Raw genomic sequence first — 57,031 nt, forward strand, 5'->3', positions numbered from 1 at the left:
GCCAGCGCCTGCCGGGCCAGGTCCACGCCCGAGGGCGGCTGCGGGGCGGGCTCGCCCTGCGGCCGGCCGGAGCCGCCGACCGGGGCACCGCTGCGGCCCTGGCCGCCGTTCCTGCCCCGGCCGCCACTGTTCACCGCGTCGCCGTTCACTGTCGGGTCACCTCACCACCGGACACCGCGTACCGGGTACCCGTCAGCACGCCCGGAACGTCGTCGTCCACCGCAGCCGTCACCAGCACCTGCTCGCCCCCGGCCACCAGCTCCGCCAGCCGCTCCCGCCGCCGCGCGTCCAGCTCCGCGAACACGTCGTCCAGGATCAGCACCGGCTCGCCGCCCTCGGCGCGCAGCAGCTCGTAGGCCGCCAGCCGCAGCGCGAGCGCGTACGACCAGGACTCGCCGTGGCTCGCGTACCCCTTCGCCGGCAGATCGCCCAGCCGCAGCAGCACGTCGTCGCGGTGCGGGCCCACCAGGGTCACGCCCCGCTCGATCTCCTGCTTGCGCGCCTCGCCGAGCGCCGCCAGCAGCACCTCGTACAGCTCCTCGCGCGACTGCGCCCCGGCCGGCTCCGCGCTCCCCTTGTACGTGAGCCCCACCGGGCCGCCGCCCGGCGCCAGCTGCTCGTACGCCTTGTCCGCCAGCGGCTCCAGCGCACCGATCAGATCCAGCCGCCGCGCCAGCAGCTCCGCGCCCGCCCGTGCCAGGTGCTGGTCCCACACGTCGAGCGTCGACAGGTCCATGGACCGGCCGCCGTGCCGGCGGGCCATGGCCGCCGACTTCAGCAGGGTGTTGCGCTGCTTGAGCACGCGCTCGTAGTCGGAGCGGACCCCCGCCATCCGCGGCGCGCGCGCCGTGATCAGCTCGTCGAGGAAGCGGCGCCGCTCCCCCGGGTCGCCCTTGACCAGGGCCAGGTCCTCCGGCGCGAACAGCACCGTCCGTACGATCCCCAGCACATCGCGCGGCCTGACCTGCGAGGACCGGTTGATGCGGGCCCGGTTCGCCCGGCCCGGGTTCAGCTCCAGCTCCACCAGCTGCTGCCGCTCGCCCTGGGTCACGGCCGCCCGGACGATCGCGCGCTGCGCGCCCATCCGTACCAGCGGGGCGTCGGAGGAGACGCGGTGGCTGCCCAGCGTCGCCAGGTAGCCGATGGCCTCGACCAGGTTCGTCTTGCCCTGGCCGTTCGGGCCCACGAAGGCCGTGACGCCCGGGTCGAGCGGGACCTCGGCCCGGGCGTACGAGCGGAAATCGGCCAACGACAGATGCGAGACATGCATGACGGCGCCGACCTCCCCCGGCCCTGTGTACTTCCTGCGTCCGGGCTGCTGCCCGGACTACTTCTTCTCGACCGCGTGCCCGCCGAACTGGTTGCGCAGCGCGGCGATCATCTTCATCTGCGGCGAGTCCTCCTGGCGCGAGGCGAAACGCGCGAACAGCGACGCGGTGATCGCCGGCAGCGGCACCGCGTTGTCGATCGCGGCCTCCACCGTCCAGCGGCCTTCGCCCGAGTCCTGCGCGTAGCCCTTCAGCCCGTCCAGGTGCTCGTCCTCGTCCAGGGCGTTCACCGCGAGGTCCAGCAGCCAGGAGCGGATGACCGTCCCCTCCTGCCAGGACCGGAACACCTCGCGCACGTCGGTGACGGAGTCGACCTTCTCCAGCAGCTCCCAGCCCTCGGCGTAGGCCTGCATCATGGCGTACTCGATGCCGTTGTGGACCATCTTCGCGAAGTGGCCCGCACCGACCTTGCCGGCGTGCACGGCGCCGAGCTCGCCCTCGGGCTTGAGCGCGTCGAAGACCGGCTGCACCGCGGCGACGTGCTCCTTGTCGCCGCCGTACATGAGCGCGTAGCCGTTCTCCAGGCCCCAGACACCGCCGGAGACTCCGCAGTCGACGAAGCCGATGCCCTTGGCGGCCAGCTCGGCGGCGTGCTTCTCGTCGTCGGTCCAGCGCGAGTTCCCGCCGTCGACGACGATGTCGCCGGGCGAGAGCAGCTCGGAGAGCTCGTCGACCGTGGACTGGGTGGCCTCGCCGGCCGGGACCATCACCCACACGACGCGCGGCGCCGCGAGGCTGTCCACAAGCTCGGACAGGCTGTGGACGTCGGCGATGTCCGGGTTGCGGTCGTATCCGATGACGGTGTGGCCTGCGCGGCGGATGCGCTCGCGCATGTTGCCGCCCATCTTGCCGAGACCGACGAGACCGAGCTCCATCAGGTGGTTCCTTCTTGCGTTGGGGCTTGCGTTGGGGCGAAACGTTCGTGGGTGCGGCGCGCGTGCGGCAGGGTCGTGCCGCGCGGCGGTGCCTCCCGGACCGAGCCTACGCCGGGCCCCGTGCAGAAGCGTCCAGGCCCGGCCCCGCGGGCGCGAGACCGGGCCTGACCTGCACCGACGAGCGGATCAGCCGGAGAGGCGCACCGGCATGATCAGGTACTTGTACGCCTCGTCCGCCTCCGCGTCGACCGCGGGGCGGCCGCTGAGCAGCGCCGGCTTGGTCGACGTGGTGAAGGACAGCTGCGCGGCGGGCGAGTCGATCGCGCTCAGGCCGTCGAGCAGGAAGGTCGGGTTGAAGGCGATCGAGATGTCGTCGCCCTCCAGCTTGGCGTCGACGCGCTCCACAGCCTGTGCGTCGTCGGAGGAGCCGGCCTCCAGGATCAGCACACCCTGCTCGAAGCTCAGGCGCACCGGGGTGTTCCGCTCGGCGACCAGGGCCACGCGCTTGACGGCCTCGACGAAGGGGGCGGTCTCGATCACGGCGACGGAGTTGAACTCCGTCGGGAAGAGCGTGCGGTACTTGGGCAGGTCGCCTTCGAGCAGGCGGGTCGTGGTGCGGCGGCCGGCGCCCTCGAAGCCGATCAGGCCCTCGCCCTTGCCGGAGCCCGACAGCGCCAGGGTGACCGTGTCACCGCTGGTCAGCGACTTCGCGGTGTCGAGCAGCGTCTTGGCGGGGACCAGCGCGACGGCGGACGCGTCCGGGTTCTCCGGCTTCCACAGGAACTCGCGGACCGCGAAGCGGTAGCGGTCGGTGGAGGCCAGGGTGACCCGGTCGCCCTCGATCTCGATGCGCACACCGGTGAGCACAGGCAGCGTGTCGTCACGGCCGGCGGCGATGGCGACCTGGGCGGCGGCCGCGGCGAAGACCTCGCCGGAGACGGTGCCGGTCGCGCCCGGCATCTCGGGCAGGGCCGGGTACTCCTCCACAGGCAGGGTGTGGAGGGTGAACCGGGAGGAGCCGCAGACCACGGTCGCCCGTACACCGTCTGTGGAAATCTCCACCGGGCGGTTGGGGAGGGCGCGGCAGATGTCGGCCAGCAGCCGGCCGGAGACCAGGACGGTGCCGTCCTCCTCCACGTCCGCCTCGACGGAGACGCGGGCGGAGACCTCGTAGTCGAAGCCGGAGAGGCTGAGCGTGCCGTCCTCGGCCTTCAGCAGCAGGCCCGCGAGGACGGGCACCGGCGGCCGGGCCGGGAGGCTACGGGCCGCCCACGCCACCGCCTCCGCGAGTACGTCGCGCTCCACCCGGATCTTCACCGGAACCGCCTCCTGCTGTTGCTGGCCTTCGTCGTCGGCTGGGTGCCGGAGAACAGTCTGACGCACGGCACCGACAGTCCGTGCGGCTGGCGGTCAAGTCGGGAGGGGAGCGTCGGGGAGGCCGTCCGACGGACTTGTGCACAGGGCCTGCTTGAAAACGGAATCCGGCCTAACTGTCTATGGGGGTAGTAGTAGGGCCTGTGGAAACCGTGGATAACCGCGTTCACGCAGGTCAATGCCCGTTTTTTGTCCACCGGGGCTGTGGGTGGAGGCGGTGGACAAGTAGGGGGTCCTGTGGAGAAGCGAAAGTTCTGCACAGGCCATCCCCAGGAGACCCCGATTGGTCCACAGGTGTGTCCCCAGTTTTCCCCCAGTGCTCCACAACCCAAACGTCCACAACCGTGTGACGCCTTTCACTCCGGGCGGTGAGGAGGGTGGTGACGTTGCCGAACAGTGGACAAGGCTGTGGAGTGAGGGCGCCATCCTGTGCACAGGACCCGCGATCCTGTGGGCGGGCGGTGGACAGAGCCGGTGGACAGACCTGTGGACAAGATTTCCTCCACAGCCTGTGGATGATCGTCCCGCACAATTCCACAGGCCTGTGAGCTGCACTGATGGTCCATCAACAGGGGACCCTGTGGACAGTTTGTGGGTGACCACAGCAGTCCCCAAGCTGTGGACGACAGAAAGTCCCGCAATCTGTGGACAACTTGACTCCGCGGGGGCGTATTCGAACAGGTCGCAGGCGCGCGACTGGTGCCACGCGCCCCCGGATCGAGCCGCGAGCCCCGGGTGACGGGGTTTGGGAACGACGAAGGGCGCTCCGGGAGAGGTCCCGGAGCGCCCTTCGGTGGTGGCTCTCGACGGCCCGTGGGGCCGAGGGCTTCAGCCGTTCTTGATGCGGTTGGTCAGCTCGGTCACCTGGTTGTAGATGGAGCGCCGCTCCGCCATCAGCGCGCGGATCTTGCGGTCCGCGTGCATCACGGTGGTGTGGTCGCGGCCGCCGAACTGGGCGCCGATCTTGGGCAGGGAGAGGTCGGTGAGCTCCCGGCACAGGTACATGGCGATCTGGCGGGCGGTGACCAGGACCCGGCTGCGCGAGGAGCCGCACAGGTCGTCCACGGTGAGGCCGAAGTAGCCGGCCGTGGCCGCCATGATGTCGGTCGCCGTGATCTCGGGCGCGGTGTCCTCGCCCCCCGGGATCAGGTTCTTCAGGACGTCCTCGGTGAGGCCGAGGTCCACCGGCTGCCGGTTGAGGCTGGCGAAGGCGGTGACCCGGATCAGGGCGCCCTCCAGCTCGCGGATGTTGCGCGAGATGCGGGAGGCGATGAACTCCAGTACCTCCGGCGGGGCGTTGAGCTGCTCCTGGACCGCCTTCTTGCGCAGGATCGCGATACGCGTCTCCAGCTCGGGCGGCTGGACGTCGGTGATCAGGCCCCACTCGAAGCGGTTGCGGAGCCGGTCCTCCAGGGTCACCAGCTGCTTGGGCGGCCGGTCGGAGGAGAGGACGATCTGCTTGTTGGCGTTGTGGAGCGTGTTGAAGGTGTGGAAGAACTCCTCCTGCGTGGACTCCTTGCTCGCGAGGAACTGGATGTCGTCCACGAGCAGGATGTCCATCTCGCGGTAGCGCTTGCGGAAGGCGTCGCCCTTGCCGTCGCGGATGGAGTTGATGAACTCGTTGGTGAATTCCTCGGAGCTCACGTAGCGCACGCGGGTGCCCGGGTAGAGGCTGCGGGCGTAGTGCCCGATGGCGTGCAGCAGGTGGGTCTTGCCCAGGCCGGACTCGCCGTAGATGAAGAGCGGGTTGTAGGCCTTGGCGGGGGCCTCGGCGACGGCGACCGCGGCGGCGTGCGCGAAGCGGTTCGAGGCGCCGATGACAAAGGTGTCGAACAGGTACTTCGGGTTCAGCCGTGCGGTCGGCTCCAGCGGGCCCGAGGTGGAGCCGCCGGACGGGGCCGGCGGGGCCGACCGGCCCGGGGCGGGCAGGGGCGCGGGGTCGTAGGCGGGCTGCTTGTCGTACGGGGCGGGTTCGTACGGCTTCTGCTCGTAGCCGTTCTGCGGCTCGTACGGCTGGTCGTACCCGGGCTCGGGCTGCTGGAGGTAGCCGGGCTGGGGGGAGGCGTAGGGGTCGCGCTCGGGGAAGCCGAGGCGGGGCTGCTGCCAGCCGTAGTCGTCCTGCTGGCCGCCGCGGGGCCAGGCGCCGGGCTCGGGGCGCGGCTGCTGGTAGTCCGGGTAGGCGGGGCGGGCGGTGGGCAGCTGGTCGTCGGACGGGCCGGTGTGGCCGCCGGGGCGCTGGCCGCCGTACGGCTCGTAGGCGTCGCGCTGCGGGGCGGCGGGCGGGACCGGGGGCGCGGGCTCGCCGGCGGAGTCGTCCACGGTGATGGCGATCCGGATCGGGCGGCCGCACTCACGGCTGAGGGTGTCGCTGATCAGCGGGGCCAGCCGGCCCTCCAGGACCCGCTTGCCCCATTCGTTGGGCACGGCGAGCAGTGCGGTGTCGGCGACCAGCGCCAGGGGCTGGCAGCGCTCGATCCACTGCTTGTCCTTGGGCTCGATCCCTTGCTGACCTTCTCCGAGGAGCTGCTCCAGCACTCGCGGCCACACTGCGGCAAGATCGGCAGGTACGTCAGCCACAGAGCACGCTCTCTCACAGGGGTCCCACGAATGTGTGGTTCTTTGGGACGGTCGGGACAAAAAAACCGGGGTCGAGCAACGGTAGTCAGCACGACGGGTAGGGTTCAAGTCGTTGTCCACAGCCTGTGCACAGTGGAGCCCCGCAAGTGCTCGGTTTGACCGGATGGCGTAGTCCCGCGTACCGTAACCAGGTCGAGTTGTCGATGGCTGCTGCCGCCTGCCTACCGATGGGCGAAGATCACTGAATGTGATCGTTTAGCGGTGTCCACTCGGGCGGATCGCGAGTTCCTCGTGGGCGCACGGTGACAGCCAGGCGATGTAACGCCACTAACGATTCATTTTCTGGAGCCCCCGAGTGAGCAAGCGCACCTTCCAGCCGAACAACCGTCGTCGCGCCAAGACCCACGGTTTCCGCCTGCGTATGCGCACCCGTGCCGGCCGCGCGATCCTCGCGTCCCGCCGCAGCAAGGGTCGCGCCCGCCTGTCCGCCTGATCTGACAGGTCAATGACGTCGTGCTGTCTCCCGATCATCGGCTGAGGCGGCGCGAGGACTTCGCGAACGCGGTACGCCGAGGGCGCAGGGCCGGTCGCCCGCTCCTCGTCGTTCACCTACGTACCAGCGCAACGGACCCGCACGGGCCGGGGGAGAGTGCTCCCTCGACACGTGCGGGTTTCGTCGTCAGCAAGGCAGTGGGCAACGCGGTCGTCCGCAACAAGGTCAAGCGCAGGCTGCGCCACCTGGTGCGGGACCGGCTGGCCCAGCTGCCCCCAGGTAGCCTGGTGGTGGTGCGGGCATTGCCCGGATCGGGTGATGCCGGCCACGAAGATCTGGCCCGGGACCTGGATGCCGCTCTGGCGCGGCTGCTGGGAGACGTGGCTCGATGAAGTACCCGCTGCTCGCATTGATCAAGCTGTACCAGTGGACGATCAGTCCGCTGCTCGGGCCGGTGTGCCGCTACTACCCCTCGTGCTCGCACTACGGGTACACGGCCATCGACCGGCATGGTGCGGTGAAGGGGACGGTCCTGACCGCCTGGCGGATCCTGCGGTGCAATCCGTGGTCGCCGGGTGGGGTGGACCATGTCCCACCTCGTAAACGCCCGCGTTGGCACGAGCAGCTGCGCAGTGCGTTGCGTAGACCTCGCAATGCTCAAGGAGCCTGATTAGTGGACACGATTGCCAGTCTGTTCAGCTTTATCACCACACCCGTCTCGTGGATCATCGTCCAGTTCCACAAGCTGTACGGTGCGCTCTTCGGGGCGGACAGTGGGTGGGCCTGGGGCCTGTCCATCGTGTCCCTGGTGGTCCTGATCCGTATCTGCCTGATCCCGCTCTTCGTGAAGCAGATCAAGGCGACGCGGGGCATGCAGGCGCTCCAGCCGAAGATGAAGGCGATCCAGGAGCGCTACAAGAACGACAAGCAGCGCCAGTCCGAAGAGATGATGAAGCTGTACAAGGAGACGGGTACCAACCCGCTCTCCTCGTGCCTGCCCATCCTGGCCCAGTCGCCGTTCTTCTTCGCGCTGTACCACGTGCTGGCGAACATCGCCAACGGCAAGACCATCGGCGTCATGGACCAGCAGCTGGTCGACAGCGCCCGTGAGGCCAAGATCTTCGGTGCGCCGATCGCTGCCAAGTTCATGGACAGCCCGGAGAAGGTCGAGGCGCTGGGCGCCTCGCTGACGGACGTCCGGATCGTGACCGCGGTCATGATCGTCATGATGTCGCTGTCGCAGTTCTACACGCAGCGCCAGCTGATGCAGAAGAACGTGGACCTCACGGTCAAGACGCCGTTCATGCAGCAGCAGAAGATGCTGATGTACATCTTCCCGGTGATCTTCGCCGTCATGGGTATCAACTTCCCCGTCGGTGTCCTCGTCTACTGGCTGACCACCAACGTCTGGACCATGGGTCAGCAGATGTACGTGATCAACCAGAACCCGACGCCGGGCAGCAAGGCCCAGGACCAGTACCTGACGCGGCTGCTCAAGCACGTCACCTCGCACGGTGAGGTCAAGAGCCGGGGCAAGAAGAAGGTCGTCGCGGCGATCGTGGCCAAGGGCCCGGACCGCAACGACAACGAGCGCAAGTTCATCACCGCGCTCACCAAGCAGGGCCTGGCCGCGCAGGCGGACGGCTCCGTGATCAAGAGTGTGGTGGCCACGGCCGACTCGGATGCGGCGAGCGGCGGTGCCGCGAAGCGGCAGCAGCCCAAGCGGCAGTCCAAGTCGCAGCGCCAGACGCCCCCCAGCAAGCCGTCGTCCAAGAAGTAAGAAGCCCTGAGAAAGATTGAGGAGTCATCCCGTGACGGAAGGCACCACCTCCGCCGCCGCTGAGGGTGGCGACACCCTGACCCGCCTGGAGCAGGAGGGTGAGATCGCGGCCGACTACCTCGAGGGGCTGCTGGACATCGCCGACCTGGACGGTGACATCGACATGGACGTCGAGGCCGACCGTGCAGCCGTGTCGATCATCAGCGACTCGTCGAGCCGTGAGCTGCAGAAGCTCGTGGGCCGGGACGGCGAGGTCCTGGAGGCTCTCCAGGAGCTGACGCGACTGGCCGTGCACCGGGAGACCGGGGACCGCAGCCGGCTGATGCTCGACATCGCCGGGTTCCGCGCCAAGAAGCGCGAGGAGCTGGCGGCGCTGGGCGCCAAGGCGGCCGCGGACGTGAAGGCCTCGGGCGAGCCGATGAAACTGGCCCCGATGACCCCGTTCGAGCGCAAGGTCGTCCACGACGCGGTGGCGGCTGCCGGTCTGCGCAGTGAGTCGGAGGGCGAGGAGCCGCAGCGCTTCGTCGTTGTGCTCCCTGCCTGATCCCAAGCAAGTGTGTTCGGCCCCGTCTGTGTCGCAGGCGGGGCCGAAGTTTGTCAGCCTGGCCCTAACAACTGAACTCGTAGAGTGCGGAACGGAAGGACGGTCCCCGTGACGGAGGCAGCAGCGGAGCTCCCCTCGGCGCCCGAGGAGGCGCACGCGGTCTTCGGCGAGCATTTCCCGGAAGCTGTCCGGTACGCCGAGCTGCTGGCGGACGCGGGGGTCAAGCGCGGACTGATCGGGCCGCGTGAGGTGCCCCGGCTGTGGGAGCGGCACCTGCTGAACTGCGCCGTGCTGTCCGAGGCGGTGCCGGAGGGCGTCACGGTCTGCGACGTCGGCTCGGGCGCCGGTCTGCCGGGCATTCCGCTGGCTCTGGTCCGCCCGGACCTGAAGATCACCCTGCTGGAACCCCTGCTGCGGCGGACGACCTTCCTCCAGGAGGTCGTGGAGCTGCTGGGGCTGGACCACGTGACCGTGGTCCGGGGCCGCGCCGAGGAGATGCTGGGCAAGCTGCCGCCCGTCCACGTCGTCACCGCCCGCGCCGTGGCTCCGCTGGACCGGCTGGCCGGCTGGGGCGTGCCACTGCTGCGCCCGTACGGCGAGATGCTGGCGCTGAAGGGGGACACCGCCGAGGAGGAGCTGATCGCGGCGAAGACCGCGCTGGCCAAACTCGGTGTGGTGAAGACCTCGGTGCTGCACGTGGGTGAGGGCGTGGTGGATCCGCTGTCCACGCTCGTGCGGGTCGAGGTCGGGGAGAGCCCCGGCGGAGTGAGGTTCGCGGCCAAGCGGGCTAAGGCTGCCCGGACGGGCCGGTCACGCCGTCGCCGTTGATCCGTTGCGCCCCTATAGGTATGGATTTCGGAGTGTCGTAGCGGGCTGAAGTGCCGGTCCGTGCATCGTGTTTCACGTGAAACGTCGCTCCCTGCTGCACGGAATCATCAGCCGCGGCCGTGCGGCTGCGTCCCCCCGCCACCGCAAGGACGCGGGGGTGACCGAGTTGTCCACAGTGGTGGATTCATCCACAGGAGTACGGGCCCCGCTGGTTCGCGACCCCGATGGCATGGCAGTCTCTCTTCATCGCGAGCCCGATGTCGAGGAGAGTGAATCCGTGCGGTCCGACGCCAACCTTGCGGGGCCCCTGGCCGATCCGGTCCCCGGTCCCCGCTCCGAGCCGACGGGCATGGGGGCACCTGGGAGTGCCCCCGGACAGAGTCCGGGAGAGGCCGCCGGGGATGTTTCACGTGAAACATCCATCCCGGTGGACGACGACACACCCATCGGCCGTGCCGCCCAGCTGGCGGTCGCGGCGCTGGGCCGGGCCGGTGAAGGCCTGCCCCGGCCGGCTCAGACCCGGGTCATGGTGGTCGCGAACCAGAAGGGCGGCGTGGGCAAGACCACGACGACCGTGAACCTGGCGGCGTCCCTGGCGCTCCACGGTGCGCGGGTCCTGGTCATCGACCTCGACCCGCAGGGCAACGCCTCCACCGCCCTGGGCATCGACCATCATGCCGAGGTCCCGTCGATCTACGACGTGCTGGTGGAGAGCCGGCCCCTGCTGGAGGTCGTCCAGCCGGTCCCGGACGTGGAAGGCCTCTTCTGTGCGCCGGCCACGATCGACCTGGCGGGCGCGGAGATCGAGCTGGTCTCACTGGTGGCGCGCGAGAGCCGCCTCCAACGCGCGATCCAGGCGTACGAGCAGCCGCTCGACTACATCCTGATCGACTGCCCGCCCTCCCTGGGCCTGCTCACGGTCAACGCGCTGGTGGCGGGCGCGGAGGTGCTGATCCCGATCCAGTGCGAGTACTACGCCCTGGAAGGCCTGGGCCAGCTCCTGCGCAACGTGGATCTGGTGCGGGCCCATCTGAACCCGGCCCTGCACGTGTCGACCATTCTGCTGACCATGTACGACGGCCGTACGCGGCTCGCCTCACAGGTCGCCGACGAGGTCCGCAGCCACTTCGGCAACGAGGTGCTGCGGACGAGCATCCCGCGCTCGGTGCGAATCTCGGAGGCCCCCAGCTACGGGCAGACGGTCCTCACCTACGATCCGGGTTCCAGTGGTTCCCTCTCCTACCTGGAGGCGGCGCGGGAGATCGCGTTGCGCGGAGCCGGTATCCACTACGACGGACGGAACGCCCACACGGGCGCGACGGATATGAACAGCAGCACGCAGAGCATGGCGGAGGGGATCCAGTGAGTGAGCGACGTAGGGGTCTGGGGCGGGGGCTCGGCGCGCTGATCCCCTCGGCTCCGCAGGAGAAGTCGCCGAGCGGGGCGTCGACGTCCCCGTCGGCGGTGCCGGTACTGACGTCCGACCGTGGGATCGCGGCGGCGAAGCTGGCGTCCCTGGCGCAGGCGGGGGCACCGGCAGCGGCCGATGTTTCACGTGGAACATCGGCCGCTGCGGCACCGGAGCTGAACTCGGTGGCGGGGGCGACCTTCGCCGAGCTGCCGCTGGACGCGATCACGCCCAACCCGCGGCAGCCGCGAGAGGTCTTCGACGAGGACGCGCTGCTGGAGCTGGTCACCTCCATCCAGGAGGTGGGCCTGCTCCAGCCGGTCGTCGTACGGCAGGTGGGCGCGGACCGCTACGAGCTCATCATGGGCGAGCGGCGCTGGCGGGCATGCCGGGAGGCAGGTCTGGAGCGGATCCCGGCGATCATCCGGGCGACGGACGACGAGAAGCTGCTGCTGGACGCGCTGCTGGAGAACCTGCACCGGGCGCAGCTGAACCCGCTGGAGGAGGCGGCCGCGTACGACCAGCTGCTGCACGACTTCAACTGCACGCACGACGAGCTGGCGGACCGGATCGGCCGGTCCCGTCCTCAGGTGACCAACACGCTGCGGCTGCTGAAGCTCTCGCCCCCGGTCCAGCGGCGGGTGGCCGCGGGTGTCCTGTCGGCCGGTCACGCGCGGGCGCTGCTCGGGGTGGACGATTCCGCGGAGCAGGACCGGCTGGCGCTGCGGGTCGTGGCCGAGGGACTGTCGGTGCGGGCGGTCGAGGAGATCGTCAAGCTGATGGAGTCCGAGCCGTCCGGTGCGGTGAAGCCGAAGGGGCCGCGGGCGGGCGCCCGGGTCTCGCCGGCGCTGTCGGAGCTCGCCTCCCGGCTGTCGGACCGGTTCGAGACGCGGGTGAAGGTGGATCTGGGCCAGAAGAAAGGCAAGATCACCGTCGAGTTCGCGTCGATGGAGGACCTGGAGCGGATCCTGACGACGCTGGCGCCGGGTGAAGGCCGGGTTCTGGACCAGGGACCCGGCGACGAATAGACAGGGTTGATCAGGGGCGGGCCGTGCCAGTGCGGCCCGCCCTGTGCCCTTATACGATGCGGTCATGGGTCGTCGGCTGGTACCGCTCACGCTGGACAACCTCCAGGACCTGCCCAGCCGTTGCCGGTCCTGCGTCTTCTGGGAGCTCGATCCGGTCAGCGGTGAGGCCGCCGTCAAGGCGGGCACCGGGGAGTTGGAGAAGGAGTCCTGGATCTCCGCCGTGCTCCTGGAATGGGGCTCGTGCGGCCGGGTGGTCTACGTGGACGACATCCCGGTGGGCTTCGTGCTCTACGCTCCGCCCGCCTATGTGGCGCGGTCGACCGCCTTTCCGACGAGTCCGGTGTCCCCGGACGCCGTCCAGCTGATCACAGGGTTCATCGTGCCCGGGTACCAGGGGCAGGGGCTGGGCCGGGTGATGGTGCAGACCGTCGCGAAGGATCTGCTGCGTCGGGGGTTCCGGGCCATCGAGGCCTTCGGCGACGCCCGCTGGGAAGGCCCGGGGTGCCTGTTGCCCGCCGATCATCTGCTGGCGGTGGGCTTCAAGACGGTGCGCCCGCATCCGGCGTATCCGCGGCTGCGGTTGGAGCTGCGCTCCACGCTGTCCTGGAAGGAAGACGTCGAGCTGGCGCTGGACCGGTTGCTGGGCGCGGCCCGGAAGGAGCCGGCGCTGCGGCCGCTGTGAGCGGCACAGGACAAGCGAACGGGGCCGCCCCTGGTGGGGGCGGCCCCGTTTCACGTGAAACATCGCCGGCGACGGCCGGATCGGTGGTGCTCCGCAGCGTGCGGAGCACGACTCACGCGGTCTTGAGCTCGACGAAGCCGTCGAGGTCGCGCAGGATGGCGGCCTTCGGCTTGGCGCCGACGATGGTCTTGGCGACCTCGCCGTTCTGGTAGACGTTCAGCGTCGGGATGGACATGACGCCGTACTTGGCGGCGGTGGCCGGGTTCTCGTCGATGTTGAGCTTGACGATCTCGATCTGGTCGCCGTACTCGGCCGCGATGGCCTCCAGGGACGGGGCGATCTGGCGGCAGGGGCCGCACCAGGCCGCCCAGAAGTCCACCAGGACCGGCTTGTCGCTGGCCAGGACCTCGGTGTCGAAGTCTGCGTCAGTCACGTTCTTCAGGGTGCCGGCCACAGCGGCCTCCTTCTTCTTACTGCGGGGTGTGTGGGGTGGGGGTCCAGTCCGCCCGGACGGGGTTTCCGGGCGGAAGCGTCAGACGGTCGCCGCAGCGTGCTCGGCGTCCGTGAGGGCGGCGAGGAAACGCTCGGCGTCCAGCGCGGCGGAGCAACCGGTGCCGGCCGCGGTGATGGCCTGACGGTAGGTGTGGTCGACGACGTCACCGGCGCCGAACACACCCGGGATGTTGGTCCGGGTGGAGGGGGACTCGACCTTGAGGTAGCCCTCGGCATCGAGGTCCAGCTGGCCCTTGAAGAGCTCGGTGCGCGGGTCGTGGCCGACGGCGATGAACAGGCCGGTCACGGGCAGCGCGGAGGTCTCACCGGTCTTGGTGTTGCGCAGGGTGAGGCCGGAGAGCTTCTGCTCACCGTGGATCTCGGCGACCTCGCTGTTCCAGGCGAACGAGATCTTCGGGTCGGCGAAGGCCCGCTCCTGCATGGCCTTGGAGGCACGCAGGCTGTCGCGGCGGTGGACGATGGTGACCGACTTGGCGAAGCGCGAGAGGAAGGTGGCCTCCTCCATCGCGGTGTCCCCGCCGCCGACCACGGCGATGTCCTGGTCCTTGAAGAAGAACCCGTCGCAGGTGGCGCACCAGGAGACGCCGCGGCCGGACAGGGCGTCCTCGTTGGGCAGGCCGAGCTTGCGGTGCTGCGAGCCGGTGGTGACGATGACGGCCTTGGCGCGGTGGACCGTGCCGGCGGTGTCCGTGACGGTCTTGATCTCGCCGCTCAGGTCGACGGTGACCACGTCGTCAGGGATCAGCTCGGCACCGAAGCGCTCGGCCTGGGCACGCATGTTGTCCATGAGGTCCGGGCCCATGATGCCGTCACGGAAGCCGGGGAAGTTCTCGACCTCGGTGGTGTTCATCAGCGCACCGCCGGCGGTGACGGCGCCTTCGAAGACCAGGGGCTTGAGCGATGCGCGTGCGGTGTACAGGGCGGCCGTGTAACCGGCGGGCCCGGAGCCGATGATGATCACGTTACGGACGTCGCTCACGGGTTTTTTCCTCGTCTCTACGGACTGCCTGCTGCCTACCGGGGGCCGGTGCGGACTCTCACCCCACCCAACGGATCCTACGGCGCGTGCATTCCCGGTCGGTCCGCGTGACAGCCCGAACGGTTCAACGTCGGGAGTAGTCCGTGTTCAGCAGGACCTTCCCGGGCCCGGCCGAGGGCGAGCTCTCGCAGGCGCTGTCCACCAGATAGGCGTCCACCCGGTCGGGGTCGCCGGGGTGCGGGAGGACGACGAGGTAGACGTTCGTACCGTCGAACGTCCCCCGTTCGGTGGCCAGCGGAGCCTCGGTGCGGCCGGTACCCCGCTGGACGCAGTCCGGGAGGGAGGCACCCTCGCGTTCCGCCGGGGCGAGTCCGGGCGGGGCGTCGGTGGAGCTGAGTGAGCGGTTCTGCTGCGCGCTCCCGAGGAGCTGGTGGACCTCGCCCTCCAGCCCGGCCTCGGAGAACGTGGTCCCGTCCGGGGGGCGGGAGAGGGAGCTGGCCGCGCTGTCGCGGGAGGGACGTGCCTGCTGCTCGCTCCAGGGCTGCTGGAACAGGAAAATGCCGATCCCGAGGGCTGCGGTGGCCATCAGGCCGGCGAGCACGGCACGGCGGCGTCCTCGGCCCGGTCCGGTGGCGCCGCGCGGGCGGCCGGCAGGACGGAACGGGGTGTGGGAGCGCCCGGCGGTGGCGGCGACGGTTTCACGTGAAACATCGCGGGCGGGCTCATCCGCCGGGGCCGGCCCGGGGGCGGTGCTGTCGGGGGCTGGGGTGGTCGCGTCGAGCAGGGCTTCCGCGGCCAGGGCCGCGTCGATACGGCCGGCGATGTCGGCGGGTACGCGCGGCGGGCCCGGCAGGGTGCCGAGCAGGGAGCGGATCTCCTCCAGCGAGGCGCGGACGTCGGCGCACAGGGCGCAGTCGTCCAGGTGGCGGCGGATCTCCGAGGTACGGGACGGGGGGAGCAGACCTTCGGTGAGGTCGGAGATCTCCGAGACGTCAGGGTGCCGGATCGCGCCGGGCGCGCCGGGTGTGGGGCTCACGTTCGTCCACCTCCGCCCTTCAGAGCATCTGGGTCCCTGGATTCTGCCGCTGGTGGGACGGACGTCCCCGGCGACCGGTTCCTTCCCCCTTCGGAGGTGCTGTTATCCCCGGGATCGGTGCGCAGATGAGTGAGCATCGGCAGGAGTCGGGCCCGGCCACGCGCGCACCGGCTCTTGACGGTCCCGGTGGGCACGCCGAGGACACGGGCGGCCTCGGCGACGGGGTAGCCCTGCATGTCGACCAGGACGAGGGCGGCCCGCTGCTCGGCGGGAAGCGTGCTGAGAGCGGCCAGGAGCTGCCGGTGGAGGTCGTGGCGCTCGACGGGTGCCTCGGCGGACTCATGGGGCTCCAGGAGCCGCTCCAGGCGCTCGGTGTCGTCCAGCGGCGAGGTCTTGCGGGAGGCCGCCTTGCGGGCGCGGTCCAGGCAGGCGTTGACGGTGATGCGGTGCAGCCAGGTGGTGACGGCCGATTCCCCGCGGAAGGTGTGGGCGGCGCGGTAGGCCGAGACAAAGGCGTCCTGGAGGGCGTCAGCGGCCTCCTCGGGGTCACCGAGGGTACGCAGGGCCACGGCCCACAGGCGGTCGCGGTGGCGCCGTACGAGCTCACCGAAGGCGTCGGGGTCCCCGGCGACGTGCCGGGCGAGCAGGTCCGGGTCGCTGTCCTCGCCGGTCGTCGCGTCGTGCATCACACCTCCCCTCCCGGTGGGAGCGTACGGGTCCGGCGGGGCGAAAACGAGAGTCCGCCGTGCCATCGGCACAGCGGACCCTGCAACACGCTCGTCGGGGAACCGATCTAGCCGTCCCTGCCGAGGACCCTGATGTCTCGGATGCCGCCGCGGTAGTTGCCCGCGCTGTCGGGGGGCAACTTGCTGATGTGGATCAGCACGTAACGGGTCTGGATCGGGGTGTCCAGGGGTACCTTGAGTTGGCTCCCGGACTCTTCCGGCTTGGTGAGCTTTTGGGTGAAGTCGTCCAGGCTCTCCGGCTTGGAAGCACTGGCGGGCGCGGCGCGGACGTCGATCGTGTGTCCAGTGCCGTACAGGTCCACTTCGAGCCCCGTCACCTCGCGGGGGCTGCCGAGGTCGACCACGATGCCGCTGCCCTCGCTGTGCTTGGACATGTTGCCGAAGTTGGCGTGGGTGTAGAACTCCCAGGTTCTCCACGCGGTGTTGGGATTGCCGTCGACGGCATTGCCCGCGTCCTCGGGCTTGATGGCGCTCCTGCCGAAGACGAAGGCACCCTTGATGTCCAGCGCCTTGCTCTCCTTGGCCGGCTTCGGGGCATCGTTGGTCGTGTCGGACTGCGAGGTGCTGGTGTCGCCGCCACTGTCGTCGTTGGCCTGGTCCAGGAGGCTGCCGGCGAGCTGCCAGCTGCCCAGGCCGAGCGCGGCGATGAGCAGGGCGGCCACACCCCACTTCAGGACGCGGCCGGTGCGGCTCTGCAGCGGGGACGGCGGCGGGAGGGCTACTGGCCGGGTGACGCCCCCGCCGGGGTGGGTCGGCGGACGGCCGTAGCTGCCCTGCTGGTACGTCGTGCGCTGGTACTCGGGCGGGGCGGTGAAGGCGGGCTCCGGCGGCCGGATGCGGGGGATCGCGGCGACGGCCTTGGCCAGTTCCTCAGGGGTGGTGCAGGCCGGCTCCTGGCGGGAGGCAGTGGCTCCGTCGTTGGCCAGGGCACGCATGGCGAGCTCGCCCAGGCCCCGGTGGACGCCGGCGCGGACCTGGTCCGGCGGGATCAGGCCGACGCCCTTGGGCAGGCCGGTGAGTCCGTAGGCGTCGTCCTCGTAGGGCCAGCGCTGGGTGAGGGAGGCGTACAGCAGGGCGCCGATCGCCTCGGTGTCGGTGCGCTGCGGGGTGTCGCTGGTGATGCCGCGCAGGGCGGCGTTCACGGCGAGGCCGCGGATGCGGTACTGGCCGGTGGACGTGCGCAGTATGGCGCTGGGGGTGAGCCGCAGATGGGCCAGGCCCTCGCGGTGGGCGGCGGCCATGGCCTGCGAGACCTGGCTGACGAGCTGGTAGGCCTCGTGGGGCTCCAGCGGGCCGGAGGCGAGGACGGCGGTGAGCTCGGTGGCATCGGGAAGCCACTCGTGGACGACGTAGACGAGGTCGTTCTCCTCGACGGCGTCGAGGACCTGCACGAACCGGGGGTCGCCGAGCAGGGCGGAGGAACGGGCCGCGGCCAGGACGCTGCGGGCGCGCGGGTGGTCGGCGGGCAGCAGGTGGACGCCCACGGCCCGGCGCAGCTTCTCGTCCATCGCACGCCAGCTGCTGAATCCGTCCAGACGGGTGACGCACTCCTCGAGCCGGTAGCGTCTGGCGAGCTTGTGGCCGCTGTGGAGTTCGGGTGCGGCGGTCGTGGCCGCCGGGGGGCGTTCGCCGTCCGGTTCGGGCATGGGTTCGTCCGCGGCTCGTCCGTCCTGGGTGTCCACCCCGTCGGCCGTGGCCTTGGCCGCTGCTGCGGCCAGCGGCTGGTCGCCGCTGTTGTCGGCCACGTCGACGGCAGCCGTGCTACGTTCCGCCACCGTCGTTCCTGCCTCCCCATCCGTTGCACGCTGTCGGCCAGTCTGCGAAGCCAAGCCAATTGTGCCCACAGTCCACCGCTATGCACGACACGCGAAAGGTGGCGATGGTTGTGCGCATCAGCGCCCCAGACGTCCGCGCACCATGCCGACCATCGCGTTGAGTTCTTCGATCCGCATCCGCTTGGCGGCGGCGAGGAAGACGGCGGCGAGGAGGATGCCGCCGGCGGCGAGGGAGGCGGCGGAACCGAGAGCTCCGCTGCCCAGCAGCCGGGTGATGCCGTACGCGGCCGCGCCGGCCACCAGGGCGGCCGGCACACAGGCCCCGGCGAGCCGGGCGTAGGTGCGGATCACGCGGGAGCCGTCGAGGTCGCCACCCAGGCGGGTGCGCAGGCGACGCCAGGCGACACCGACGCCGACCGCGTAGCCGAGGCCGTAGGCGGCGGCCATGCCGACGACCGCCCAGCGCGAGGGAAGCACGAAGAAGGCCGCCGCGGAGACGGCGGCGTTGACGCCGGCGACGATCACCGTGTTGTAGAAGGGCGTCCGGGTGTCCTCGTAGGCGTAGAAGCCGCGCAGGACGACGTACTGGACGGAGTACGGGATGAGGCCGAGGCCGAAGGCCATCAGCACGTAGCCGATGTTCTGGGCGCCGGAGCCGGAGCCGGCGTACAGCAGGGTGGCCATGGGCACGCCGAGCGCGAGGAACGCGAAGGCGCAGGGCACGATGGCGACGGCCGAGGTGCGCAGGCCGTAGGAGATGTCGTCGCGGACGGCGGCGGCGTCCCCGTCGTGCGCCGAGCGGGAGATGCGGGGCAGGACGGCCGTCATGACGGACACGGTGATGATGGCCTGCGGCATCTGCCACAGCAGCAGCGCGTAGTTGTAGGCGGTGATACCGGTGCCGGGGTGGCCCTGCTTCTCGGCGAGGGAGCCTGCCCAGGTGGCGAGCTGGGTGACGACGACGAGGCCGATCTGGTTGGCCAGGACGAAGAAGAAGGTCCACTTGGCCAGGCGGGCGGCCTTGCCGAGGCCGTGACCGCGCCAGTCGAAGCGCAGGCGCGGACGGAAGCCGGCGTCCCGCAGGTAGGGCAGCATCGCCAGGGCCTGGACGGTCAGGCCGAGCAGGGTGCCCAGGCCCAGCAGGCGCACGCCCTCGGGGGTGACGGTGGCGCTGCTGACCCCGGAGGTGGTGAAGCCGCCGAAGGCCCAGATGAAGGCGCCGAAGGTGGCGATCACGACGATGTTGTTGAGGACGGGGGTCCACATCATCGCGCCGAAGCGGCCGCGGGCGTTGAGGATCTGGCCGAGGACCACGTGCACGCCCATGAAGAACATGGTCGGCAGGCAGTAGCGGGCGAACGCCGTCGCCACTTCCATCTGGTCCGGGTCGGAGGCGAGCTTCGGCGACATCATCGTGATGAACAGCGGCGCCGCGAGCACACAGATCGTGGTGATCGCGGCCAGCAGGACCACCACGAGGGTCAGCAGCCGGTTGGCGTAGGCCTCTCCCCCGTCGTCGTCGTTCTTCATCGCCCGCACGAGCTGGGGGATGAAGACCGCGTTCAGGGCGCCGCCGCCGACCAGCACGTAGATCATCGTGGGCAGCGTGTTGGCGATCTGGTAGGTGTCGTTGAAGGTGCCGACACCGATCGCGGCGGCGATCACGAGGGTGCGCAGGAAGCCGGTGATGCGGGAGACGATCGTGCCGGCCGCCATCAGGGCGCTGGACTTGAGCAGGCTCGCCGCCTTGCCCGCCGGCTTGGCGGGCGCGGGGACCGCGGGGACGGGGGCCGGGGCCTCCTCGGCAGGGGTCCGGGGTGCGGCCTGCTGGTCCCGGTACAGGTGGGCGAAGGCGTCCGGCCCGTCCTCCTCCTCGGCCGCGCCGGTCACGAGCGAGTCGACGCCGACGTACTGGGTGGTCGCGGGGCGGTCGCCGTACGGCAGGTGGCGGGAGGGGCCGTCGGGCTCGGGCGGCGGGGTCTGGGCCCAGACCCGGGCGTCGGGGGCGTAGCCGGGGGCGGCGGGAGCCGCGTAGAGCGATCCGCCCTCCTGGTAGGTGCCGGGCGGCGGCGGGGGGTGCGCGGCCCGGTCGTAGAGCGCCTCGCCGACCGGGTCCTGGGCGGACAGGTCCTGCGCCCGGTAGGGGTCGCGGTGGTAGGCGTCCTGGACGTACGGGTCGTGGTCCGGCGCGGGGGCCGGCGGGGGCACCTGTCCGGGCCCCGGGGGCGGGGCCGTCCCCTGGGAGGGCGCGGGCACGCCAGCGCCCTGCGCACGGTCACCGTCGTACGGCGCGTTCATCGAAACCCCACCTCATCGTCCCCAGGCCGACCGGCCACGGCATCGCTCAACGGTCCACTGTCTCACCCGGGCCGGACGTGCCGTCGCTTTGCGCTCCGGTGTCCGGTGTCTCGTCACTCTGCTGCTGCGTGTCCTCGGCGGCGGCGCGTGCCGCGACGCGCTTGCGGCTGGCATACATCTTGATGCCTGCCAGGACGAGGAGAAGCATGCCGCCTGCGATGACGAACATCACGGTCGGGGTGATCTCGGTGGCCTCGACGGTGAAGCGGCGCTCCTTGCCGTAAGGCACGCCGTCCTTGGTGTAGAGCTGCGCGGTGACCTCGACCGGGCCGCTCGCGGTGGCGTTGGCGGTGAACTTCAGGGTCTGGCTGTGCTGGGCCTGGACGGTGACGTCCTGCTCGTCCTCGCCGCTGTCGCCGAACATCAGGCGGGTGGGGTTGGCGGACTTCACCCGCAGGACGAGCCCGTGGACGTCCTGGACCAGCCCGTTCTTGACCGTGACGGGGATGGTCGCGCTGTGCCCGGAGAGGGTGGCGTCGGTCTTCGGGATCAGCTGGACCCGTTCGGTGAGACCGATCAGGTACTGCTGGACGGAGTCCCGGTACTGCCGCGCCTCCTGCGGGCGGCCCCGCCAGGAGGTGGACATCTCCCGGTTGGTGGTGTTGCCGAAGGGGATCTCGACCCGGTCCGGGGCGGAGAGGATCACCTTGAAGTGGTCCAGAGTGTTCTGGGTGCTGCGGATCTTCTCGAAGGCGGACTGCGGCAGCTCCTGCTTGCGCAGGTCCTCGGGGTACTGGCCGGCGCCGGGAACCTGGGTGGTGGCGCCCGGGTCGGGCTTGGCGGCGGCCGCCGCCTCCAGGTCCTGCGGCTGGGTCCAGCGGCCGGCCTGCAGGCCGCGCAGGGCCGCGGCCATCGTCTCGACCTGGCTGAGGGAGGGCGTCCGCTGGGGGGCGACGACGAAGCTGCGCTGCTGGTCGGTGGGCTGCAGGTTCAGCGCGAGGCTCTGGGCCAGGAACTTCTGCACCGCGAGGACGGAACTGCCGGCGGACAGCATGTCGCCGTCGAAGGCGGTGGACAGCCGGGCGTCGGCGACGACGGCAGTGGCTCCCGCGCCGATGGGGCGGGCCGCCGACGGGGTGTAGCCGAGGCCGCCGGCCTCCTGGAGGCTGTCGCTGCGGGTGAGGACGTTGTGGGCGCCGGCCGAGGTGGCGACGTTGACGATCGCCGGGTCGACGGCGCCGTTCACCGGCCAGGAGAAGTCGGTGGAGGGGGTGACGTGCAGGACGGTCTCGACCGCCTGCTTCGCCTTGTCGGTGGCGGGCCGCAGCTGGCCCAGGGTGCCCGAGACGTCCTTGCCGCGGTGCGCGAGCGAGGCGAGGTCGGGGTCGGCGAACGGCAGGGCGACGACCTTCTTGCCCTGGACAGCCGCCTCCAGCGAGCTCAGCCACTGCTCGGCGACTGCCTTGTTCCGGCCGGGGACCTTGCGGCCGTCGGGGGTGCGCACCCGGTAGCCCTTGGTCATCGCGTCGACCGTGTAGAGCAGGTCGGGGTCGATGACCCAGGTGACCGGGAGCTCCTTGCCGAGCGTGACCATCCGTCCCAGGCGGCCGCCCGGCGCCAGCTCGGCGGCGAGGTCGTCGTCCTCGAAGACGGGCGTCTGGGTCTCGTCCGAGCCGGTCTCCGCGGTCAGGTGGGTGGTGGAGATCAGCGGCCAGACGTAGCTGAGGTGGGAGCGCTTGCCGGCGGTCTCCGGCTGCCAGGGCAGGAAGGTCCGCTCGATGCCCAGGACCTGCTCGGAGGAGCGGGCGCCGGTCCCGGAGACGGAGACGCCGAGCTGGTAGACGCCGTCCTTGTCGAGCTCCAGCTTGTTGACCGGGACCTTGAGCGTGAACTCCTGCCTGACCTTCGAGGGCAGGGTGGGGAACTTCACGGCGAACGCCGGGTCGATCTCCTTGGGGTCGCTGCCGGGCCGGTACTCGGTCCGTTCGGCGACCTCGTCTATGGCGTCCCGGTCGGTGAGCAGGGGGCCGACCCGCAGACCCACGTGCGCGTCCGTGATCGTCTCGCGGCCGTTGTTGACGACGCTGCCGGAGATGGTGAGCGTGTCGCCCTTGACCGGCGCGCTGGGGGTCAGGGTGTCCAGCTGCACGTCGACGGTGCCGGACCCGGACTGGGCGGCCCGGGCAGGCTGGGCCGGCGCGTAGATCAAAGCGGCGAGTACGGGGGTGCCGGCCAGCAGAACGACCGTGCGTCGCAGCCAGCGGCGGCGCGCGGGAGCGGGGGGTGTCCCCTGGATGTCTGCCGCGTCGGCCACGCGCTCGCCCGTCCCTCGAAGTGTCAGTGGTCGTCGTTTGTGCGTCCACGCATGGTAACGAGGCGCACTGTGCGCGAGTGCCGCACCTTGCTCCACATGATCGGTCAGCCCCGGCCGCGGGACCTACCGGGGTCGCCGTAAACCGGGACGCCCGAGGTGGGCGGGCCACGTACCCTCTTCTGTTGTGCCGAACGCCAACGAAGACAATGCCCGTGCCCTCGATCACGCGCAGCACCACGCCGTGAGCGAGCTGCTGCGGGTCGCCCCCGTCGCCGACGAGCTCGGCCGCAGGTTCCAGGAGGCGGGCTTCCGCCTGGCCCTGGTCGGCGGCTCCGTCCGTGACGCCCTGCTCGGCCGTCTCGGCAACGACCTCGACTTCACCACCGACGCGCGGCCCGAGGACGTCCTGAAGATCGTTCGCCCCTGGGCGGAGTCGGTGTGGGACGTGGGCATCGCCTTCGGCACGATCGGCTGCCAGAAGGACGGCTTCCTGATCGAGGTCACCACCTACCGGTCGGAGGCGTACGACCGCACCTCGCGCAAGCCCGAGGTGTCCTACGGCGACTCCATCGAGGAGGACCTCGTCCGTCGGGACTTCACGGTCAACGCGATGGCGCTGGCGCTCCCGGAGCAGGAGTTCATCGATCCCCACGGCGGCCTCCAGGACCTGGACGCCCGCGTCCTGCGGACCCCCGGTACCCCGGAGGACTCCTTCTCCGACGACCCGCTGCGCATGATGCGCGCGGCCCGGTTCGCCGCGCAGCTCGACTTCGAGGTCGCCCCCGAGGTGGTCGAGGCCATGACGGCGATGGCCGACCGGATCGAGATCGTCTCGGCCGAGCGGGTCCAGGCGGAGCTGAACAAGCTCCTGCTGTCCGCGCACCCCCGCAAGGGCCTGGCGCTGCTCGTCGACTCCGGGCTGGCCGCCCATGTGCTGCCCGAGCTGCCCGCGCTGCGGCTGGAGAGCGACGAGCACCACCGGCACAAGGACGTCTACGACCACTCGCTGATCGTGCTGGAGCAGGCGATCGACCTGGAGGAGGCCGGCCCCGACCTGGTGCTGCGGCTGGCCGCCCTGCTGCACGACATCGGCAAGCCCCGCACCCGCCGGTTCGAGAGCGACGGCCGGGTCTCCTTCCACCACCACGAGGTGGTGGGCGCGAAGATGACCAAGAAGCGCATGACCGCGCTGAAGTACTCCAACGAGATGATCAAGGACGTCTCCCGGCTGGTGGAGCTGCACCTGCGCTTCCACGGCTACGGCGACGGCGAGTGGACCGACTCGGCCGTGCGCCGCTACGTGCGCGACGCCGGTCATCTGCTGGAGCGCCTCCACAAGCTGACCCGCTCGGACTGCACCACGCGCAACAAGCGCAAGGCCAACGCCCTCTCGCGGACCTACGACGGCCTGGAGCAGCGGATCGCGCAGCTGAAGGAGCAGGAGGAGCTGGATGCGATCCGGCCCGACCTGGACGGCAACGAGATCATGAAGGTGCTGGGCGTCGGCCCCGGCCCGGTGGTCGGCAAGGCCTACGCCTTCCTCCTCGACCAGCGGCTGGAGCACGGCCCGATGGGGTACGACGCCGCGGTGGCAGCCCTCAAGGAGTGGTGGGCGGCCCAGGGCTGAGGCCGCCGGGGCAGCTGAAGGGCGTCGACGTTTCACGGCATGTTTCACGTGAAACATCGACGCCCTTCGGCTATCCCCGAGGGCGCTTGCCCAGGACCGCGGCGGTCGCGGCGTAGAGGGCCGTCACACTCAGGAGCAGGGCCACGGACCTCCCGTCGGGAGGCAGCATGAGCGCGGCCACCGCTGCCGCCGCGACGAAGGACGCGTTGAACAGCACGTCGTAGACGGAGAACACCCGGCCGCGGTAGTCGTCGTCGATCCGGAACTGCACGACCGTGTCGGTGGAGATCTTGGCGCCCTGGGTGGCGAGCCCGAGGGCGAAGGCGGCGACCAGCATCGGCCCGGGGGCGAGGAACAGGCCCAGTGCCGGCACCAGGACCGCCGCCCCCGCGGCGCACGCGGTGATCCAGCCCCGGGTGCCGAGCCGCTGCACGCCCCAGGGGGTGACGGCCGCCGCCATGAGGAATCCGGCTCCGGAGGCCCCCACGGCCAGCCCCAGCAGGGCCAGGCCCTCTTCCTCGCTCTCCGACCAGGCGTAGCGGCACAGCATCAGGAGCATCACCGTCAGGGCCCCGTAGCAGAACCGCATCACGGTCATCGCGGCCAGCGCGTGGGCGGCCTCCCGGCGCTCGGACAGGTGCCGCAGTCCCTCGACCATGCCGCGCACCGTCACGACGACGCCCTCGGCCAGCGAGGGGGGACGGTGCCCGGGAGGGTGGTCGGGGCCGAGGAGCCCGGCGGCCAGCCGCAGCGAGACCAGGGCGGCGCACAGGTAGAGGGCGGCGCCCAGGAGGACGACCAGGGCGTCGGAGCCGGCGGCGGTCAGCCGCACGAGGAAGGCCAGCCCGCCGCCGGCGGTCGCGGCGAGGGTCCCCGCGGTGGGTGAGAGGGCATTGGCCGTGACGAGCTGGTCGGCGGCGACGACCCGGGGCAGGGACGCGGCCAGGCCGGCCAGGACGAAGCGGTTGACGGCGGTCACGGACAACGCGGAGGCGTAGAAGAGCCAGTCCGGGACGTGGACGACGATCAGCACGCCGGTGGCGCAGGCGAGGAGGGCCCGCAGCAGGTTGCCGTAGAGGAGAACCTGGCGGCGCCGCCAGCGGTCCAGCAGGACCCCGGCGAACGGCCCGATCGCCGAGTAGGGCAGGAGCAGGACGGCCATGGCCGAGGCGATGCCCGCGGGGGTGGCCTGCTTCTCCGGGGAGAAGACCACGTAGGTGGCGAGCGAGACCTGGTAGACGCCGTCGGCGGCCTGGGAGAGCAGTCGCACGGCAAGCAGGTTGCGGAAGTCCCGCAGGCGCAGGAGTACGCGCAGATCACGTACGACAGGCATGTGGGCAAGGGTCACATACGCGGAGGGTCCCCGGGCAGATTGCCCGGGGACCCTCCGCGGAAGAACAGCCGAAGTCCGGGTGTCGGGGACACCCTGGGGCGCTGTTTAGCGCTCGACCTCGCCCTTGATGAACTTCTCGACGTTGGCCAGGGCCTCGTCGTCGAAGTACTGGACCGGCGGGGACTTCATGAAGTACGAGGACGCGGAGAGGATCGGGCCACCGATGCCCCGGTCCTTGGCGATCTTCGCGGCGCGCAGGGCGTCGATGATGACACCGGCGGAGTTCGGGGAGTCCCAGACCTCGAGCTTGTACTCCAGGTTCAGCGGGACGTCACCGAAGGCGCGGCCCTCGAGGCGGACGTAGGCCCACTTGCGGTCGTCGAGCCACGCGACGTAGTCGGACGGGCCGATGTGGACGTTGTTCTCGCCCAGCTCGCGGTCGCGGATCTGCGAGGTGACGGACTGGGTCTTCGAGATCTTCTTCGACTCGAGGCGCTCGCGCTCGAGCATGTTCTTGAAGTCCATGTTGCCGCCGACGTTGAGCTGCATGGTGCGCTCGAGGCGGACGCCGCGGTCCTCGAACAGCTTGGCCATCACGCGGTGCGTGATGGTCGCGCCGACCTGGGACTTGATGTCGTCACCGACGATCGGCACGCCGGCCTCGGTGAACTTGTCCGCCCACTCCTTGGTGCCGGCGATGAAGACCGGGAGGGCGTTGACGAAGGCGACCTTGGCGTCGATGGCGCACTGCGCGTAGAACTTCGCCGCGTCCTCGGAGCCCACGGGCAGGTAGCAGACCAGAACGTCGACCTGCTTGTCCTTGAGGACCTGGACCACGTCCACGGGAGCCTCGGGGGACTCCTCGATGGTGGCGCGGTAGTACTTGCCCAGGCCGTCGAGGGTGTGGCCGCGCTGGACGGTCACACCGGTGGCCGGCACGTCGCAGATCTTGATGGTGTTGTTCTCGCTGGCGCCGATGGCGTCGGAGAGGTCGAGACCGACCTTCTTCGCGTCCACGTCGAACGCGGCGACGAACTCGACGTCACGGACGTGGTAGTCGCCGAACTGGACGTGCATCAGGCCCGGGACCTTGGTCGCCGGGTCGGCGTCCTTGTAGTACTCGACGCCCTGCACCAGCGACGCGGCGCAGTTGCCCACGCCGACAATGGCTACGCGAACCGAACCCATTCCGGTTGCTCCCTGTTTGTTCTCGGACGAGGCCTGCGAGGTGCAGGGCCTCATTTTGCGGTTTCGTCGGGCGGGCCGGGACGTCTCTGGTCCCTCCCCGCCCGCTCGCTCTCAATGAGCTCGTTCAGCCAGCGCACTTCGCGCTCCACGGACTCCATTCCGTGCCGCTGCAGCTCAAGCGTGTAGTCGTCGAGGCGCTCGCGCGTGCGGGCGAGCGAGGCGCGCATCTTCTCGAGGCGCTCCTCCAGCCTGCTGCGGCGGCCCTCCAGGACCCGCATGCGGACTTCTCGTTCGGTCTGGCCGAAGAAGGCGAAGCGGGCGGCGAAGGACTCGTCTTCCCAGGTGTCGGGGCCGGTGTGCGACAGGAGCTCTTCGAAGTGCTGCTTGCCCGCCGCCGTCAACCGGTAGACGATCTTGGCTCGGCGCCCTGAGAGTGAAGCGGCGAGAGCGTCCTCCGGGGCGCTGCCGGGCTCTTCGATCAACCAGCCGTTCGCGACCAGCGTCTTGAGGCAGGGGTAGAGCGTTCCGTAGCTGAACGCCCGGAACACCCCCAGCGAGGTGTTGAGCCGCTTGCGCAGTTCGTACCCGTGCATGGGGGATTCGCGAAGCAGGCCGAGGACGGCGAACTCGAGGATGCCGGAGCGTCTGCTCATCCGCCCTCTTCCACCCCCGCCCCCAGAGTCCATTATGTCGAGCTGATGTATCGACTCGATACATCCAGACGATAGAACGGGGGGCCTGCACCAGCAAGGTCTGGTGTGGTGACCGGTGTCACATCACCAATTCGTACGAGGCGAAGTGCCTGATTTGGGGTGAACTTCGGCAGAGGTTGGGTTTTGAGCGTGCGTAGTCTGTGCGCCATGACACCGGGGGGAACCGGAATCCGCCGCCGCCAGGCAAAGCGCCTGCCCGAGGAGTAGTCGTTCCATGAGCGAGCACCGCCGCAAACCGCCGCAGTCGCCCGGTGGCGGCCGCGCAGCGGCCCGCCGGGCCGCCCAGCAGCGCCCAGGACGGGGCGCCGCGGCCGGACATGATGTCCCGACCGCTTCACCCAGTGAGGGATACGGACCGCCCGGCGGCCGTGCCGGGGCCCGCAGAGCCGCGCCGCGCGGCTCCGGCGGCGGCCGCGGCCGCGGATCCGGAGCGGCGGCCGGCCGCCCCGGAAAGAGCCGGCTGATCAACTACCCGCGGGCCGACAGGGACGGCTGGAAGCGCTTCGTGCCCTCCTGGAAGCTCGTCTCGGGCTCCGCGCTGGGCTTCTTCGCGATCATCACGGCCGGGGCCGGCATCGGCATCGCCATGGTGGGCAAGCCGGACCCGAACCTGGCCGCCAAGGCGCAGAACAACGTCTTCTACTGGGCGAACGGCGAGCAGATGGCCGCCACCGGCGGCAGCACCAACCGGCAGATCGTGGGCATCGACAAGATCCCCAAGTCGATGCAGAACGCCGTGATCGCCGCCGAGAACGAGTCCTTCGAGACCGACAAGGGCGTCGACCCGATGGGTATCGCCCGGGCCGTCTTCAACATGGCCAGGGGCGGCTCGACCCAGGGCGGCTCGACCATCACCCAGCAGTACGTGAAGAACACCTACCTCGACTCCGAGCAGACGCTCAAGCGGAAGGTCACGGAGCTCTTCATCTCGATAAAGCTGGGCGTGTCCGAGGAGAAGGACGAGATTCTCGCCGGCTACCTCAACACCGCCTACTACGGCCGTGACGCCTACGGCATCCAGGCGGCGGCCCGTGCCTACTTCGGCAAGGACTGCAAGGACCTCAACCCCTCCGAGAGCGCCTTCCTCGCATCCCTGCTCAAGGGCCCCAACCTGTACAACCCGGACGGCGGCATCGGCAACGCGGCCACGCCCGAGGCCAACGACAAGCGGGCCAGGCAGCGCTGGGCGTGGGTGCTGGACCGCGAGGTCGAGGTCGGCCGGATGACGGCGGCCGAGCGGGCCCAGTACAAGGACTTCCCCCAGCGCATCGACTCCGAGCAGGCCCGCTCCATGGCCGGCCAGACCGGCTACCTGGTCGAGACCGCCAAGCAGTACGTGATGAAGACCAAGAACATCACCGCCGAGCAGATGGCCCGGGGCGGCTACCAGATCTGGACCACCTTCGACAAGCAGAAGGTGGAGGCCATGTCCAAGGCGGTCGACGACATCCGCAACGACTTCCTGGACGAGAAGAAGCGCCCCGAGTACGACACCCACGTGCAGTTCGGCGCGGCCTCCGTGGACGTCAAGTCCGGCGCGATCGTCGCCCTGTACGGCGGTCCGGGCTGGGACAAGAAGCACTTCAGCAACAACGCCAACACCATCGGTGTCCCGGTCGGCTCGACCTGGAAGCCGTACGTGCTGGCCGCGGCGATGCAGTACGGCACCCAGAACTCCAAGGGCGCGGCGCTGTCCGCCGACAGCAAGTACAACGGCAACGACCAGACCGTCATCAACGACCGCAACGGCACCCCGCTGCGCGACAGCTCGGGCAGGCCCTTCAAGCAGAAGAACGAGAGCCCCACCCAGTACGGCTACGTGACCCTCAACGAGGCGATGGAGAAGTCCATCAACACGCCGTTCGCCCAGCTCGTCTTCGACGTCGGCCACGAGAAGGTCCGCAGGGTCGCCGAGTCCACCGGCATCCTCCGTGACTCGATGGACCCGGCCAACAACGCCTCGTTCGCGCTCGGCACCTCCACCCCCAGCGCGATCCGCATGGCCGACTCGTACGCCACCTTCGCCGCCTCCGGCACCCATCGCGAGCCGTTCTCGGTGACCAAGGTGGTCAAGGACGGCGACGAGGTCCCCGGCTTCGAGGCCCCGAAGGCACAGAAGGCGATGGACAACTCCGTCGCCGACAACGTCACGAAGGTCCTGCAGAACGTCGTCCAGAACGGCACCGGCACCAAGGCCAAGAAGCTGGGCCGCCCGGCGGCCGGCAAGACCGGTACCACCGACCAGAACAAGTCGGCCTGGTTCGTCGGCTACACCCCCGAGCTGTCCACCGCGGTCACGCTCTTCCGCACCGACCCCAATTCGCAGGACAAGGCGCTGATGTCCATGAACAACGTGGGCGGTGTCGACTCCATCCACGGTGGTGACATCCCCGCCGAGATCTGGACGGAGTACATGAAGGCCGCGCTCAAGGGCGCGCCGGTGAAGCAGTTCCCCGTCGCCGAGGACCTCGGCGTCATCGCCGACGCCATGGGCGCTCCCAGCCCGACCCCGTCGCCCTCCCCGTCCCCGTCGCTCTCGGTCTCCCCGTCGCCGAGCATGTCGCCGTCGCCCAGCCCCTCCCCGTCGAAGGGCGGCAAGCCCTGCAAGCCGTGGGAGCTGTACTGCAACCCGACCACGGGTGGCACGAGCACCGGCGGGACCACGGACGGCGGGACCGTCGACGGACCCAGCGGCGATCCGTCGCCCAGCAGCTCCCCGACCAGCGGCAAGCCCGGACGGTCGGGAGGCAGCATCTGGGGCGCCGGCGGCTGAGCCGTCGCCCCCCGGACCCACGAGGGCCGCCGCACGTGACGGTGCGGCGGCCCTCACCGCATTCCCACACCCGGCATTCCCACCCCCGGCAGTCACACCCCCCGCATTCACAGCCCCGTACGGCAGGATGAGCGCATGACGAAGGTGCACCAGGACGACCCCGTACAGCCGACCCGGCAGGACGAGGTCGCGGCCGCCGGCAGCGAGTTCCTCGGAGGCCCCTGGGGCCGGTACGCGCGGCTCGGCGGCCACTGGCTGAACCCGGTCCGCGTGGTGGCCCTTGTGGCGATCGGGATGTTCGCCCTCGGCATGGTGCAGAAGCTGCCCTGCTACGAGTGGGCGTGGTTCCGCGGCGCCGGCTCGCAGTACACGCACGCCTGCTACTCCGACATCCCGCACCTGTACGTCGTACGCGGCTTCGCCGACGGCCTCACGCCGTACTTCGACCGGCTGCCCGGGGACATGCAGTACCTGGAGTACCCGGTCCTCACCGGCCTCTTCATGGAGGTCGCCTCCTGGCTCACCCCGGGCGGCGGCACCATGCAGCACCGCGAGCAGATCTACTGGATGGTCAACGCGGGCATGCTGATGGCCTGCGCCGCCGTCATCGCCGTGTGCGTCGCCCGTACCCACCGCCGCCGCCCCTGGGACGCGCTGCTGTTCGCCCTGGCCCCCGCCTTCGCCCTGACCGCGACCATCAACTGGGACCTGCTGGCGATCGCCCTGACCGCGGCCGCCATGCTCATGTGGTCCCGGGGCCGTGCGCCGGCCTTCGGCATCCTCGTCGGGCTGGCGACGGCCGCCAAGCTCTATCCCGTCCTCCTGCTGGGCCCGCTGTTCGTCCTGTGCTGGCGGGCGGGGAAGTGGCGCCAGTTCGGGGCCGCGGCGCTCGGCGCCGCCGGCTCCTGGCTGGTGGTGAACCTGCCCGTCATGGTCCTGGCGTGGGAGGGGTGGACGAAGTTCTACACCTTCAGCCAGGAGCGGCCCATCGACTTCGGCTCCGTGTGGCTGCTGATCTCCCAGCGTTCCGGGCTGCCGCTGCAGGACGCCAACACCTACGCCACGCTGCTGATGCTCGTGCTGTGTGCGGGGATCGGTGTGCTCGCCCTGACCGCCCCGCGCCGGCCCCGTTTCGCGCAGCTGGCCTTCCTGGTCGTGGCCGTCTTCATCCTGACCAACAAGGTCTACTCACCGCAGTACGTGCTGTGGCTGATCCCGCTGGCCGCGCTGGCCCGGCCCCGCTGGCGGGACTTCCTGGTCTGGCAGGCCTGCGAGGTCGTCTACTTCCTGGGCATCTGGTTCTACCTCGCCTACACCAGCAGCGGGGACAAGCACCAGGGCCTGCCCGTGGAGGGCTACCAGGTGGCGATCGCCGCGCATCTGCTCGGCACCCTGTACCTGTGCGCGGTCGTGGTCCGCGACGTCCTGCGGCCCGACCGGGACGTCGTCCGCCGGGACGGCTCCGACGACCCCTCCGGCGGCGTCCTGGACGGCGCCGAGGACGTCTTCGCCCTGGGAAGCGCCGCGAGGGCGCCGCAGGAAGCGGCGCCCTCGCAGGGACAGCGGGTGGTCTGGGGCGTGGACCCCAGGCCCTGACCGGTTCGCACCGGCGGCGGATCAGGCGTCGACCATCCGGTCGAACTGCGTGGTGGTGTGCCGCAGGTGGGCCACCAGTTCGTCGCCGACCTTCGGCTCGGTCGCGTCCGACGGCACGAAGAGGATCGACACCTGCATGTGCGGGGGTTCGGCGAACCAGCGCTGCTTGCCCGCCCACACGAACGGGGACAGGTTCCGGTTCACCGTGGCCAGGCCCGCCCGGGCGACGCCCTTGGCCCGCGGCATCACACCGTGCAGGGCCTTGGGGGCCTCCAGGCCCACACCGTGCGAGGTGCCGCCGGCCACCACGACCAGCCAGCCGTCGGAGGCGGTCTTCTGCTGGCGGTAGCCGAACCGGTCGCCCTTGGCGACGCGGGTGACGTCCAGCACCGTGCCCCGGTACTGGGTCGAGTCGTGGTCGCCCAGCCACAGCCGGGTGCCGATCCGGGCCCGGAAGCGGGTCTGCGGGAACTGCTGCTGGAGCCGCGCCTGGTCATCGGCCTTCAGGTGGCTGACGAACATGGTGTGCAGCGGCAGCCGGGCCGCGCGCAGCCGGTCCATCCATCCGATGACCTCCTCGACGGCGTCGGAGCCGTCGGGGCGGTCCAGCGGGAGGTGCAGGGCGAAGCCCTCCAGACGGACGTCCTCTATCGCCGCGTGCAGCCGGCCCAGGTCCTGCTCGGAGACGCCGTGCCGCTTCATCGAGCTCATGCACTCGATGACGACGCGGGCGCCCACCAGCCCGTGGACCCCGTCCACCGAGGAGACCGAGCGGATGACCCGGTCGGGCAGCGGAACCGGTTCCTCACCCCGTCGGAACGGGGTGAGCACCAGCAGGTCGCCGCTGAACATGTCCTTGATCTTGGCGGCCTCGTACGTGGTGCCGACCGCCAGGACGTCGGCGCCCAGCCGGGTCGCCTCCTCCGCGAGCCGCTCGTGGCCGAAGCCGTAGCCGTTGCCCTTGCAGACCGGGATCATGCCCGGGAACTGGTCCAGCACCTGCTTCTGGTGCGCACGCCAGCGCGCGGTGTCGACGTAGAGCGTGAGCGCCATCGCCCGTCCAGCACCTTTCTCGATATCAGCGGGGTCGGTGATCCGTGGATCAGCGGCGCGACATGTAGATGTCGAGCGCCTTGTGCAGCAGCTTGTTGAGCGGGAAGTCCCACTCGCCGACGTACTCGACCGCCTCGCCGCCCGTGCCGACCTTGAACTGGATCAGGCCGAAGAGGTGGTCGTTCTCGTCCAGGGTGTCACTGATGCCGCGCAGGTCGTAGACGCTGGCCCCGAGGGCGTACGCGTCGCGGAGCATGCGCCACTGCATCGCGTTCGACGGCCGGACCTCGCGCTTGTGGTTGGCCGAGGCGCCGTAGGAGTACCAGACGTGCTGGCCCACCGTGATCATCGTCGCCGCGGCCAGCGGCTCGCCCTCGTGCTTGGCGATGTACAGCCGCATCCGGTTCGGGTCCTCGGAGTTGAGGGCCGTCCACTGGCGCTGGAAGTAGCTGAGCGGGCGCGGGCGGAACTTGTCGCGCACCGCGGTGACCTCGTACAGCTCCTGCCACACCGGCAGGTCCTCGTAGCCGCCCTGGACGACCTCGACCCCGGCCTTCTCGGCCTTCTTGATGTTGCGTCGCCACAGCTGGTTGAAGCCCTTGAGGACGTCGTCCAGCGAGCGGTTGGCGAGCGGCACCTGGAAGACGTAGCGCGGCTGCACGTCGCCGAAGCCGGCACCGCCGTCCTCGCCCTGCTGCCAGCCCATGCGGCGCAGCTTGTCGGACACCTCGAAGGCGCGCGGCTCGATGTGGGAGGCCTCCACGTCCCGCAGGCGCTTGACCTCGGGGTCCTGGATGCCGGACTTGATGGCTGCCGCGTTCCAGCGGCGGATGACGACGGGCGGACCCATCTTCACGGTGAAGGCGCCCTGCTGCTTCAGGTGCGCCAGCATCGGCTGGAGCCACTCCTCCAGGTTCGGGGCGTACCAGTTGATGACCGGGCCCTCGGGCAGGTAGGCCAGGTAACGCTTGACCTTGGGCAACTGGCGGTACAGCACCAGGGCGACGCCGACGAGTTCACCGGCGCCGTCGAACCATCCGAGGTTCTCCGAGCGCCACTCGTTCTTCACGTCGGCCCATGCCGGGACCTGGCAGTGGCTCGCCGAGGGCAGGCTCTGGAGATAGGCCAGATGCTGCTCTCGGCTGATGGTCCTCAGGGACAGGCTCATGCGGGGCGTCTCCTCCGGCGGCTTCGCTGGGTATGGCGCGAAGCCTACTGCGACAAGGCCGCCACCCATCTGGGGGACGGGGGGCGGCCTGCCCGGAGGTGCCCCGGTCAGCCGAGCACGCCGCCGAAGAGTCCGCCGTGGGCCATGCCCAGGAGGAAGCCGAACGCCGAGGCGCCGATCCCAATGACCAAGGCGAATCGCTCGCGGGTCGTCACCGAGACGAACTGTCCGTAGAGGCCCGTGCCGATCCCGATCAGGCCCGTCCAGGAGGTCAGCAGGTGCAGGTTGTAGAAGAACGCCGTGACGAACGCCACGGCACCGAACACCAGGGTCACCCCCAGCAGCACGTCCTGGATCGGATGTCGCTTGTGGTCGGTCGCCAGCAGAGCGATGTCGGTCTGGGGACGGAATGCCTGTGCCATGAGGGCACCTCCCGGCGAAGGAAGACGTGCCGCGGGCCCTTGCCGGCCTGGTCAGGCCGCATAGCACCGCGCACACCCGATGCATACAGATTGTGGCCCTCCGCTGCCGGATTTCAACCGGAAGGACGGGAGCAGGTACTCTGTACGGTCTGCACAGGTGTCTGCCCTGACGGGACCTCCCGGCGGAGCACACCGTGCAACACGCATCACGACCCTCCTGCCACGGAACGACCGTGGCCGCTGAGTCCAAAGGAGGTGGGTTCCACATGCGTCACTACGAGGTGATGGTCATCCTCGACCCCGATCTGGAGGAGCGCGCTGTCGCCCCCCTGATCGAGAACTTCCTCTCCGTCGTCCGTGAGGGCAACGGCAAGGTTGAGAAGGTCGACACCTGGGGCCGTCGTCGTCTCGCTTACGAGATCAAGAAGAAGCCCGAGGGCATCTACTCGGTCATCGACCTGCAGGCCGAGCCTGCGGTCGTCAAGGAGCTCGACCGCCAGATGAACCTGAACGAGTCGGTCCTCCGGACCAAGGTCCTCCGCCCCGAGACCCACTGAACCCCTTCGGTTCAGCGGTAATCGGTTCCGAGTAGTACAAGCAGCCAGCAGCAATCCCCGCCGAGAGGTTCATCCATGGCAGGCGAGACCGTCATCACGGTCGTCGGCAATCTCGTCGACGACCCCGAGCTGCGCTTCACCCCCTCGGGTGCGGCGGTCGCGAAGTTCCGTGTCGCGTCCACTCCCCGCACCTTCGACCGCCAGACCAATGAGTGGAAGGACGGCGAGAGCCTGTTCCTGACCTGCTCGGTGTGGCGGCAGGCGGCGGAGAACGTCGCCGAGTCGCTCCAGCGCGGCATGCGCGTCGTCGTACAGGGCCGGCTCCGCCAGCGCTCGTACGAGGACCGCGAGGGTGTCAAGCGCACGGTCTTCGAGCTGGACGTCGAGGAAGTCGGCCCCAGCCTGCGCAACGCCACGGCCAAGGTCACCAAGACCTCCGGTCGCGGTGGCCAGGGTGGCTACGGCGGCGGCCAGCAGGGCGGCGGCGGTGGCGGCTGGGGTGGAAACTCCGGCGGCCAGCAGGGCGGCGGAGCTCCCTCCGACGACCCGTGGGCGTCCAGCGCGCCCGCCGGCGGCCAGCAGGGCGGCGGCGGTGGCTGGGGTGGAAACTCCGGCGGCTCCGGCGGCGGCTACTCGGACGAGCCGCCCTTCTAGGGCAGCCCGTACCCATACTTCTTGATCACACAGGAGAAACACCATGGCGAAGCCGCCTGTGCGCAAGCCTAAGAAGAAGGTCTGCGCGTTCTGCAAGGACAAGACCGCGTACGTGGACTACAAGGACACGAACATGCTGCGGAAGTTCATTTCCGACCGCGGCAAGATCCGTGCCCGTCGCGTGACCGGCAACTGCACGCAGCACCAGCGTGACGTCGCCACGGCCGTCAAGAACAGCCGTGAGATGGCGCTGCTGCCCTACACGTCCACCGCGCGCTAAGGAAAGGGTGACCGACTGATGAAGATCATCCTGACCCACGAGGTGTCCGGCCTCGGCACCGCCGGTGACGTCGTCGACGTCAAGGACGGCTACGCTCGCAACTACCTGGTCCCGCGCGGTTTCGCGATCCGCTGGACCAAGGGTGGCGAGAAGGACGTGGCGCAGATCCGCCGCGCCCGCAAGATCCACGAGATCGCGACCATCGAGCAGGCCACCGAGGTCAAGGCCACGCTCGAGGGCCTGAAGGTCCGCCTGGCCACCCGCTCGGGTGACGCCGGCCGCCTCTTCGGCTCCGTGACCCCGGCCGACATCGCCACGGCGATCGAGGCTTCCGGTGGTCCGAAGGTCGACAAGCGTCGCGTCGAGCTGGGCTCGCCGATCAAGACCCTCGGTTCGCACCAGGTCTCCGTGCGTCTGCACGCCGAGGTCGTCGCGAAGCTGGGCGTCGAGGTCGTCGCCGCCTAAGTGCTGCGTACGAAGGGCCGCATCCTCCGGGGTGCGGCCCTTCGTCGTGTTTCACGTGAAACCAACCGCCGGGGCTCACCGGGATCGGTGTTTCTCCCCCAGCTACCGCTGGGGGTGCCCCCAGTGAAACACCGATCAGCGCGTGGCGCCCGTGACCAGCCAGCGGCCCGACCGGGCCCTCAGCTGGAGGGTGACCATGCGGACCAGCATCATCAGCGTCATGGCCCACCACAGGGCCGTCAGGCCCCCGCCGAAGACCGGGACGAGAAGTGCGGCCGGGGCGAACACGGCGAGGGTCACCAGCATCGCCCACGCCAGGTACGGGCCGTCGCCGGCGCCCATCAGGACGCCGTCGAGGACGAACACGATGCCGGAGACCGGTTGGGAGACCGCGACCACCAGCAGAGCGGGCAGCAGGGCGTCCTTGACGGCGGGGTCGCTGGTGAATAGAGGGATGAACAGGGGCCTGGTGGCGATCACCAGCAGGCCCAGGACGATGCCGGAGACGATGCCCCACTGCACCATGCGCCGGCATACGGCCTTGGCCCCCTCGGTGTCGTCCGCGCCGAGGTAGCGGCCGATGATGGCCTGCCCCGCGATGGCGATGGCGTCGAGCGCGAAGGCGAGCAGGCTCCACAGGGCCAGCAGGATCTGGTGTGCGGCGACGTCCGCGTCACCGAGATGGGCGGCCACCGCGGTCGCGATCATCAGGACGGCGCGCAGGGAGAGGGTGCGGACCAGCAGGGGTGCCCCGGCCTGGGCGCAGGCGCGGATGCCGGCGGCGTCGGGACGCAGGGATGCGTGGTGGACGCGGGCGCCTCGTACCACCACGACCAGGTACGCGGCGGCCATGGCGCACTGGGCGGCGACCGTGCCCCAGGCGGAGCCGGCGATGCCGAGACCGGCTCCGTAGACGAGGGCGGCGTTCAGCCCGGCGTTGAGGGCGAAGCCGCCGATGGCGACGTAGAGCGGGGTCCGGGTGTCCTGGAGGCCGCGGATGACTCCTGTGGCGGCGAGGACGACGAGCATGGCGGGGATGCCGAGGGCGGAGATCCGCAGGTATGTCACCGCGTACGGTGCGACGGTGTCGGAGGCGCCGAGGAGCGAGACCAGCCAGGGCGCAGTGGGTAGGACGACCGCCACGACGCCTGCGCCGAGCAGGAGGGCGAGCCAGATGCCGTCCATGCCCTGCCGGATGGCGGCCTGGAGGTCACCCGCGCCGACCCGGCGGGCGACGGCCGCGGTGGTCGCGTAGGCGAGGAAGACGAACACGCTCACCGCGGTGCCGAGGAGGGCGGCCGCGACCCCGAGGCCGGCGAGTTGGGGAGTGCCGAGGTGGCCCACGATGGCGCTGTCGGCCATCACGAAGAGGGGTTCGGCGACGAGCGCGCCGAAGGCCGGAACGGCGAGGGCGAAGATCTCGCGGTCGTGCTGTCTCGGGGTGGTCTTCGACGCTGTGGGTGACTGTGCCATGCGCCTCATCCAATCTTCCACAGGTAAGACATGCAACCCCTTAGTGCTCATTACTTTGGCCGCTACTCGGGCGTGCGTTCCACCCGTGCGGAGAGGATCTTCAGCACTGCGCCAGATTTTTTCCCGCCCACAGCCGGTGGAAGGAGAAGTCGCAGGTCATCTTGGGTGCAGGGGGTGGTCTGGTGATTTTGTCCACAGTGCCGTCCCCCGGTCCGTGCACAGGTCGGACCGACTTACCCACAGCATTCGCCGGGTCATCCACATCTCATCCACACAGCCTGTGGATAACAAGATTGGCTGACGTCGCTCGCGGGCCTACCGTTGTGCGTTGCCCGACGCGCCGAGCGGCCCGTGCGGGCGTCCCACATGTCAGAGCCGTGTCGTAGAAAGAGGGACACGGCGAGGTCCGCCCTGCGGACGGGAGGAGGCGGCCCGGTGAGCATCCCCGAGCCCATGGACGACCCCTGGGCCGACAGCGGTCCGGGTGACCGTCTGCCCGTCTCCCGTCACCGCCGGGGCGAGGGCCGCGGACGCGGCGAGGAGCAGCACGAGCGGGGCCGTGAGGGCGGCTCCTGGGACGACGGCCCGGCCGGCGGCGGCTTCGAGCGGGTCCCCCCGCAGGACCTGGACGCCGAGCAGTCGGTACTGGGCGGCATGCTCCTGTCCAAGGACGCGATCGCCGAGGTCGTCGAGGTGATCAAGGGCCACGACTTCTACCGGCCCTCCCACGAAACGATCTTCCAGGCGATCCTCGACCTCTACGCCAAGGGCGAGCCGGCCGACCCGATCACGGTCGGCGCCGAGCTGACCCGGCGCGGCGAGATCGGCAAGATCGGCGGCGCCTCGTACCTGCACACGCTGGTGCAGTCGGTGCCCACGGCGGCGAACGCCGCCTACTACGCGGAGATCGTCCACGAGCGGGCGGTGCTGCGGCGCCTGGTCGCCGCCGGCACGAAGATCACGCAGATGGGCTACGCGGCGGACGGCGACGTCGACGAGATCGTCAACAGCGCCCAGGCCGAGATCTATGCGGTGACCGAGCAGCGGACCTCCGAGGACTACCTGCCGCTGGGCGACATCATGGAGGGCGCGCTCGACGAGATCGAGGCGATCGGCTCGCGCAGCGGCCAGATGTCGGGCGTCCCGACCGGCTTCACCGACCTCGACTCGCTGACCAACGGCCTGCACCCCGGCCAGATGATCGTCATCGCGGCCCGTCCCGCCATGGGTAAGTCCACGCTGGCGCTGGACTTCGCCCGGGCCGCCTCCATCAAGAGCAACCTGCCCAGCGTCATCTTCTCTCTCGAGATGGGCCGCAACGAGATCGCGATGCGCCTGCTGTCGGCGGAGGCGCGGGTGGCCCTGCACCACATGCGCTCGGGCACGATGACGGACGACGACTGGACCCGGCTCGCCCGCCGGATGCCGGACGTCTCCGCGGCGCCGCTCTACATCGACGACTCCCCCAACCTGTCGATGATGGAGATCCGCGCCAAGTGCCGCCGGCTCAAGCAGCGCCACGATCTCCAGCTCGTGGTGATCGACTATCTCCAGCTGATGCAGTCGGGCGGTTCGCGCCGTCCCGAGAGCCGCCAGCAGGAGGTCTCCGACATGTCGCGAAACCTCAAGCTGCTGGCGAAGGAGCTGGAGGTCCCGGTGATCGCGCTGTCGCAGCTGAACCGTGGCCCGGAGCAGCGCACCGACAAGAAGCCCATGGTCTCCGACCTGCGTGAGTCGGGTTCCATCGAGCAGGACGCCGACATGGTGATCCTGCTGCACCGTGAGGACGCCTACGAGAAGGAGTCCCCGCGCGCGGGCGAGGCCGACCTGATCGTGGCCAAGCACCGGAACGGCCCCACGGCGACGATCACCGTGGCGTTCCAGGGCCACTACTCCCGCTTCGTGGACATGGCCAACACGTAGCATCTCGGCCATGACTGACACGTCCGCAGATGTGGCCCTCCTTCCCTCCACCCGGCGTGCGCTGCTGCACCGGATCGCCGTGGCCCAGTGCGAAGGCCGGGCGCCGTCCCTGGTGGCGGCGGTGGCCCGGGGCGGCGAGATCGTCTGGGAGGGGGCCCGGTCGATGGTGGACGGGCACGCCCCGGACGGCGACGTCCAGTACCGGATCGGCTCGATCAGCAAGACCTTCACGGCGGTGCTGGTGCTGCGGCTGCGCGACGAGGGGCTGATCGACCTCGGGGACGCACTGGACAAGCACCTGCCCGGGACGGCCGCGGGAGAGGTGACCATCGCCCAGCTGCTGGCGCACGCCGGCGGGCTGGGGGCGGAGACGCCCGGGGAATGGTGGGAGCGCACGCCCGGCAGCCAGCGGCCCGAGCTGGCCGACGTCCTGGGCGACGAGCCCTTCCGGCACCGGCCCGGCCGGCGCCACCACTACTCGAACCCCGGTTACACCCTGCTGGGTTCGCTCGTCGAGGCGGTGCGCGGCCGCTCGTGGGAGGACGTGCTGCGGGCGGAGGTCCTCCTGCCGCTTGGCCTGGAGCGGACCAGCATGCTGCCGCAGGCCCCGCACGCGGACGGCTGGGCGGTGCACCCCTGGGCGGACGTGATGATGCCGGAGCCCGCGCAGGACCTGGGGCTGATGGCGCCGGCGGGCCAGCTGTGGTCGACCACGCGGGACCTGGCACGGTTCGCGATGTTCCTGGCACGCGGCGACGAACGGGTACTGGGCGCGGAGTCCGTACGGGAGATGCGTCAGGCGGCGTCGCCGCCGGAGCCGGGGCTGGCCGAGGCCGGCTACGGCCTGGGCCTGCAGCTGTCGCGCACCGGAGAGCGGCTGCTGGCCGGCCACAGCGGTTCGCTGCCGGGATTCGTGGCGGGGCTGTGGCTGAGCGAGGTGGAGGACGTGGCGGCGGTGGTGCTGGCCAACTGCACCTCCGGGCTGCCGGCCTCCACGGTGGCGGCGGAGCTGGTGGGGATCGTGGCGGACGCGGAGCCGCGGATCCCGCAGCCCTGGCGCCCGTTCAAGGAGGCCGATCCGGTGGCGGTGGAGCTGGCCGGCCCCTGGTACTGGGGGACGGCGCCCCACGTGCTGCGCCTGCGGGCGGACGGCCTGCTGGAGCTGGGCCCGGTGGCGGCGACCGGCCGGGCGGCGCGGTTCGCGGCGGCGGGGGACGGGACGTGGACGGGCCTGGCGGGCTACTTCGCGGGGGAGACGCTGCGGGCGGTGCGGCGCCCCGACGGCTCGGTGAGCCATCTGGACCTGGCGTCGTTCGTGTTCACGCGCGAGCCCTACGACGCCGAGGCGCCCGTGCCCGGCGGTGTCGACCCGGACGGCTGGCGGGGGATCGGCCGGTAGCGCCGCGAGGGCGCCGGCGCGCCGCCGGCCCGGCCCACCGGTGGATCCGTGGGCCGAGGCGGCGGCGCGCCGGGCGGCGGAGCTCAGAGCTGGAGCTTGAATCCGACGTGCGAGGCCTCGAAGCCGAGGCGCTCGTAGAACCGGTGGGCGTCGGTGCGGCTGGCGTCGGAGGTGAGCTGTATCAGCTGGCAGTCGGCGCGGCGCGAGGTGTCGATGGCCCACTCCATCAGGACCGTGCCCAGACCGCTGCCGCGCTCGTCGGCGTGGATGCGGACCCCCTCGACGAGGGAGCGGGTGGCTCCCCTGCGGGAGAGGCCGGGCAGGAAGGTGAGCTGGAGGGTCCCGACGACCCGGCCGTCGCGCTCGGCGACGACCAGGTGCTGGTGGGGGTCCCCGGTCAGCTCCTTGAGCGCGTCCCGGTAGGGCGTGAGGTCGTCGGGGGACTCGCGGGTGGCGCCGAGCGGGTCGTCGGCGAGCATCGCGACGATGGCGGGGAGGTCTGCCTCGGCGGCGGGCCGGATCGTGAGCCCGTCGCCGGCGGGAATGCCGGTCATGCGGTGGTGGTCCTTTCTCAGCCGGCGGCCACGGTGAGCGGGGCCCAGCGGCGGGTCCAGTCACCCGGCAGGCCCGGGAGGGAGCGGGTCATGACCGCGTTGAAGGCGATCGATTCCATGCCGTGGTCCTTGAGCCAGCTGATCAGCTCGTGATGGCGGACGTCGACGTCGGTGCGCAGGGGCCGGTCGGACCTGGCCGCGATCGCGCCGACCAGGGCCCGGGCGGTCGCGGTGTCCTCGGCGATCAGGGGCCCCACGACATGGGTCTCCATGTTGGGCCAGGCGGCCGCGTAGCCGGTGAGCCGGCCCCGGGTGTCCTCGGCGACGAGCAGGTGGTCGGCGAAGGCGGGCAGTCTGGTGATCATGTGGGTGCGGTCGGTGCCGAACACCTCGGCATCCAGGTTCAGGATGCGGGGGAGGTCCTCGGCGGTCGCGGGGCGCACACGCGCGCCGTCCTCCTGCACGGCGTCGGGCGGAAGAACGCCGCGGAGCATCTCGGCCCGGCCCGTGGTGGCGAAGCCCAGCTCCTCGTAGAGCGGTTGGCCGTAGGGCGTGGCGTGCAGGGTGAGCGGGACGCCCTTGAGTACGTCGTCGCAGACATGGGTCATCAGCCGGCGGCCCAGGCCCTGGCGGGCATAGCGGGCGGCGACGAGGACCATGCCGATGGCCGCGAGGTCCGGGGCGGTGGCGGAGGTGCCGTAGGAGGTGATCACGCAGGCGGCGGCGAGGCCCTGGCCGTCGGGTGCGTCGATGCCGTAGCCGGTGCCGGCGGTGAGGAGCAGTCCCCACTTGTGCTCCTCGCGGGGCCAGCCCCGGTCGTCGGAGAGGTCGGCGCAGTGCACGAGATCGCCTGCCCTGAGCGGACGGATCGTCAGGTCGGTGAGCTGTGGTGATGTCACCGGCCCAGAGTGGATCATCAGCTCGGGGGCGTCCAGAGGATTTGGCGACGGATCCTTCTCAGCCGATGTTTCACGTGAAACACGCCTTTCCCGTCAGCTGCCCGTCGGCCGTTTCCCTGCCGAATCGGACAGGCTAGCCTCAGCTGCCATGACGCTCCTGCACCTCTTCGATCTCGACGGAACGCTGATGCACGGCTCGGCGGCGCCGGTGGAGATTTCCCGCCAGCTCGGCCTGGAAGCGGAGATCGCGGAGTTGGAGCGATCCTTCAGCGCACGGGAGATCGGGCCGCCCGAGTATGCGACGGGCGTGCACGCGCTGTGGGCCGAGCTGACTCCGGCCCATGTCCGTGCCGCCTTCGACGGTGCCCCGTGGCTGGCCGGGATCCGCGAGGTGTGGCAGGAGATCGGGGAGCGCGGGGACTACTGCGCCGTGGTCTCGCTGTCCCCGTCGTTCTTCGTGGAACTGCTGCTGGAGTGGGGTGCGCACGCCGCGCACGGCTCGGTCTTCCCGGAGGTGCCGTTCACCCGGCCCGTGGACCTGGCGGGCATCCTGAGCCCGCAGGGCAAGGTCGACGTCGCCGACCGGCTGTGCGCGCGGTTCGGGGTGCGCCGGTCCGACTGCGTCGCGTACGGGGATTCGATGACCGACGCGGCGCTGTTCGAGGCGGTCCCGGTGTCCGTGGCGGTCAATGCGCGCCCGCATCTGGCGGCCCGCGCCACTCATGTGTACGAGGGCCGGGATCTCCGGGAGGCATATCGGCTGGTGGGGCTTTCCCATCCCGGAGTTGCCGCATCCTAAGGGGAAAGTGGGTTCGAAACGTGGATTTCCCGCAATTGCCCGCAAGCTGCTTCCCCGGCTGGCATATTGCGAACTCCGGACCACGGATTCGAGGCCGTGGCGTGTGCAGACCGACCGAGATGCTCGAAGCGAGGCACCGATGGACGCTCCGCCCACCAGTTCGGACAGACGGAAGGTGTCCCGGATATCCCCGGCGGGCGGGCCTGTCGAACCCTCGGTCGACGCCGTACTCATCCGCCGGACCCTCGCCGAGATCGGCCCGGTCGCCGACAGGGTGACCTCGTACTTCTACGCTCTGGTCTTCACCGGCCACCCGGAACTGCGCAGTATGTTCCCCGCGGCCATGGACGTGCAGCGCGACCGGCTCCTCAAGGCCCTCCTGACGGCCGCCGAGCACATCGACGACCCCGCGGTCCTCGGCCCGTACCTGCGCCGGCTCGGCACCGGCCACCGCAAGTACGGCACCCGGCCCGAGCACTACCCGGTGGTGGGCGAGGCGCTGATCACGGCTCTGGCCCGGTACGCGGAACTCACCTGGGGGCCGGAGACCGAGGCCGCGTGGGTGCGGGCGTACACCGCGATCTCCCAGATCATGATCGATGCGGCGGCGGAGGACGAGCGCAGGTCCCCGGCCTGGTGGCAGGCGGAGGTGGTCTCCCACGACCTGCGCACCCCGGACATCGCCGTCGTCACCGTCCGCCCCGACCAGCCGTACCCCTTCCTCGCGGGCCAGTACACGAGTCTGGAGACCCCGTGGTGGCCGCGGGTGTGGCGGCACTACTCCTTCGCCTCGGCCCCGCGCCAGGACGGTCTGCTCTCCTTCCACGTGAAGGCCGTCCCGGCGGGCTGGGTCTCCAACGCACTGGTGCGGTACGCGCGCCCCGGGGACGTGCTGCGCCTGGGGCCCCCGGCCGGTTCGATGGTGGTGGACCACACCACCGACAACGGGATGCTGTGCCTGGCCGGCGGTACCGGGATCGCACCGATCAAGGCGCTGATCGAGGACGTCGCCGAGCACGGGGAGCGCCGTCCGGTGGAGGTGTTCTTCGGGGCGCGCAGCGACAGCGACCTGTACGACAAGGACACCCTGCTGGGCCTCCAGCGCTCGCACCCCTGGCTGTCGGTACGGCCCGTGGTGGGGGACGGCCTGGCCGGGCAGCTGCCGCAGGCGATCGGCGAGCACGGCCCGTGGAACTCCTACGACGCCTTCATATCGGGCCCGCCGGCGATGATCCGCAGCGGCATCGACGCCCTCAAGCGGATCGGGATCCCCGGCGAGCGGATCCGCCACGACGCCCTGGAGGAACTCGCCGGCGTGGCCGGCTGAGACCCGCAGTCAGCCCAGGTCGGGCGCGTGCATGGCACGGACGCCCTCGATGTTTCCGTCCAGGTAGTGCCGCAGGGACAGCGGGACGAGATGGACCGCGGCGATGCCGACCCGGCTGAACGGCACCCGGACGATCTCGTACTCGCCCTCGGGCTGCTCGACCTCGGGGCCGTGCCGCAGGCTCGGATCCATCGACTCCAGCCGGCACACGAAGAAGTGCTGCACCTTCACGCCGGTGACCCCGCCGTCCGTGATGTGCTCGACGGTGTCGACGAAGCAGGGCACCACATCGGTGATCTTGGCGCCGAGCTCCTCGTGGATCTCGCGGTGCAGCGCGTCCACGACCGTCGGGTCGGAGGGCTCCACGCCGCCGCCCGGCGTCAGCCAGTACGGATCGACGCCGGGCTTGGTGCGCTTGATCAGGATCAGGTCATCACCGTCGAGCAGGATCGCGCGGGCGGTGCGTTTGACCACGGGACGTTCGGTCATGGGAGAAGAGTGGCCCAGGACTCCGCCTCTGAAACGCGATTTTCCGTGTCACCGTCACCAGTTCGCAGCGGCGCGCAGCAGCAGTTCGTGCGCCCGGCCGAGATGAGCCAGGGCGAGACCGCCGGTCCGTACGGCGAGGAACCAGGTGCGCAGGGGCGCCACCTCCGGCTCCAGCAGGGCCACGGCCTGTCCGGCGTCCAGGGCCTCCTGGCACAGGTAGCGGGGCAGTACGGCCAGTCCGGCGCCGGCGCGCACGCACTCCAGGACCGCGCGCAGGTCGGACACGACGACGGTGGCCGCGGCCGTGGGCGGGGCGTCGAAGACGGCGTGCCAGTAGCGCCCGATCAGCGGCAGGGACTCGTGGACGTCCACGAGCGGGATGCCGTCGAGGGCGGCCGGGCCCTTCTCGCCGAGCCCGCCCGGCTCGACCAGTGCCGCCCAGTACGGCGCGGCCAGCAGCACGTGCTCCTCGTCGCACAGGGCCGTGGCCGTGAACAGCGCGCCGCGCGGGCGGGCGGTGGTCACGGCGAGGTCGTGGTGGCCCGCGGCGAGGCCGTCCAGGGCCTCCTGGGACCCGGCCACCGGGCTGGCGCGCAGGCTCTGGCCCCGGCCGACGAGCGGGGCGAGGGCCGGCAGCACCCGTAGGCACAGGAACTCGGGCGGCCCGGCCACGCGCAGCGTACGGGTGCGCCCGGCGGTCTCGCGCTCGGTCTCGGCGATCTCCAGCAGGGCGTCGAGGTGCGGGGCGGCCTTGTGGGCGAGCTCGTCGCCGATGGCCGTGGGCGTGACGCCCCGGGCGCGGCGGTGGAACAGGGGGCGCCCGAGCTGCCGTTCGAGGGTGCGGATCTGCGAGGTGACGGCGGGCTGGGACAGCCCGAGCAGCGCGGCGGCCCTTGTGAAAGAGCCGGCCCGGTGCACGGCGACAAAGGTGCGCAGCAGGGCCAGGTCCATGGCTGCCCCTCTCGATGAGGCCTTCAACTATAAATAAGTCGATAGGTCCCTGTCGCTACCGTGATTGGACTCTGACAGAGAGTCAATTAGCCTTGTTCCCGTGGTTCTTCACGTGTGGAACCCGGGGCGGTCCGAGCCATGAGGGGGGAGGCTCGGACCGCCCGGCCGGTCTCCTGCCGTGCGGCTGCGGCACCGCTCGACCGGTGCGCGCGCGGTCAGTCCTGTGAACCGGCCAGGTCCAGCGCCCTGAGGACGTCGGCGATCAGGTCCTCGGTGTCCTCGATCCCGGCGGAGAACCGGATGAAGCCCTCGGGCACGGCGTCGCCGCCCCAACGGCCGCGCCGCTCGGCGGTGGAGCGCACCCCGCCGAAGCTCGTGGCGTCCTCGACCAGGTCCAGAGCGGACAGGAAGCGTTCCGCGTGCGCCCGGTCGGCCAAGGTGAAGGAGACCACCGATCCGTAGCCCCACATCTGACGGGCCGCCCGCTGGTGGGAGGGGTCGTCCGGCAGCCCCGGGTAGCGCAGCCCGCGGACGTCGGGGCGGTGGCTCAGCGCCTCGGCCACGGCCAGTGCGTTGTCCCACTGCCGGTGGGTGCGCAGCTGGAGGGTGGCCAGGGAGCGGTGGGCGAGCCAGGCCTCCATGGGGCCCGGCACGGCGCCGACGATCTTGCGCCAGTGCCGGATGCCGGCGGCGAGCCGCGGGTCGCGGCAGGTGACATGGCCGAGCAGCAGGTCCCCGTGGCCGGTGAGGCCCTTGGTGCCGCTGGCCACGGAGAAGTCCGCGCCGAGTTCCAGGGGCCGCTGGCCGAGCGGAGTGGCGAGGGTGTTGTCGACCGCCACCAGGGCGCCGCCGGCGTGCGCCGCCTCCGCCAGCCGCCGTACGTCGCACACGTCGAGGCCCGGGTTGGACGGGGTCTCGATCCACAGCAGCCGGGCGCCGTCGAGCACGCCGAGCTGGGCCTCGCCGGCGGTGGGGGCGGTGCGGACGCGGACCCCGTACGCCTCCAGCTGCGCGCGCACCATCGGCAGCACCTGGTAGCCGTCGTCGGGCAGCACCACGGTGTCGCCCGCGCGGGCCTGGGAGAACAGGACGGCCGAGACCGCGGCCATGCCGGAGGCGAAGACGACCGTCTCGGCGGACTCGTCGCCGGGCGCCTCCAGTTCGGCGACGGCCCGCTCCAGCAAGGTCCAGGTGGGGTTGGTGTCACGTCCGTAGGTGTACGGACCCTCGACCTCGCCGGGCAGGTGGAAGTGGGCGGCGAAGACCGGGCCGGGCAGGGGCGGTTCGTTCTTGACGGGCTCGGGCAGACCGGCGCGGACGGCCCGGGTCCCGTCGCCGAGCGGCGCCCGGCGGTGCCCGCCCGTGCCGGGCCCGCCGATGCCGGGCTCGCCCATGCCCGGCCTGCGCATGCCCGGCCCGCGCATGCCGTGCTCCTCACCCGTGCCGTGCTCGCTCATGCCGTCCATGTGGCTCCTGTTCAGTCCGGTGCGCCGCACTGTGCGCCCGTTGTTCAGTCCCGGTCCAGGACGAGGTTCGCGGCCCAGGAGACGATGGAGATGATCAGGCCGCCGACGACAGCCGTCCAGAAGCCTTCCACGTGGAAGCCGAGGCCGAGCTTGCCGGCCAGCCACGAGGTCAGCAGCAGCATCAAGGCGTTCACGACCAGCGTGAAGAGGCCGAGCGTGAGGATGAACAATGGCAGCGACAGCAGCTTCACCACCGGCTTGACGATGGCGTTGACCAGCCCGAACACGACGGCGACGAGCAGCAGGGTGAGTGCCTTGCTGCCGTCGCTCGCGTCGGTCAGCGTGATGTCGTCGATCAGGAACCAGGCCACGGCCAGGGCCACCGCATTGGCGAGCGTCTTCAGTACGAAATTCGTCATGGGTCCGATCGTGGCAGAGAAGAAAGGTCACGAGGAGCATGAAGGCGTTCCGGTTGGACGAATTGGAGGCGGAGCGCGCCGCGAACCAGGGCGCGTATCTGCAGTTCCTGCGTGAACGGAACATGTCGGTCGGGCTGTACGCGCTCGACGCGGGACAGGCCGATCCGCAGAACCCGCACGGCCAGGACGAGGTGTACTTCGTGGTCAGCGGCCGGGCCTCGATCACCGTCGGGGACGAGACGACGACGGTGGCGCGCGGCAGCGTGGTCTACGTACCGGCCGGGGTTCCGCACAAGTTCCACCACATCTCCGAGGACCTGAGGGTGCTGGTGGTGTTCTCCCCGCCGGAGGCCTGACCCGGATCATGCCCGCGAGCCTGACCCCGATCAGGCTCGCGAGCCCGACCCCGATCACGCGGCCGCGAGCCCGACCCTGATCACCTGGAGCGCGCGGACCCTGGTCCCCCTAAGGGGCGGATCAGGGGACTCCGGGGGCCGCCACGCCCCCGGTCGGCGGGCCGTCCTCCTAGCATCGAGACAGGAAGTCACGGACGAGCGCGCACGAGGAAGACACGGGCGCACACGAGGAAGAGGTTGGTGCGATGGACGGCATCCGGGAGATATTCGCAGGCCTGCCCTGGTGGGTGAAGTGGGTCGCCGTTCCGCTGCTGGCCCTCTTCGTCTTCGGCGGGGTGATCACCACCATCCTCGGCGCGCTGGTCAGCTTCGTCTTCAAGGCGCTGCTGTTCGTCGCCCTGGTCGGCGGCCTCGTCTTCGTGGTGAAGCGCTTCACGGGAAGCGGCTCGAAGTCCGCCCGCAGCGACTGGTGACCCGGCCTCCCGGCGCCGGAATCATCCTTCCGGCCCGGGAATCGGCCCAGGTGCGCAATCCATGCCGTCATCTGGGCAGCCGTCACCTGGGCACCGGCTGTCGAGTTAATACCTCCAGGAGACGCGGACATGCGGGGGCGGGCCCCGCGAACCAGACCCCTCGCGTCCGCCGCCATGCCTGGGGGTGTGCTTTGACGCCGGTTCACAACGCCGCTGTGCCGACCCTGATCGGTTCGGTGCAGCGGGCACTGAGGCTGCTGGAGGCAGCGGGTTCCCATAGTGAGGGAGCCCCGGCCAAGCAGCTGGCGCGAGAGGCCGGGCTCCCGCTCCCCACCGCGTACCACCTGCTGCGGACCCTGACCCACGAGGGCTATCTACGGCGGGAGAGCGGGGTCTTCCTGCTCGGTGACGCCGCCGGTCGGCTGGCGGACGGCGGAATGCAGCAGAAACGTCGCAGCATGATCGTCGACTCCCTCGCCCGCTTCCGCGACGTGGTCGGCGCCCCGGTGTACTTCGCGGTCTACCGCGAGGGCGAGATCGAGCTCGTCGGCGTCTCGGACACTCCCGCGCAGCGCGCGTGCGAGGAATGGGCCGACTTCCGCGAGACGGCCCACGCGCACGCCATCGGCCAGTGCCTGCTGGGCCAGCTCGACGAGAAGTCCCGCCGGGACCACTACGACCGCCACCCGGTCCGGGCCATCACCCCGTTCACGGTGCGGGACATGCGGGCGATGGAAACACGGATCGCCTCCATGGAGCGCTCGCAGCCCGTGACCGAACGCCAGGAATATGCCCTCGGCATTGTGTGCGCGGCAATTCCGATCACCGTGGGTGACATTGCCGCGACCGTGGCCATTTCTCTTCCCTTGCATCAAGAGGCCAAGTTGCTCTATGCGGTTGATCGGCTACGGAGTGAAGTAGGCGCGCTGTTGAGCACGCTCTCCTTCTCTATCAGTATCTGAAATCTCACTCCTTGTGATCTGCTGGCGCTTCCACCACCCTTGTCAAGAGGGCCTTGGGGGACCATTCCTGGCCACTTCCAACACTGCGGGGTAGGAAATGCGCGAGTCGGTACAGGCAGAGGTCATGATGAGCTTCCTCGTTTCCGAGGAGCTCTCGTTCCGGATCCCGGTGGAGCTCCGGTACGACGCAGCGGATCCCTACGCGGTGCGCCTGACCTTCCACCTCCCCGGAGATGCACCCGTGACCTGGACGTTCGGCCGGGAGCTGCTCCTCGACGGCATCAACAAGCCGTGCGGTGACGGGGACGTACGCATCGCCCCCACCGATCCCGAGGACCTGTCCGACGTCCACATCCGGCTCCAGGTCGGCGGCGACCGGGCGCTGTTCCGCGCCGGCGCGGCACCGCTGGTGGCCTTCCTCGACCGGACCGACCGGCTGGTCCCGCTCGGCCAGGAGCGCAACCTCGGGGACTTCGAGGAGCACCTCGACCAGGCACTCGGCAAGATCCTGTCCGAGGCCCGGCAGAACGAGCAGAACGCGGGCTGACCGCCGTACGCCGCCGGCTCGGCGCCTGTGCCGGCTCGACGCCTGTGTCGAATCAACGCTTGCGCGGCTCAGCGCTTGCGCCGGCGCCCCCGCCTGCCGCGGCCCGCCCCCGGGGCCGGGGCGGCGGACGGGGACGCCGGCCGGTCGGCGGAGACGACCAGCGCGGCCAGCGCCGTCGTCACCGGGACGGAGGCCACGAGCCCGATCGAGCCGACCAGGGTCCGTACGATCTCCTCCGCGACCAGCTCGCTGTTGGCGACCGCACCCATACTGCTGTTCGCGATCGAGAACAGCAGGAGCAGCGGAAGGGCGGCGCCCGCGTACGCGAGGACCAGCGTGTTGACCACGGACGCGATGTGGTCGCGGCCGATCCGGATCGCCGCCCGGTACAGCGCGCGCGTCCCCATCCCCGGGTCGGCCTGATGGAGTTCCCACACCGCCGAGGTCTGGGTGACCGTCACGTCGTCGAGCACGCCCAGCGATCCGATGATGACGCCCGCCAGCAGCAGGCCGCTCATGTCGATGTCCGGGTAGAGCCCGTGGATCAGCCCGGTGTTGTCGTCGGTGTTGCCGCTCAGGAAGGCCCAGTCGATCAGGACCGAGCCCAGCAGCCCGATCAGCAGCAGCGAGACGAGCGTGCCGAGGACGGCGACGGAGGTGCGCGCGGTCAGCCCGTGGCACATGTAGAGGGCGATCAGCATGATGGCGCTGGCCCCGACCACCGCCACGACCAGCGGATTCGATCCCTGCAGGATGGCCGGGAGGATGAACAGCGTCAGGATCCCGAAGCTGACGACGAGGGCGATCAGCGCGAAGACCCCGCGCATCCGGCCGACGGCCACCACGACCAGGGCGAAGACGCCGGCCAGCAGGGCGATCGGGAACTTCCGGTTCACGTCCACGACGGAGTACTGCAGGTCCCGCGGGGCGTCGGGCGCGTAGGCGACGACGACCTCCTGGCCGTCGGTCAGCTGCCGTGGCGCACCGGGCTGGACGATCTCCACAAAGGTCCGGCCCTTGTCCGGACCGGTGCCGACCTCGACCGTGGCCTTCTTGCACTCGCCGGGCGGGGCCCCGCCCCCCTGGGGGGCGGCGGGGTCGCCGGTCGGCGGCGCCTGGGCGACGTTCACCGATTTGCAGTCGACAATCTCCAGCTTCACGACGCGGGCCTGCTGGGTCTGCCGGTCGAAGCCCACCCCGGTGCGCTCGTGCTCGGGGGCCCCGCCCGGCCAGAGCACGGCCATGCCGATGGCGACCGCGGCGGCGAAGGGGATCAGGACGGCCGCGATGACCTTGCGCAGGTGCTGGGAGACCGGCGCGGCGGGACCGTGTCCGTGGCTGTGCCCGTGCCCATGGCCGTGCCCATGGCTGTGTCCGCTCCCGTGGCCGGAGCCGTGGCCGGGGCCGGGGCCGGGGCCGTGGGGCGGAACCGATTCGGTGGGGGGCTGCGGGGAGGACGTCACGGGCAGATCATCGCAAGAGATGAGGGGGCCCACTGTTCAGCACGCCACAGATGACGCTAGCGTGGGGGCACCTTTGCACAACGCGGGAGCTCGGAGCACCGGGCTGAGAGGGCGCTGATCACCGTACGCGCGTCGAGGAAGACGCGTACGGGAGGAGGCTGCGCCGACCGCCGAACCTGTTACCGGGTAATGCCGGCGTAGGGAGATAGGTCTCATGACCGTTCAGGACGCATCCACGCCTGCCGCCAGCCAGGACGGCAGCGGCCAGGAGCAGCGCCAGCCCGGCTGGCACAAGGGCTACGTCGCGGGTTCGCGCCCCGACATCCGCGTGCCGGTCCGTCAGGTCCACCTCACCAACGGCAAGGACGTCACGCTCTACGACACCTCCGGTCCGTACACCGACCCGCAGATCGAGACCGACGTCCGCCGCGGCCTGCCGCCGCTGCGGGAGAACTGGATCATCGGCCGCGGTGACACCGAGGAGTACGCGGGCCGGCCGGTGCGCCCCGAGGACGACGGCATCAAGCACACGTCGCCGCGCGGTGGCCTGAAGAACCTCGACGCCGTCTTCCCCGGCCGCCCCCGCCTGCCGCGCCGCGGCCGGGACGGCCAGGCCGTCACGCAGCTCGCGTACGCCCGCCGCGGTGAGATCACCCCGGAGATGGAGTACGTCGCGATCCGCGAGAACGTCTCCCCCGAGGTCGTCCGCGAGGAGATCGCGGCCGGCCGCGCCGTGCTCCCGGCGAACGTGAACCACCCGGAGATCGAGCCGATGATCATCGGCAAGAAGTTCCTGGTGAAGGTCAACGCCAACATCGGCAACTCCGCCGTGACCTCCTCCATCGAGGAGGAGGTGGAGAAGATGACCTGGGCCACCCGCTGGGGCGCCGACACGGTCATGGACCTCTCCACCGGCCGCAACATCCACACCACGCGCGAGTGGGTGCTGCGCAACTCCCCCGTCCCGATCGGCACCGTGCCCCTCTACCAGGCCCTGGAGAAGGTCGACGGCAAGGCCGAGGAGCTGACCTGGGAGATCTACAAGGACACGGTCATCGAGCAGGCCGAGCAGGGCGTCGACTACATGACGGTGCACGCCGGCGTGCTGCTGCCGTACGTGCCGCTGACCGCCCGCCGCAAGACCGGCATCGTCTCGCGCGGCGGCTCGATCATGGCCGCGTGGTGCCTGGCGCACCACAAGGAGAACTTCCTCTACACGAACTTCGAGGAGCTCTGCGAGATCCTCGCGGCGTACGACGTCACGTACTCCCTCGGCGACGGCCTGCGCCCCGGCTCCATCGCGGACGCCAACGACGCGGCGCAGTTCGCGGAGCTGAAGACGCTGGGCGAGCTGAACACCATCGCCAAGCGCCACAACGTCCAGACGATGATCGAGGGCCCGGGCCACGTCCCGATGCACAAGATCAAGGAGAACATCGACCTCCAGCAGGAGATCTGCGAGGAGGCGCCGTTCTACACGCTCGGCCCGCTGACCACGGACGTCGCCCCGGCGTACGACCACATCACCTCGGGCATCGGCGCGGCGATGATCGCCTGGTGGGGCACCGCGATGCTCTGCTACGTCACGCCCAAGGAGCACCTGGGCCTGCCCAACCGCGACGACGTGAAGACCGGCGTCATCACGTACAAGATCGCGGCGCACGCGGCGGACCTGGCCAAGGGGCACCCGGGCGCGCAGGAGTGGGACGACGCGCTGTCCGACGCGCGCTTCGAGTTCCGCTGGGAGGACCAGTTCAACCTGGCCCTCGACCCGGACACGGCCCGCGAGTTCCACGACGAGACGCTGCCCGCCGAGCCGGCGAAGACGGCGCACTTCTGCTCCATGTGCGGCCCGAAGTTCTGCTCGATGAAGATCAGCAGAAGCATCACAGAGCAGTTCGGCGGCGACTCGGACGCGACCCCGGAGGAGATCGAGGCCGGGATGCTGGAGAAGTCGAAGGAGTTCGCGGCTTCCGGAAACCGCGTCTACCTGCCGCTGGCGGACTGACCTGCGCAAACGAGGCTGACCGACGGCATTCCGGGGGGAGTCGTCGGTCAGCCTTCGTCGTTCTGCGGACCGGTCTTCAGACGCTGGATCATCCCCAGCCATGTCGATCCGTGCTCGCCGTCGACGACGGTACTGAGGCTGGAGGGCTCAGGCAGCTCAGCCGTGGCCGGCTTCTGCGCCGACCCGCAGAAGCACGAGGAGGACGAGCAAAGAACTCGCCGCAGCAGCCACCCACGGGGTGGGGCCGTCATCCCAAGTGACGACGGCTGCTGCAATGGTCAGGGCCGCGTTGAAGCCCGCAAGCCCCAGGACTACCCCTGTCGTTCGCCCGTCTTCCATCTGCGTCCCCTGCTGTGGTCGTTCACTCCTGCGATCGGAAAATGACCATATGAGCGAGATAGGGCCCCCTCAAGTGATCAACGGCCCCCAGCCGTGGTTTCCGGACAGTCCGAGGAGACTTCGAGGTATCCCCGCTACTCGCTCGCACGTCGCCCCTCAGCTCGTAACAGAGCCCGGATCGTGCGCAGTTGATCAGCGGGCGCCGTTCCTGTGGGCTGCCGGTTCGCGACGATCGACCGTTCGAGCGAGCCTCGGTGAGATGTCCTGATTGCGCTTCACGTGGCGCTATTTGAGGGAGGGGGCTGCCTGGGCGAGGGCCGCAACCGCCGCGGCAACTCGCGGCGGTGGATCGTGCAGGCGGTGGAGGAGAGCATGCGCCGGCTCGACACCGACTGGATCGACCTCTACCAGGTGCACCGGCCCGAAGATCCGCGCCTTCGGCTGCTCCTCCTTCCCGGCCGAGGAGATCGTCGAGGCGCGCTGGACGGCCGAGGAGCAGTTGGACGCCCTGGTCAAGGGCGCCGGGGTGGTCCTCGACGACGCGGCGCTCGACCGGATCGACGGGATCGTCCCGCCGGGCACGAACCTCTACCACCCCGACGGGGCCTGGCGTCGGCAGTCGCTGTCGGACCCGCGCTGCCGGCGCCGCCCGTACGCGGACCGCTAGCGGACCGGCACCCCGCACGGGGTGTGGTTCACGCCTCGCCCCGTGCGGGTACGGGGACCAGCCGGTCGGTGGCGAAGGCTCGGTTGGCCTCGGTCTGGCGGCGGTAGGGCTCGGGCAGGTCGGGCATGGCCAGCAGCCGGTCGCATGCGGCGAGCGAGCCGGCCGGGTCGCCGACCCAGAACGAGGTGACGGAGTGCTCGAAGAGCAGTCCCCAGCGGTAGACCCAGGGCTGGATGAAGAGCAGGTCGTCGGGGGCGGGGCGGTCCAGGGCGGCGCTGTTCACCGCGTGGGCGGCGTGGTACTGGCCGCGTACCCGCAGCCGTGAGGCCAGCTCGTAGCAGGCCTCCAGGCGTTCGGGGCGGGACTCCCAGGCACGGGTCAGGGCCTCCATGCCGGCCGGCCAGTTGCCGGACTCCGCGTGCAGGACGCCGACTTGGAGCAGCGAGAAGTAGACCTCCTCGGCCCAGCCGCCCATGGCCGCGCGCCGCTCGTACAGGCGGACGGCCTGGGCGATGTCGCCCATGTCGCGCAGGGTCTGGGCGAGGTAGAAGACCGTACGGGTGTTGTCCGGGTCGCGTTCGAGCTCGGCGCCGAGCAGCCGGGCGTCGCGCTCGAACTTGTCGTGGCGGGAGCCGCCGTCGGCGTGGTCCTCGATGACGAGGGCGTCGAGGTTCCGCTCGGTGTCCTGGCCCTCGCAGGTGAGGTACTCGTGGGTGACCCCCTCGTACCTCCAGGGGATGCTGCCGCGCACCAGCCGCTTGATCCGGTACTCCGTCGCCCCCTCGTGGCGCAGCATGTACGAGTCCGCGGTGAGCCGCGGCAGCGGGCCCTCGCTCCGCAGGACGAGGTCGGCGTCGAGGAGCAGCAGGTACTCGGCCTTGTCGCGGGCGTGGGCGATGTTGAGGCTGCGGTTGTGGCCGAAGTTCACCCAGGGCTCCTCGTGGAGCTCCCCGGGGATGCCGTGCAGGGCGCGGCGGATGAGGTCCTGGGTGCCGTCGGTGGACCCGGTGTCGGAGATGACCCAGGTGTCGATGAGGTCGCGTACGGACGCCAGGCAGCGCTCGATGACGGCGGACTCGTTCTTCACGATCATGCAGAGGCAGATGGTCGGCTTCACGACGGGACCCTAGGGACGGCCGGGGTCTGCGGGACCCCGGCGCGCGGGACCGGGTCCAGGTCGCCGACCAGAGGCACCCGAGTGGTGGCGCGTCGCTGCTCCGTTCCGCTGACGGGTGCGCGAGGCGCCGTGTCCTGGGCGGATCCGGTCCTCAGGATGTGCGCGGAAGTCATTCCATCCGTTAATCGGCAAGGAGCGGCGCATGCGTCCCCATCGTCCCGACCGTCCCGACCTTCCTGCGAGCAGGATCCGACCCCTCCTCGGCCCGCTGCCCCGGCGGACCTCCTGGCTGACCGGCGGCACCGTCGCCGTGTCGGCCGCGCTGGTGCTCACCGGTGTCTTCTCGACCGGCGCCTCGGCGGCCCCTGCCTCCGCCCCGGCGCCGGTGGCGGCCCCGGCGGCCGGCCCGGCGGACCACTGCAAGTCCCACCACGACGGCCGTTACGACGATGACGGCCGCTACGACGACGAGGACCGCAGGAGGGCGCCCGGGGCAAAGGCGGACGGCAAGGACGACGACTGCAAGCGCGGCCCGCGCGGCCCGCGCGGCAAGAAGGGCAAGCGGGGTCCGGCCGGTCCGCCCGGTGCCCCCGGTGCGCCGGGTGCGCCGGGTGCCCAGGGCCCGCAGGGTCCGCAGGGACCGCAGGGCCCGCAGGGTCCGCCCGGTGCCCCGGGCCCGTGTGTCGACCTCGACGCGGTACGCGACAACGCCGACCGGGAATTCAAGGCCGTGCTGCCCGGCGACGGCAACGCGTACGCGGGCGTCCGCGAGCTCTCGGAGGCTGGTGCGACCGTCGGGCCCTGGATCTGGTACGACCTCACCACCAACCCGGACGGCCGCTTCCCGAGCGGCGCCTGTGCGATCTCCATCGCGCACCAGGCCAACCGCCTGGCGATCGAGGTCGTGACGTCGACCGGAGTGATCTGGGAGACCTTCTGCGACGTCGTCCCCGGCACCCCCGACAGGCTCACCTGCAACGGCGTCTGGCGCCC

General features: G+C 70.5%; 50 protein-coding genes and 3 pseudogenes (1 of these 53 cut by a window edge). 27 read left to right on the forward strand and 26 right to left on the reverse strand.

The features are described from left to right. Positions 1–145 precede the first annotated feature (145 nt). From recF to dnaA, 4 genes and pseudogenes are all read right to left on the reverse strand, one after another. Positions 146–1,270, reverse strand: a complete 1,125-nt coding sequence (gene recF / locus GPJ59_RS02125; protein ID WP_219664612.1) for a DNA replication/repair protein RecF — start codon at positions 1,268–1,270, stop codon at positions 146–148. Positions 1,271–1,327: 57 nt separating this feature from the next. Continuing rightward, positions 1,328–2,215, reverse strand: a pseudogene (gene gnd / locus GPJ59_RS02130) (phosphogluconate dehydrogenase (NAD(+)-dependent, decarboxylating)); the annotation flags it as partial. Between the two features lie 174 nt (positions 2,216–2,389). Further along, positions 2,390–3,520, reverse strand: a complete 1,131-nt coding sequence (gene dnaN / locus GPJ59_RS02135; RefSeq protein WP_219664662.1) for a DNA polymerase III subunit beta — start codon at positions 3,518–3,520, stop codon at positions 2,390–2,392. Positions 3,521–4,405: 885 nt separating this feature from the next. Continuing rightward, on the reverse strand, positions 4,406–6,154 hold the full coding sequence (gene dnaA, locus GPJ59_RS02140; RefSeq protein ID WP_219664614.1) for a chromosomal replication initiator protein DnaA: 1,749 nt from the start codon (positions 6,152–6,154) through the stop codon (positions 4,406–4,408). Between the two features lie 355 nt (positions 6,155–6,509). Here dnaA and rpmH point away from each other — a divergent pair, with 355 nt between their 5' ends. The 9 genes from rpmH (at position 6,510) to GPJ59_RS02185 (ending at position 12,917) form a co-directional block, all read left to right on the forward strand. Beyond that, complete coding sequence (gene rpmH, locus GPJ59_RS02145) at positions 6,510–6,647, forward strand: 50S ribosomal protein L34 (protein WP_003956500.1); 138 nt, start codon at positions 6,510–6,512, stop codon at positions 6,645–6,647. Positions 6,648–6,667: 20 nt separating this feature from the next. Continuing rightward, positions 6,668–7,039, forward strand: coding sequence for a ribonuclease P protein component (gene rnpA / locus GPJ59_RS02150; protein WP_219664615.1), 372 nt, complete (start codon positions 6,668–6,670; stop codon positions 7,037–7,039). Then, entirely contained in the window at positions 7,036–7,317 is a 282-nt protein-coding gene (gene yidD / locus GPJ59_RS02155) for a membrane protein insertion efficiency factor YidD (RefSeq protein ID WP_219664616.1), read from the forward strand. Before rnpA ends, yidD begins: the two co-directional genes overlap by 4 nt. 3 nt (positions 7,318–7,320) lie before the next feature. Further along, a complete protein-coding gene (gene yidC / locus GPJ59_RS02160) occupies positions 7,321–8,427 on the forward strand; it encodes a membrane protein insertase YidC (RefSeq protein ID WP_219664617.1) in 1,107 nt (368 codons plus the stop codon). Between the two features lie 31 nt (positions 8,428–8,458). Further along, positions 8,459–8,971, forward strand: a complete 513-nt coding sequence (locus GPJ59_RS02165) for a Jag family protein (RefSeq protein ID WP_219664618.1) — start codon at positions 8,459–8,461, stop codon at positions 8,969–8,971. Positions 8,972–9,055: 84 nt separating this feature from the next. Next, positions 9,056–9,799, forward strand: a complete 744-nt coding sequence (gene rsmG, locus GPJ59_RS02170) for a 16S rRNA (guanine(527)-N(7))-methyltransferase RsmG (RefSeq protein ID WP_219664619.1) — start codon at positions 9,056–9,058, stop codon at positions 9,797–9,799. A gap of 229 nt (positions 9,800–10,028) precedes the next feature. After that, complete coding sequence (locus tag GPJ59_RS02175) at positions 10,029–11,165, forward strand: ParA family protein (protein ID WP_219664620.1); 1,137 nt, start codon at positions 10,029–10,031, stop codon at positions 11,163–11,165. Beyond that, positions 11,162–12,235 (forward strand): ParB/RepB/Spo0J family partition protein, encoded by a 1,074-nt coding sequence (locus GPJ59_RS02180; RefSeq protein ID WP_219664621.1) that lies wholly within the window; start codon positions 11,162–11,164, stop codon positions 12,233–12,235. The genes GPJ59_RS02175 and GPJ59_RS02180 overlap by 4 nt, the downstream gene beginning before the upstream one ends. 64 nt (positions 12,236–12,299) lie before the next feature. Further along, positions 12,300–12,917 carry a GNAT family N-acetyltransferase gene (locus tag GPJ59_RS02185; protein WP_219664622.1) on the forward strand — a complete coding sequence of 206 codons (618 nt, stop codon included), beginning with the start codon at positions 12,300–12,302 and terminating at the stop codon, positions 12,915–12,917. A 112-nt stretch (positions 12,918–13,029) separates the two neighbouring features. Here GPJ59_RS02185 and trxA read toward each other — a convergent pair whose 3' ends face one another. From trxA to GPJ59_RS02220, 7 genes are all read right to left on the reverse strand, one after another. After that, positions 13,030–13,371 (reverse strand): thioredoxin, encoded by a 342-nt coding sequence (gene trxA / locus GPJ59_RS02190; RefSeq protein ID WP_308120085.1) that lies wholly within the window; start codon positions 13,369–13,371, stop codon positions 13,030–13,032. 78 nt (positions 13,372–13,449) lie between these two features. Beyond that, positions 13,450–14,409, reverse strand: a complete 960-nt coding sequence (gene trxB, locus GPJ59_RS02195; RefSeq protein WP_219664623.1) for a thioredoxin-disulfide reductase — start codon at positions 14,407–14,409, stop codon at positions 13,450–13,452. A gap of 124 nt (positions 14,410–14,533) precedes the next feature. Continuing rightward, positions 14,534–15,445 (reverse strand): hypothetical protein, encoded by a 912-nt coding sequence (locus GPJ59_RS02200; protein ID WP_308120086.1) that lies wholly within the window; start codon positions 15,443–15,445, stop codon positions 14,534–14,536. Next, on the reverse strand, positions 15,442–16,131 hold the full coding sequence (gene sigM, locus GPJ59_RS02205; protein WP_219664624.1) for an RNA polymerase sigma factor SigM: 690 nt from the start codon (positions 16,129–16,131) through the stop codon (positions 15,442–15,444). Before sigM ends, GPJ59_RS02200 begins: the two co-directional genes overlap by 4 nt. Positions 16,132–16,238: 107 nt before the next feature. Then, a complete protein-coding gene (locus GPJ59_RS02210; RefSeq protein WP_219664625.1) occupies positions 16,239–17,966 on the reverse strand; it encodes a protein kinase family protein in 1,728 nt (575 codons plus the stop codon). A 117-nt stretch (positions 17,967–18,083) separates the two neighbouring features. Continuing rightward, complete coding sequence (gene murJ / locus GPJ59_RS02215; protein ID WP_219664626.1) at positions 18,084–20,264, reverse strand: murein biosynthesis integral membrane protein MurJ; 2,181 nt, start codon at positions 20,262–20,264, stop codon at positions 18,084–18,086. Between the two features lie 46 nt (positions 20,265–20,310). Next, entirely contained in the window at positions 20,311–22,578 is a 2,268-nt protein-coding gene (locus GPJ59_RS02220; RefSeq protein WP_219664627.1) for a DUF6049 family protein, read from the reverse strand. 184 nt (positions 22,579–22,762) lie between these two features. Between GPJ59_RS02220 and GPJ59_RS02225 the strand changes: the two genes are divergently transcribed. Next, entirely contained in the window at positions 22,763–24,205 is a 1,443-nt protein-coding gene (locus tag GPJ59_RS02225; protein ID WP_219664628.1) for a CCA tRNA nucleotidyltransferase, read from the forward strand. Between the two features lie 70 nt (positions 24,206–24,275). Here the strand turns inward: GPJ59_RS02225 and GPJ59_RS02230 are convergent, their stop codons facing one another. The 3 genes from GPJ59_RS02230 to GPJ59_RS02240 all read right to left on the reverse strand — a co-directional run bounded on the left by GPJ59_RS02230 (position 24,276) and on the right by GPJ59_RS02240 (position 27,379). Continuing rightward, positions 24,276–25,538 carry an MFS transporter gene (locus tag GPJ59_RS02230; protein WP_219664629.1) on the reverse strand — a complete coding sequence of 421 codons (1,263 nt, stop codon included), beginning with the start codon at positions 25,536–25,538 and terminating at the stop codon, positions 24,276–24,278. 105 nt (positions 25,539–25,643) lie between these two features. Beyond that, the gene (locus GPJ59_RS02235) at positions 25,644–26,726 is read right to left on the reverse strand and encodes an inositol-3-phosphate synthase (RefSeq protein ID WP_219664630.1); all 1,083 of its coding nucleotides are present in this window, start codon (positions 26,724–26,726) and stop codon (positions 25,644–25,646) included. A gap of 50 nt (positions 26,727–26,776) precedes the next feature. Then, the gene (locus GPJ59_RS02240) at positions 26,777–27,379 is read right to left on the reverse strand and encodes a PadR family transcriptional regulator (protein ID WP_219664631.1); all 603 of its coding nucleotides are present in this window, start codon (positions 27,377–27,379) and stop codon (positions 26,777–26,779) included. Positions 27,380–27,653: 274 nt separating this feature from the next. On the opposite strand from GPJ59_RS02240, the gene GPJ59_RS02245 reads away from it, so the two are divergent. Together GPJ59_RS02245 and GPJ59_RS02250 are read left to right on the forward strand one after the other, a co-directional pair. Then, positions 27,654–30,212, forward strand: a complete 2,559-nt coding sequence (locus GPJ59_RS02245; protein ID WP_219664632.1) for a transglycosylase domain-containing protein — start codon at positions 27,654–27,656, stop codon at positions 30,210–30,212. 135 nt (positions 30,213–30,347) lie between these two features. Next, entirely contained in the window at positions 30,348–31,808 is a 1,461-nt protein-coding gene (locus tag GPJ59_RS02250) for a glycosyltransferase family 87 protein (RefSeq protein ID WP_219664633.1), read from the forward strand. Positions 31,809–31,829: 21 nt separating this feature from the next. On the opposite strand, the gene GPJ59_RS02255 is transcribed toward GPJ59_RS02250, so the two are convergent. From GPJ59_RS02255 to GPJ59_RS02265, 3 genes are all read right to left on the reverse strand, one after another. Then, positions 31,830–32,861 (reverse strand): alanine racemase, encoded by a 1,032-nt coding sequence (locus GPJ59_RS02255; protein WP_219664634.1) that lies wholly within the window; start codon positions 32,859–32,861, stop codon positions 31,830–31,832. Between the two features lie 49 nt (positions 32,862–32,910). Continuing rightward, positions 32,911–34,029: a lipid II:glycine glycyltransferase FemX gene (locus tag GPJ59_RS02260; RefSeq protein ID WP_219664635.1), complete on the reverse strand. Its 1,119-nt coding sequence runs from the start codon at positions 34,027–34,029 to the stop codon at positions 32,911–32,913. 107 nt (positions 34,030–34,136) lie between these two features. Further along, positions 34,137–34,451 (reverse strand): hypothetical protein, encoded by a 315-nt coding sequence (locus GPJ59_RS02265; RefSeq protein WP_219664636.1) that lies wholly within the window; start codon positions 34,449–34,451, stop codon positions 34,137–34,139. A 266-nt stretch (positions 34,452–34,717) separates the two neighbouring features. Here GPJ59_RS02265 and rpsF point away from each other — a divergent pair, with 266 nt between their 5' ends. The 4 genes from rpsF to rplI all read left to right on the forward strand — a co-directional run bounded on the left by rpsF (position 34,718) and on the right by rplI (position 36,407). After that, on the forward strand, positions 34,718–35,008 hold the full coding sequence (gene rpsF / locus GPJ59_RS02270; RefSeq protein WP_003956532.1) for a 30S ribosomal protein S6: 291 nt from the start codon (positions 34,718–34,720) through the stop codon (positions 35,006–35,008). 75 nt (positions 35,009–35,083) lie between these two features. Beyond that, positions 35,084–35,662: a single-stranded DNA-binding protein gene (locus GPJ59_RS02275; RefSeq protein ID WP_219664637.1), complete on the forward strand. Its 579-nt coding sequence runs from the start codon at positions 35,084–35,086 to the stop codon at positions 35,660–35,662. Between the two features lie 43 nt (positions 35,663–35,705). Then, entirely contained in the window at positions 35,706–35,942 is a 237-nt protein-coding gene (gene rpsR / locus GPJ59_RS02280) for a 30S ribosomal protein S18 (protein WP_005315025.1), read from the forward strand. Positions 35,943–35,960: 18 nt separating this feature from the next. After that, a complete protein-coding gene (gene rplI, locus GPJ59_RS02285; RefSeq protein ID WP_219664638.1) occupies positions 35,961–36,407 on the forward strand; it encodes a 50S ribosomal protein L9 in 447 nt (148 codons plus the stop codon). Between the two features lie 135 nt (positions 36,408–36,542). Here rplI and GPJ59_RS02290 read toward each other — a convergent pair whose 3' ends face one another. Continuing rightward, on the reverse strand, positions 36,543–37,880 hold the full coding sequence (locus GPJ59_RS02290; RefSeq protein ID WP_219664639.1) for an MATE family efflux transporter: 1,338 nt from the start codon (positions 37,878–37,880) through the stop codon (positions 36,543–36,545). A 435-nt stretch (positions 37,881–38,315) separates the two neighbouring features. Between GPJ59_RS02290 and dnaB the strand changes: the two genes are divergently transcribed. Continuing rightward, complete coding sequence (gene dnaB / locus GPJ59_RS02295) at positions 38,316–39,803, forward strand: replicative DNA helicase (RefSeq protein ID WP_219664640.1); 1,488 nt, start codon at positions 38,316–38,318, stop codon at positions 39,801–39,803. Between the two features lie 10 nt (positions 39,804–39,813). Further along, positions 39,814–41,202 carry a serine hydrolase domain-containing protein gene (locus GPJ59_RS02300; protein WP_219664641.1) on the forward strand — a complete coding sequence of 463 codons (1,389 nt, stop codon included), beginning with the start codon at positions 39,814–39,816 and terminating at the stop codon, positions 41,200–41,202. A gap of 83 nt (positions 41,203–41,285) precedes the next feature. On the opposite strand, the gene GPJ59_RS02305 is transcribed toward GPJ59_RS02300, so the two are convergent. Then, positions 41,286–41,756, reverse strand: coding sequence for a GNAT family N-acetyltransferase (locus GPJ59_RS02305; RefSeq protein WP_219664642.1), 471 nt, complete (start codon positions 41,754–41,756; stop codon positions 41,286–41,288). A gap of 17 nt (positions 41,757–41,773) precedes the next feature. Beyond that, positions 41,774–42,655 carry a GNAT family N-acetyltransferase gene (locus tag GPJ59_RS02310; RefSeq protein ID WP_219664643.1) on the reverse strand — a complete coding sequence of 294 codons (882 nt, stop codon included), beginning with the start codon at positions 42,653–42,655 and terminating at the stop codon, positions 41,774–41,776. A gap of 148 nt (positions 42,656–42,803) precedes the next feature. Between GPJ59_RS02310 and GPJ59_RS02315 the strand changes: the two genes are divergently transcribed. Both GPJ59_RS02315 and GPJ59_RS02320 read left to right on the forward strand, forming a co-directional pair. Further along, positions 42,804–43,454, forward strand: a complete 651-nt coding sequence (locus GPJ59_RS02315; protein ID WP_219664644.1) for an HAD family hydrolase — start codon at positions 42,804–42,806, stop codon at positions 43,452–43,454. Positions 43,455–43,668: 214 nt separating this feature from the next. Continuing rightward, positions 43,669–44,781 (forward strand): annotated as a pseudogene (locus tag GPJ59_RS02320) (globin domain-containing protein); the annotation flags it as partial. A 9-nt stretch (positions 44,782–44,790) separates the two neighbouring features. Here GPJ59_RS02320 and GPJ59_RS02325 read toward each other — a convergent pair. From GPJ59_RS02325 to GPJ59_RS02340, 4 genes are all read right to left on the reverse strand, one after another. Continuing rightward, complete coding sequence (locus GPJ59_RS02325; RefSeq protein ID WP_219664646.1) at positions 44,791–45,270, reverse strand: NUDIX domain-containing protein; 480 nt, start codon at positions 45,268–45,270, stop codon at positions 44,791–44,793. A gap of 54 nt (positions 45,271–45,324) precedes the next feature. Beyond that, a complete protein-coding gene (locus GPJ59_RS02330; protein WP_219664647.1) occupies positions 45,325–46,221 on the reverse strand; it encodes a LysR family transcriptional regulator in 897 nt (298 codons plus the stop codon). A gap of 215 nt (positions 46,222–46,436) precedes the next feature. Then, a complete protein-coding gene (locus GPJ59_RS02335; protein WP_219664665.1) occupies positions 46,437–47,615 on the reverse strand; it encodes a cystathionine gamma-lyase in 1,179 nt (392 codons plus the stop codon). Positions 47,616–47,731: 116 nt separating this feature from the next. Continuing rightward, a complete protein-coding gene (locus GPJ59_RS02340; protein ID WP_219664648.1) occupies positions 47,732–48,106 on the reverse strand; it encodes a phage holin family protein in 375 nt (124 codons plus the stop codon). A gap of 38 nt (positions 48,107–48,144) precedes the next feature. Between GPJ59_RS02340 and GPJ59_RS02345 the strand changes: the two genes are divergently transcribed. The 4 genes from GPJ59_RS02345 (at position 48,145) to GPJ59_RS02360 (ending at position 50,444) form a co-directional block, all read left to right on the forward strand. After that, complete coding sequence (locus GPJ59_RS02345; protein ID WP_219664649.1) at positions 48,145–48,462, forward strand: cupin domain-containing protein; 318 nt, start codon at positions 48,145–48,147, stop codon at positions 48,460–48,462. A 254-nt stretch (positions 48,463–48,716) separates the two neighbouring features. Continuing rightward, positions 48,717–48,935: a DUF5326 family protein gene (locus GPJ59_RS02350; RefSeq protein ID WP_219664666.1), complete on the forward strand. Its 219-nt coding sequence runs from the start codon at positions 48,717–48,719 to the stop codon at positions 48,933–48,935. Between the two features lie 191 nt (positions 48,936–49,126). Further along, a complete protein-coding gene (locus GPJ59_RS02355) occupies positions 49,127–49,897 on the forward strand; it encodes an IclR family transcriptional regulator (protein WP_219664650.1) in 771 nt (256 codons plus the stop codon). Positions 49,898–49,994: 97 nt separating this feature from the next. Continuing rightward, positions 49,995–50,444 (forward strand): SsgA family sporulation/cell division regulator, encoded by a 450-nt coding sequence (locus GPJ59_RS02360; protein ID WP_219664651.1) that lies wholly within the window; start codon positions 49,995–49,997, stop codon positions 50,442–50,444. Between the two features lie 68 nt (positions 50,445–50,512). Here the strand turns inward: GPJ59_RS02360 and GPJ59_RS02365 are convergent, their stop codons facing one another. Next, positions 50,513–51,940, reverse strand: coding sequence for a YibE/F family protein (locus GPJ59_RS02365; protein WP_219664652.1), 1,428 nt, complete (start codon positions 51,938–51,940; stop codon positions 50,513–50,515). A gap of 181 nt (positions 51,941–52,121) precedes the next feature. Here GPJ59_RS02365 and thiC point away from each other — a divergent pair, with 181 nt between their 5' ends. Together thiC and GPJ59_RS39030 are read left to right on the forward strand one after the other, a co-directional pair. Beyond that, the gene (gene thiC / locus GPJ59_RS02370; protein ID WP_219664653.1) at positions 52,122–53,915 is read left to right on the forward strand and encodes a phosphomethylpyrimidine synthase ThiC; all 1,794 of its coding nucleotides are present in this window, start codon (positions 52,122–52,124) and stop codon (positions 53,913–53,915) included. A 645-nt stretch (positions 53,916–54,560) separates the two neighbouring features. Further along, a pseudogene (locus GPJ59_RS39030) lies at positions 54,561–54,921 on the forward strand (aldo/keto reductase); the annotation flags it as partial. A gap of 28 nt (positions 54,922–54,949) precedes the next feature. Here the strand turns inward: GPJ59_RS39030 and GPJ59_RS02380 are convergent. Then, a complete protein-coding gene (locus GPJ59_RS02380; protein WP_308120089.1) occupies positions 54,950–56,038 on the reverse strand; it encodes a glycosyltransferase in 1,089 nt (362 codons plus the stop codon). A gap of 202 nt (positions 56,039–56,240) precedes the next feature. On the opposite strand from GPJ59_RS02380, the gene GPJ59_RS02385 reads away from it, so the two are divergent. Then, a protein-coding gene (locus tag GPJ59_RS02385; RefSeq protein WP_219664654.1) for a hypothetical protein crosses the window boundary here: on the forward strand, positions 56,241–57,031 show its 5' portion. The gene runs 103 nt beyond the window's last position; 791 of the gene's 894 nt are visible here — the first part of the coding sequence; it begins with the start codon at positions 56,241–56,243; its stop codon lies beyond the right edge, outside the window.

It is taken from the genome of Streptomyces bambusae, assembly GCF_019400985.1.
Lineage (GTDB): Bacteria > Actinomycetota > Actinomycetes > Streptomycetales > Streptomycetaceae > Streptomyces > Streptomyces bambusae_A.

Coding starts and splice junctions, on each gene's coding strand:
- recF (WP_219664612.1), bottom strand. CDS start 1,270: ATGCATGTCTCGCATCTGTCGTTGGCCGATTTCCGCTCGTACGCCCGG.
- yidD (WP_219664616.1), top strand. CDS start 7,036: ATGAAGTACCCGCTGCTCGCATTGATCAAGCTGTACCAGTGGACGATC.
- GPJ59_RS02175 (WP_219664620.1), top strand. CDS start 10,029: ATGGCAGTCTCTCTTCATCGCGAGCCCGATGTCGAGGAGAGTGAATCC.
- GPJ59_RS02185 (WP_219664622.1), top strand. CDS start 12,300: ATGGGTCGTCGGCTGGTACCGCTCACGCTGGACAACCTCCAGGACCTG.
- sigM (WP_219664624.1), bottom strand. CDS start 16,131: ATGCACGACGCGACGACCGGCGAGGACAGCGACCCGGACCTGCTCGCC.
- murJ (WP_219664626.1), bottom strand. CDS start 20,264: ATGAACGCGCCGTACGACGGTGACCGTGCGCAGGGCGCTGGCGTGCCC.
- GPJ59_RS02230 (WP_219664629.1), bottom strand. CDS start 25,538: ATGCCTGTCGTACGTGATCTGCGCGTACTCCTGCGCCTGCGGGACTTC.
- GPJ59_RS02235 (WP_219664630.1), bottom strand. CDS start 26,726: ATGGGTTCGGTTCGCGTAGCCATTGTCGGCGTGGGCAACTGCGCCGCG.
- GPJ59_RS02240 (WP_219664631.1), bottom strand. CDS start 27,379: ATGAGCAGACGCTCCGGCATCCTCGAGTTCGCCGTCCTCGGCCTGCTT.
- GPJ59_RS02245 (WP_219664632.1), top strand. CDS start 27,654: ATGAGCGAGCACCGCCGCAAACCGCCGCAGTCGCCCGGTGGCGGCCGC.
- GPJ59_RS02250 (WP_219664633.1), top strand. CDS start 30,348: ATGACGAAGGTGCACCAGGACGACCCCGTACAGCCGACCCGGCAGGAC.
- GPJ59_RS02255 (WP_219664634.1), bottom strand. CDS start 32,861: ATGGCGCTCACGCTCTACGTCGACACCGCGCGCTGGCGTGCGCACCAG.
- GPJ59_RS02260 (WP_219664635.1), bottom strand. CDS start 34,029: ATGAGCCTGTCCCTGAGGACCATCAGCCGAGAGCAGCATCTGGCCTAT.
- GPJ59_RS02265 (WP_219664636.1), bottom strand. CDS start 34,451: ATGGCACAGGCATTCCGTCCCCAGACCGACATCGCTCTGCTGGCGACC.
- rpsF (WP_003956532.1), top strand. CDS start 34,718: ATGCGTCACTACGAGGTGATGGTCATCCTCGACCCCGATCTGGAGGAG.
- GPJ59_RS02275 (WP_219664637.1), top strand. CDS start 35,084: ATGGCAGGCGAGACCGTCATCACGGTCGTCGGCAATCTCGTCGACGAC.
- rpsR (WP_005315025.1), top strand. CDS start 35,706: ATGGCGAAGCCGCCTGTGCGCAAGCCTAAGAAGAAGGTCTGCGCGTTC.
- rplI (WP_219664638.1), top strand. CDS start 35,961: ATGAAGATCATCCTGACCCACGAGGTGTCCGGCCTCGGCACCGCCGGT.
- GPJ59_RS02290 (WP_219664639.1), bottom strand. CDS start 37,880: ATGGCACAGTCACCCACAGCGTCGAAGACCACCCCGAGACAGCACGAC.
- GPJ59_RS02300 (WP_219664641.1), top strand. CDS start 39,814: ATGACTGACACGTCCGCAGATGTGGCCCTCCTTCCCTCCACCCGGCGT.
- GPJ59_RS02305 (WP_219664642.1), bottom strand. CDS start 41,756: ATGACCGGCATTCCCGCCGGCGACGGGCTCACGATCCGGCCCGCCGCC.
- GPJ59_RS02315 (WP_219664644.1), top strand. CDS start 42,804: ATGACGCTCCTGCACCTCTTCGATCTCGACGGAACGCTGATGCACGGC.
- GPJ59_RS02325 (WP_219664646.1), bottom strand. CDS start 45,270: ATGACCGAACGTCCCGTGGTCAAACGCACCGCCCGCGCGATCCTGCTC.
- GPJ59_RS02330 (WP_219664647.1), bottom strand. CDS start 46,221: ATGGACCTGGCCCTGCTGCGCACCTTTGTCGCCGTGCACCGGGCCGGC.
- GPJ59_RS02335 (WP_219664665.1), bottom strand. CDS start 47,615: ATGGGCGAGCCCGGCATCGGCGGGCCCGGCACGGGCGGGCACCGCCGG.
- GPJ59_RS02340 (WP_219664648.1), bottom strand. CDS start 48,106: ATGACGAATTTCGTACTGAAGACGCTCGCCAATGCGGTGGCCCTGGCC.
- GPJ59_RS02345 (WP_219664649.1), top strand. CDS start 48,145: ATGAAGGCGTTCCGGTTGGACGAATTGGAGGCGGAGCGCGCCGCGAAC.
- GPJ59_RS02360 (WP_219664651.1), top strand. CDS start 49,995: ATGCGCGAGTCGGTACAGGCAGAGGTCATGATGAGCTTCCTCGTTTCC.
- thiC (WP_219664653.1), top strand. CDS start 52,122: ATGACCGTTCAGGACGCATCCACGCCTGCCGCCAGCCAGGACGGCAGC.